Origin of the sequence: Levilactobacillus brevis ATCC 14869 = DSM 20054, from assembly GCF_001433855.1 — a bacterium.
Taxonomy (GTDB): Bacteria; Bacillota; Bacilli; order Lactobacillales; family Lactobacillaceae; genus Levilactobacillus; species Levilactobacillus brevis.
Genome location: NZ_AZCP01000003.1, coordinates 145,061 through 202,731 on the forward strand (window position 1 = coordinate 145,061; position 57,671 = coordinate 202,731).

Genomic DNA, 57,671 nt, shown 5'->3' on the forward strand with positions numbered 1-57,671 from the left:
CGGCGATTAGCAACCCGGATTTGGGCGATTACTGGGTGACGGCTAAGACGCGGAATGCGACCAAGACCTTCTCCCAGTTTGGTTTAGACAATCTGTCAGATTATGAACCCAAGCATCAAGTATTATTGAACTTGGGTTACTCGCAGCAGTTACGCAAGACAATTGACGTGACCTTTAACGCCACTAAGCAACTCAATATTAAATCAGCTAAGCTCATCGCGGTACCGTTTGGCGCGAGCTATGACCAACAGGTCCACGCTGTTCAGCGACGGGGGTTGCAGCATGCCCAGATACGAGATAACTCGGTAACGGGTGAGCTAACGACGCCACAAGCCAGTGTTATGACGACATCCATTCCGTACTCGAGTGGCTGGCGGCTGACGGTGGATGGTCGGCCCACGGCAACGACGGTGGTTAATGAGGGCTTTGTTGGGGCCCGTTTGGCGGCGGGCACACACCGGATTCGCTTGACTTACCGGACGCCGGGGCTAATCGGTGGTCTGATCCTAACAATAGTCGGGTTAGTGGTCTGGTTAGGTGAAATGGGTTGGTGGCATTGGCGACATCCTCAGGCGAAAACGCACGCAGCTAAATCAAAATCTGATGCTTAATCAATGATTTTTGGCGGGACCAGGTCGTGGGTCCCGCTTTTTTATGACACTTTTGCTACACTAGAAAGGAGTGGTAACCAGATTTTGGGGAGGACAAGTTAATGCCAAAATGGCTAAACTGGTCAGTCTTTTATGAACTGACCGAAATTTATACAGCACCATTAAATGTTATGTGGTTTATTTTAGGTGCTGCGATTGCGCAGTATCACGTACATACCGTGGATTGGATCAATGTTGGACTATGTCTAGCGGTAGTCTTTATCTTCGATTTGGCCGTCAACGTGGCGGATAATTACTACGATTATTTACACGCGCATGATCGTGAAGACTACGCGCAAAAGACTAATCCAATTGGTCGATTGCATTTGCCAGCTAAGGGTGTTTTTTGGTTGGCGTGGGTGTTATATGCCGTCGCTGCGATACCGGGGATTGTCTTAGTCATGCGGACGGGCTGGCCGGTTGCCGTCTTTGGTGTGGTGGGGTACTTGATTGGAATCTTCTATACGGCCGGACCGCATCCCATCAACGCAACGCCCGTTTCAGCGGCCGTGGTGGCATTGGCAATCGCCTTTTGGATTCAGTTAACCTGTGTGTACGTGTCGATTTATGGGCAACAACCGTTGTCCTGGTCAATCGTCGGTACCACGTTCCTACTGTGCATGCCGTTAACGTTGATCTTCTTCACGGTACAACTGGCTAATGATACATCGGACCGCGAAGAAGACATTGCCAATCACCGCTACACGTTGGCGGTCTATCTAGGTAAACGCCGATCGGTGCGATTGATCCAACTCTTCCTAGTGATTGGCACCTTGTGGACACTGGTAAACGTAGGGTTGGGGTTAGCACCACTTGTTACGGCGTTGGTGGTTATTTTACTGCCAGTGATGTGGCGGGGGATGCGCCCGTTCTTTGCCATTCAGGACAAGCGTAAGACATTTATGGCGATGGTTAAGAGTGCCTCTCTGTTCTTCATTGCCTATCCCGTATTGTTTGCGTTGGGAACGTGGCTGTAAAGTGAGTCATTAAAGATGATCAGCTAATAGCAAAATAGACACTAATAAAATAACCCGGGAAATGACAGTGATTACCATCGCTATTTCCCGGGTTATTTTGTCTTAATTAAGTCTAAATAGGACTTATTAAGGATAGTGGCGCCATGGGTGATACGGATTAGTTATTATGGTTATAGGCCCAGACCGTCAACGGCGCGAATAGGACCACGATGCCAATGCCAAAAATAAGCACAATCCAAGCATTATTGTTCCAGGCTCCCTGAGCGAGGATCTGGCGGATTGCGGTGATCACATAGGTGATGGGATTGGCATCGGCAATCACGCGCATAAAATGAGGTAAGGTTTTCAGGGGGATAAAGGCGTTAGAAAGAAAGGATAGGAGCATCATAACCATCATTGAGACGCTTTGAACCATTGATGAGCTTTTGGCTAGCAGGCCAAAGAGCGCAAAGACCCATGAGATGGCCCAGCCAATGAAGATGGCCAAAGCGGCAATGACAATGATCCACCCAAAACCTACAGTTGGTCGCCAGCCCATTGCGTAGCCGGTCAGTAGAGAAACCACAGTGGCAACCAATAAGCGGAGAACATCTGCGAATAGTTGCCCAGCCAGGGGGGCAATATGGGCCATGGGTAATGACTTAAAGCGATCAAAGACCCCGGAGTCCAAGTCCTCGCGAATCTGGGCGCCAGATCCTGACGCAGCCGACAGGAGAGTTTGAATCAGAATTCCGGGGACAATGGTGGGTAGATAGGCTTGCACCCCGCCAGCGATTGCCCCACCGAAGAGGTAGCCGAAGAGGAGCATGAACATCACAGGTTGAATGATGACATCCATAAAGCGGTCAGGGTTATGGAGCGTTTTAAGTAAGTTCCGGTAAGCCATCGTTAGTGTGTTGCCAATTAAGTTACCATGTTGTGTTTGAATTTCCATCGGGCACCTCGTTCTTAATTTTTCCGGTTGTGAGTGCAAAGAAAACATCATCTAGGGAGGGTTCTTGTACGGCAATATTAGCCAGTGAGATATCGGCTGCCTGGAGTTGCACAAGTAAGTCAGTGATTTGGTTGGGGTTTTTCAAATGTGCAGTGAGTTGGGCACCGTGCAAGGTCGGTTGTGCATGGAGTGCCTGAGCCAATAGGCGTTGGGCAAGGGAACCTTGGGTTGCCTTGGCGAGAGATAAGGTCAAGGTGGCGCCGCCAATTTGCTGCTTGAGCGCGGTCGGCGTTCCAAGTTTGATGAGCTTGCCATGGTCGATGACGGCAATTCGATCGGCCAGTGCGTCTGCTTCGTCTAAGTATTGGGTGGTCAATACGATGGTAGAGCCGTGGGCCACTAACTGGCGGATGGTTGTCCACATCTGCGATCGGGTTCGGGGATCAAGTCCAGTTGTGGGTTCGTCCAGAAAAATCAATCCTGGTCGCGTAATCAGACTCACGGCAAGATCTAAACGGCGCCGCATGCCACCGGAGAAATCGCTGAGCGCTTTGTCAGCAGACGCTGTCAGTGAAAACTCTTCAAGAAGTTCCGTCGTTCGTTGTTTAGCGGCCGTTCGGGACAACCCATTGAGCCGAGAAAAAATCATTAAGTTTTCGCGAGCGGAAATATCTTCATCGATGGAAGCATATTGCCCGGTTAGACCAAACATGGCGCGGGCTAGCCGACTTTCTTGGCGAACATCATGACCAAAGATCGTGACAGTTCCACTCGTGGCCTTAAGCAGCGTGGTCATCATGCGCAAGGTGGTAGTTTTCCCTGCGCCGTTGGGACCTAAAAGGCCAAATACTTCACCGGATTTGACCGCAAACGATAGATCATCAACGACGGTTTTGGCGCCGAAGGTTTTAGTTAAATGGCTTACCGTGATAGCTGTAGATGGTTGCATAAAATACCTTCTCTCATGTGTCATAAAATTAATCAGGTGACCTGACAAAATTATAATAAGGTCCCCTGATTAATTTGTCAACCTTTTTATTCAGGTCCCCTTATCTTTTTGATTTGGGGTATAATGAGACAAGGAGGTTTTCGAGATGAGCGATTTATTTAAGCAAGAGACGACAGCGAGTAAGTTAATTGAATTTGGGATGTTGCGGCATGTCGCCGATGACATTGCGGATCGCGATGACGACCACCCTGAACGACAAATGATTTTCCAAGGGCAAGGAAAGATTTTATTGGCGTTGATGCAAGAGGATCATTTGGCACAAAAAGAATTGGCGGAGCGCTTAAATTTGACGGCGCAGTCAACCGCGGAATTCGTTCGGAAATTGGAAAAAAAGGGATTCGTGACACGAATGAAATCTCCTACGGACCAGCGAGTTACCGTGGTGAGTATCACGGATGCTGGGCGCAAGGAAACAACGAAAAATGTGCAACAAATCCCGCCATTCTTAACGATTTTAGATGATACGGAGTTGGATCAACTCTCGCATATTTTAGATAAGATTAATCAGCATATGTATGAAGAAGTTAACGCCGCTAACCCAACCTGGTTCAACAAGTTCCATCAGGTCATTATGAATCGCATGTTATCGCAATTACATTCAGGCGAAGATCGGTAGGGTTGGTGTCAGTTTCGGCGATATTTATGCGGGCTGGTTTATTTGTTAGGCAACCATGACGACCTGCACTCAGAAGCAAAGTGATGAAAATCGTGGCATTGCTAAAATGAGAATGCCGGTATAATAGGTTTTCTTTAGTGTATTCCCCACAGGTGTGGGGGTGTTTCCGCTACTTCCATAAATAAGTATTAGCGGAAGTAGCATTGTCACAAGCAAAGAACCACCACAACTTATCTGATAGGTAATCAGACCCAAAAACCACCGCACAATCATCAGCCATTTGGCCTAACAATTGTGCGGTGGTTTGTAGTGTCGAGATTATTTTTAATTAAGCGGCATTTAAAATCCACAAGAACAAGACGAAGACAACCGCCAGCCCGTACATCATAGCACCGACTTCCTTACCACGCTTAGCAGCCAACATGGTCAAAGGATAGGTGATGAAACCTAGTGCGATCCCATCGGAGATGCTGTAGGTTAAAGGCATTCCCAGCACAATCAGAAAGGCCGGAGCAGCCACTTCGAATTTTTCCCAATGAATGTTCTTTAGGGATTGAGCCATTAGCACCCCAACGATAATCAAAGCGGGGGCGGTGACTTGATCCGTCACAACTGCCAACAATGGAGAGAAGAACGCGCCAAAGATGAAGAGTATCCCAGTGACGATGGCGGTGAAACCAGTTCGACCACCCACGGCAATCCCTGCGGAGGATTCCACGAAGGCGCCCATTGGAGAAGTTCCCAGTAAGGACCCCACGACCATCGTACTAGAATCAGCCATCAAGGCTTTGCCAATCCGGGGGAGCTTGTTATTTTTAACCAAGCCAGCTTGTTCAGCTAAGCCGACCAAAGTCCCCGTAGTATCAAAGAAAGTGACTAATAAGAAGGTCAAAACGACCACGATCATTTGTAAGGAATTAATACTGCCGACGTGCGTCAACCCCACCATGAAAGTCGAGCTGATGCTAGGAACTGCAGCAATGATATGACTAGGCATGGGAATCAGACCCGTAACGAGACCTAAAATCGAGTTGGCGACCATCCCAATGAAGATGGCGCCGGGTACCCGAGCACTCATCAACAGGACCGTTACCAGTAGCCCGAAAATGGTGAGCCACGTACTGCCAACCTGTAAGGAACCCAGGCTCACAATCGTTGATTTGTCAGCGGCGACTAAGCCGCCTTGGCTCAAACCAATGAAGGCGATGAACAGGCCGATTCCGGCGCTGATGGCCATCTTGAGGTCGCGGGGAATTGCGTCAACGACCTTTTCCCGCAGCTTGAAAGCCGTTAGAATCATGAAGAGGATCGAGGCCACGAAAACGCCGGCCAGCGCCGTTTGCCAAGGCACCTTCATTCCAATAACGACGGAGTAAGCGAAGAAGGCGTTAATCCCTAGACTGGCAGAGATGGCAATCGGATAGTTGGCCAGAATCCCCATCAACATGCACCCGAAGGCGGAGGCAAAGGCAGTCGCCGTGAAGACGGCCCCTTGGCTGATGCCGGAAGCCCCTAAGACTTGGGGGTTAACGAATAGGATGTAAGCCATGGAGACGAAAGTGGTTAGCCCCGCTAGTATTTCGGTTTTATAGTTGGTACCGAGTTCTTCAAAATGGAAAAAGTTGGCAATTCTTTGCATTGAATAAGTGCTCCCTTAGCAATTAATTTGGTTAAATCCGAACATTAATGATAATCGTTCGTGTTTACATCAATAAATATCACTATTAGAGTCTATCATTTTTAAAAAATATTTGCAATTGCGAATTACAGTTTTATTTATAAAATGAATGTTCGGAAAATACCAATTCAACCCGTCAACCCATCCAACTTACTGATAAATCAAAAATAGCCGACCAAGCATCTAATGAGCTTGCGTCGGCTAGTGATCGTTCGTTTCATCTGCTGATAGAAAAGTTAAGCTAGTCTGGATCGGCGAGTGATTTACCGTTAGCAGTCGCTTTGAAACCCGCAAAGGCGGTATCAATCGTTTGATATTCCGCAGCCGTTAAGGTGACCTCCAAGGCCTGCGCGTTAGCTTCGACCTGTGCGGCGCGTTTAGCACCCGGGATCACCATGCTGACGAGTGGGTTTTGCATGTACCAGGCCAGAATCGTTTGGGCGACGGTAGCTTGATGCGCTTGGGCAATCGGCCGGACCTGGTCGATGGCGGTTAAGGCTTGACTGTAACGCGGTTCTTGGAAATCACTGATTTGACTGCGAATGTCGTCGGCCGGGAACTGAACTGATTGGTCGTATTTACCCGTCAGTAAGCCCGAAGCCAAGGGGAAGTAGGGGACAAAGCTAATCTGATGATCGGCCAGATACGGCATCAAATCAGTCTCGTGGTCGCGATGGAGGAGACTAAATTCGTCCTCAACGACATCTACATAACCATCAGCATTGGCCTCTTTGACTTGTGCCAAGCTAAAGTTGGAAAGACCAATCGCCCGAATCTTACCTTGTTCGCGCAGTCGTTGTAAGGCGCCCACGGCTTCTGCCTTGGGTGTTTGTTTGTCAGGGAAATGAATGTAGTAAATATCTAAGTAGTCGGTATTCAAACGTTTTAAACTGGCGTCAACCTGGGCCGTCAAGAACGCGGGATCATTGTTAATGACCTGTTCGCCACTTGAGAAGTCTTGAGCCCCTTTGGTTGCCAAAGTAAAGCTGTGCCGATCGAAGTCGTGCATGGCTTGACCAACGAGTTCCTCGGAATGACCGAGACCATAGACAAAGGCCGTATCAAGTAGCTGAATGCCATGATTCAAGCCAGCTTTAACCAAGTTAAGGCCATCATCATCCTTTAAATTTGGGAAGAGGTTATAGCCGCCAACCGCGTTGGTTCCGAGACCGAGTGGTGTCGTGCGAACGTCAGTCTTACCGATTGTTACCAATTCATGTGTCATGCTGGACCCTCCTATAATGTTGAAACCGGATTCAAATACAGCTCCATTATACCGAATTTTACTAGAATTAAAAATCCCCTGAGTGAGTACCATGGTCGCACGGTTTCTGGTACACTAAAGCAAGGAAAAGGAGCGAGACACATGACAACTTATTTAATTATTGGGGCCAATCGGGTGGGTCAATTGGTAGCCCGTCAACTGGCGACCGAGTCAGCAACGGTTCGCCTCTTACACGATGGCAAGGAAACGTTACCCAGCGACTTAGCCACCCAAGTGACGGAGTTGACCGGTGATTTGACGCAGGAAGCTACTTATACGGCGGCCTTGCAGGACCAACCAATCATCTTTTCAGCACTCACGGGGATGGACGTTGATCTGGCGTTTGAAGCACTCTTCGATGCCCAATATCACCAGCGATTAACCTTTCAACGTTTCGTGATGCTGAGTACGGCTGGGGTCGATCAGGAAGTGACAGGCGATTTAGTTTATCCGGGAATCACCAACGTGGCCGAATACCTAAAGCAACAGCGATATGCCGCTAAACTAGTGGATGAGGCAGAATTTCCATATACGATTTTGCGGCCCGTAACGTTGGCCGACTCACCACGGCGCGACCCACAAATTATTAAGGAAGGCGCCGCGGTTCCAGCGGGAACTGTTTCACGTGAAACAGTCGCACAGGTGGCCGTCTCATTGTTACAAGCGGGTGGCGCCGACTACCAATCGTTGGCGATTTGCTAAAAATTTAAGAGACTTACCAAATTATGGCGTGTTTGGCGCGATAGTTTGTTAGAATAAACCTAGTGGGGTGAAGGCATTGGCATTACAAATAGACGAACAACAACTACAGGCAATTCGCGAACGCATGGACGAGGCCAATCAACGCGCCCACTTCGTTATTTTTCAATCTGTCGAGCGGGAATCTGGCAAAGTCTTGCGGTTAATCACGGATATTGATAGTTTTCGTGCGATTCAAGAACAACATCAAGATGATTCTGACATGGTGATTATCCAAGATATTGTGCCGATTACGGATACCTTGGCCCGGTGGGCGGTCGCTGAAAACATGGCGGCCCAACAGGGTGATAATGCGGAGGTGTTGGCGGATCTGGAACGCTACACCAATGAGGTTTTGAAAGAAAATCATCAAACAGTTAATCCACCGGAAAGCACCGATGACTAGGAAGCACTTAACGACGGTTAGGTGCTTTTTTATTATCGAAAATTTAGTGAGCGTTCACACCTGTGTTTGGCCCTAAACCTGATAAAATTAAGATAGTTTCAGGGGCATGATTTTAAGAGGGGGTTATCAACATGATTAAGATTGGAAAAGTTCTCGGCGTCCTAGTGGCGACCGTTGCACTAGGCGTTGGGAGTGTGCCGGTGACGGGGCAAGCTAAGAGTACCAATAAGACGGTGACATTCGGTCAGTTAACGAACAAGAATACGCACCGACTAGCCGCAATTCGGCAGGCAGCTCGCCAGGAAATTTTAACAACCACTAAGGCAAAAAGTAGTCGGGTAGCAGCGGTCTATCAGGTAAAATTGCCAACGCATATGACAAAAACGGCGACGTTAACCAAGAGTGGGTTACGCATGAACCTATTGAAGAATAGTTTTAAGGTTAAGCAGATTACCATTCCGTATGCGCAACTCAAGGGTAAGGTGTTGAATCGCTATCTGCCTAAGGCCAACCGAACCAGTACCATTAAGACCAGTAAATTAGTGGCCTTAACGTTTGACGATGGGCCAGATCCAACCCTGACACCACGGTTACTGAAGACGTTGAAGAAATACCACGCGCATGCGACGTTCTTTGAAGTTGGTCAGAGTGTCAGTCGCTATCCGAAGATCTCGCGAGCGGTCTTGGCAGGCGGCAATGAAATTGGCAATCATTCGTGGAATCATCCCAACTTTAACAGTATTGGGACCGCACAAACAGTGAGTCAAGTAACCCGAACCAATCGGGCAATCTACCAAGCCACCGGAACGTTACCGCAATACGTACGACCACCGTACGGTAATATCACGGCGGCAGAGGGCCGAGCGATTGAACAGCCAATTATCCGTTGGTCAGTCGATTCTCGGGATTGGGCTTACCTCAATAGTACCAAGGACATTAATGAAGTTATGCACGACACCCATGGCGGCGATATTATTTTAATGCATGATATCCACGCCCAATCCGTAGCCGCAGCGCCAACGATTATCAAACGATTACAGGCCAAAGGGTACAAGCTGGTGACGGTCAGTCAACTTCTGAACAGTCAAGCATTGCCAGGGTTACAATACTTTGGCGCCCATGATTACCGGACCGTTGGTAAATAAGGCATTATAAAAAATCGTCAGCATCCACTTTGGTGGGTGCTGACGGTTTTTGTCGTTAGACTATCCGTGCGAAGGTAGCGCGTTCTCTAGAAAATCGGGAGATTAGCTAAGAAATTTTTCAACGAGTCGCTGATAAACGTGTTGAACATGACGGAATTCATCCAGATCGACGGATTCATTCAAGGCGTGGGCGGCATCCCATTTACCAGCGCCGTAGACGATGACCGGGAAGTCATGACTGGATTTGGTAAATTCTGAAGCGTCGGTTGCCCCGTGAATGACTTGTAAGTCGATTGCGTGACCGAATTCTTGGTCGGCAATGGCCTTGGTCGTTTGCACCAGTGGCGAATCCTTGGTACTAATAATGGGTTTAAAGCTGTAATCTACGTGCAAGGCTAAATCGACGCCCGGTTCTTGATTTAACCGATCCACCGTTTCATGGAGGCGGTGAATGACGGCAGTATTATCGAATTCGGGAATAGGGCGAATATTTCCTTGCAGCTCCGCCTTAGCGGGAATACTGTTGACTTGTTCGCCACCATTAAAGACCGTCACGCTGTGGACCAGTGGCCCAAGTTCTGGACTGACGGGCGCGTCGTCAAAGGCAGTTGCCTCTGCGGTGACGTATTTGATGAGGTTCGTAATGGCGTTGATTCCCTTTTCAGGCATGGAACTGTGGGCGCCGACACCGCGAGAGTAGACGTGATAGTTCAAAGAACCATTGTGCGCATAGACCAGATTACCACCGGTGGGTTCGCCAATGACCATGGCAGTGAGATCATCTGCCACGCCCTTTTCGGTTAACATTCGTGACCCCATGGCGCCATTTTCTTCGCCGACAGTCCCAATAAACCGTAAGCGTCCAGTTAAGGGCGTTTGTTGGTCAGCCAAATTGATTAAGGTAATCACCATCGCGGCCAGTCCGCTCTTCATGTCGGCGGCACCGCGACCGTAGAGTTGATTGTCGACAATGTGAGCTGAGAATGGATCAAATTTCCAGTCAGCAACATCGCCCGTGGCAACCGTATCTAAGTGCCCGGCTAAGGCAAAGACTTGATCGCTGGTGGCATCGCCGATTTCAGCGATGATATTGGCGCGACCATCTGCATAGGGGATAATCTGTGAGGTAATGCCATGGTCGGCAAAGAGTTGTTGAATGTAGGCGGCCACGTCAGCCTCATGATCATTGACTGAGTTAATACTAATTAAGTGTTGTAAGATCTGAATCTGTTCGCTATCTTCCATAGAGGATTGCCCGCTTTCTCATCATTCTTTAATGTTACTTCTCAGTGTAGCACGGATTGGGGGAAATAGTTGGAAAAGTTATCAAAGATAAGTTGAACGTGTGTTCGTTTCGGCTAAAGCTATGCTAGAATATAATCAACTAGAAGCCACGGTAAGCTGAATCCTTGGCTTATTACGCACACTACAGCAGCCCGGAGGATAGTGGCAATGGCTTAGGTCGGTTCCAGCCCGATCGCTGCAATCGAAAGGCGGACAGCACATACATAGCGAACAATTTCGTAAGGAGGACGACCGATGAGTTTACAATTTATTTTAGGAAGTGCGGGGCAGGATCATCGCACGCCAATGGTGACCGCGCTCGCGCAGCAGGTAACCGCGCACCCCACGGATCAAAGTTACTATTTGGTTCCCAACCATATCAAGTTTGAAACAGAAGTCGATGTGTTGTCAGCGTTGAAGGAGCAAATTGCACCGGAGCAGGCCTTATTTGCCCAGACGCAGGTGCAAGTCTTTTCGTTTACTCGGTTAGCCTGGTTCTTCATGAAAAATGAACCGATTTACCAACTCCCACGGATCTCGCCAGCAGGACTGAACATGTTGATTTACCAGATTATCCAAACCCACGCAGACGAGCTGACGATCTTCAGAGGAGAAGTGGATCGGCCAGGTTTCGTCAGCCAATTGGCAACCCAACTGGCCGAATTCAAGGTGGGCCAAGTCACGGCGGCTGATTTGATGTCAGCCATCGAGCAACTCGACACAACGAATACGGATTTACAAGCCAAGCTTCATGATTTGATGATAATCTATGAGGCCTTTGAAACGCAAATGATGGGAAAGTTTGTGGAAAACACCGACCTGCTGAACCAGTTGGCGACCTATTTAGAGCAGCAAGTGGACTTGCAGCATGCCCATTTCTACTTAGAAGGTTTTTCACAGCTCAGCGCTCAAGAACGCCAATTGGTCGCCATCTTAATTCAACGATCGGCCAGTGTCACGGTTGCGTTGAATCTGGATCACGGTTACCCACAAAAGTTACCAGATAAGACCACGCTGTTTTTTCAATCGGCCAAGCTCTACCAGCAGCTCTACCTGGTCGCCCAAGCCAATCGGGTTCCGGTTTTAATCGATCAACAAGCTAAAACGGCGCGAGTATCCGCTGACTTGCAGGCCTTAGACACCTATTGGCAAGCGAGTCAAACCTTATCACCACAGCCAAGTGCGGTCGAAAAACCCACCCACATTCAAATCGTACAAGCGGCTAACCGCTACGTTGAGGTGTCACGAGTGGCGACGCAGATTCGGCAATTGGTCGCCACTGGCAACTATCGTTATCGTGATTTCTTGGTATTAACGCGGCATCTCGATGCCTATCAGACGGTGATTGATCCCATTTTTCAGGCGCAAGCCGTGCCGTACTTTGATGATGCCGATATCCGAATGGCAGATCACCCCTTTGTTGAGCTATTGAATGCGCTTTTCGATGTGCAACGCCGAAATTATCGGTATGCAGATGTCTTTCGGGTGTTGAAGTCGGAACTATTATTACCCCGTGATGCTGATGGCGAGTTGATGGCGGTGCCGGCTTATCGGCAGGCGCTGGCATTGACCGAGAATTTTGTATTGAAGAACGGGTTAGAAGGCCAACATTGGTGGACGCAAGACAAAGATTGGGTATATAACCGGTTTGCCGTGGGCGATGGGGGCGTCCAGACCACCCGTGATGACCAAATCAGTGCGCAAATTAACCGCATTCGCCGGTTTGTGAAGCAAACATTGCCACCCTTTTTTGCCCGCTTAAAGGCCGCCGCAACGTATACAGAGGCCGCCGCGGTCTTGTATCAATTTGTGACCAATGCCGGTGTCAGTGAGCGTTTGATAGCTTGGCGCGACCAAGCTATCGCCGCCGGGGATCTGACCAAAGCGGGACAACCAGAACAAACATGGGCGGCTTTTTGCGATATTTTAGACGAGTTTCATACGATTTTAGGCGATTTACCGACAGTGCTACCAGACTTTCAGGCCCTCTTGCAGGCGGGATTTGCCGGGGCGAAATTTAGCCAGATTCCGTCAACCCTAGATCAAGTGGTGATCTCGGAAAGTGGGATTGTTCAGGCCAATAACCGCAAAATCACCTTTATCATGGGAGCTACGGCTGATACGATGCCGGATAACCAGATTCCGACAACGTTGTTAGCCGATAATGATCGTCAAGACCTAAGTGCCCGGCTACAACAGGTCGATGACGGGACTTATTTGCGAGACGATGCCGCTACACAACTTGCTGGTGAGCCTTATCTGAACTACTTAGCCTTTATGAGCGGCAGTGAGCGTTTGATTTTCAGCTACCCAGCGATGAGTGATGATGCGCGCAGTGGTTTGCAACTATCGCCATATGTGGCGCGGATAAAAGATTACTTTGGCCTGTCAATCGACATAGCGGCGGCTAATCCGGTGGCAGAAAATGAAGCGATTTTGCCCTTTGTGGGGACGCGGCGTACCACGCTGCGGCATCTGGTTCAAGCCAGTCACGATAGTCAATTGCGTGAGGTCCCCTTGTCGCGATCGTGGCTGTACGTCCTAAATTTGTTACGGACTGACCCGACTTATGGGGAATTAACCACAAAGTTACTGGGGAGCTTGAGTTACCGAAATGTCCCGACCCAGTTGACGCCTGACATCGTGACGCAGTTGTATGGCACGAAAATTAATACCTCCATTTCTAAGCTAGAAGAATATTATGCCAATCCCTACGCTTACTTCCTCAAGTATGGGTTGAACTTGCAAGAGCGGGATGTCTTTGCGTTGTCTCCCGCTAGTACCGGGGAGTTCTTCCATGCCACTTTGGATGGGTTAATGAAGCTCGTTAACGACCAGAAGCTGAATCTAGCGGCACTAGATGACCAGCAGTTACGTGAAATGACGGATGAAGTGATGGCTAAACTGTTAGATACCACGGAGAACCCGCAATTTGCGATCTTAGAGAGTTCCCATCGGATGGGGTATATTCGTCAGCAGTTGATGAAGACGATGCGGCAAATGGCCAAGACCCTTCAGGAACAGAGTAAACGGACGAAGCTACGCCCCAAGCGGACCGAAGTTCAATTTGGTTTGGGGGATGAGCGGGGATTGGCCGCGTTATCCTTTGATGTGGGCAAACGGCGTCAGGTGACCGTTCGTGGTCGAATTGATCGGTTGGATGCCGTACAGGTTAAGGATAAAACGTATTTGGGAATCGTTGATTATAAGAGTTCTGAGCATAAGTTCAGCTACCAAGAAGCCTATTATGGCCGCGCTATGCAGATGTTAACCTATTTGGATGCCGTGAAACAAAATCTGCCAACGTTATTAGATACCCCGACCGCCAAGGATGCCGAGCTAGCCGGCGCAGTATACCTGCACTTACAGAATCCCATTTTAAAGGCCGCTGAGGTTTTAGGCGAAGATCCCTTGACCTCACTGTTAAAGGCGGAGCAGTATCAAGGGTTATTGTTAGATGACCCCGACTTACTGACGAATTTAGATACCTTATTCGGAACGCCGGATTATAGTGGCAGTTCGTTGTTATTCCGTGGGCTTCGCCGGACCAAGACAGGGAAGATTACGTCTTATGGCAAGTTGTTGGTTAATCCCAATGAACTTGACCTATTGTTAACGCATACGGAACGGCTCATCAAACGTGCCGCAACCGATATCTTTGACGGACGGGTTGATTTAGCCCCATTCCGTGAGCAGAATCGAACGGCATTGCAGTATTCGCCGTATAAATCCGTGATGCAGTTTGATCCATTGCTTAAGGAAAATAATTACCGGGACTTGCCATCGCTAAATAAAGATGATGTCATGGCAAGAATTGCCGCAGAACAAGAACAGGAGGCTACTGATGAGCACGAAATTTAGTTTTACGCCCAGTCAAGACCAAGCCATTCATCAAACCGGGAATAATCTATTGGTCTCGGCTTCAGCTGGTTCGGGGAAGACCCGAGTGTTGGTGCAACGGGTCATTGAACGTCTGAAAGCGGGGGTCGGGATTGACCAAATTCTGATTGTGACGTTCACCAAAGCGGCGGCGGCTGAAATGCGCGAGCGGATTCAGACCGCTCTTCGACAAGAGTTGGCAGCTAGTCAGGGGGATAGTGCCCAACAGCAGTTCTATCTGCGACAATTAAATCAGTTACCAGTGGCCGATATCAGTACGCTAGATGCTTTTTGTCTGCGTCTTTTGCAGCGCTACTATTATGTGATTGATTTGGACCCGGTTTTCCGGTTACTCGCGGATGAAACAGAGAATGGTCTCCTGCGCGATGAAGTCTGGGCTGACTTGCGTGAGGACTTATATGCCAATGATGACAGTGGATTATTTGCGCGGTTGACGGAAAACTTTTCGGGAGATCGCAATGACCAAGGCCTGGCGGATTTGGTCCAACAAACGTATACATTTGCCAACGCAACGCCTAATCCGACGGCCTGGCTAGCTGAACTGCCCCAACCCTACCAGTTGGATAGCGACCAGCTGATGACCACTAGTTTTTATCAGCAACGCTTACGACCGTTCTTTCAGTCACAGTTGCAGCAACTACAAGCGGACTTGACGAGTGCCCAGGCTTTGGCGAACCAAGCCGGTTTAGATAAACAAGCGGCGCATGTGACGGCCGTATTAGAAAACGTTGCCGCAGTCCAACAATTGGTTACTGGAGACAGTTGGAACGCCTTACGAGCGGCTATCCAAGACTTTGCGTGGGGGCGGATGCCAGCGGTCCGTAAGACTAATGAAGACTATCCCATCTATAATGAATTGAAAACGACTTACTATGATCCAGCCCGTAAGCAACTGGATAGTTTAAAAAAGACCTACTTGATTCAAGACGAGCAGCAGGCCATGACCACGATTCGCCGTTCGGGTGAATTAGTGGGCGAACTATCGCGGGTGGTGACGGCATTTCGAACGGCGTACCGGCAAGAAAAACAACGTCGTCACGTCTTAGATTTCGCCGATGTGGAACATGTTGCGTTAGCCATTTTGACGCAAGATAGTGACCAGTCGCGACAGGTGGCGGCTCAGTTACGCCACCAATTTGCGGAGATCATGGTTGATGAATATCAAGATACCAATGGCTTGCAAGAAGCGATTTTAACGGCGATTGCTGAGCCCGCCCCGCAAGGCAACTTGTTTATGGTGGGGGATGTGAAGCAGTCCATTTACCGGTTCCGGCAGGCTGATCCGACGCTATTTATGACGAAAACGGACCAGTATGCAGCCGATGCAGCTGCGGGTGAGCTGATTGTTTTGGCAGAAAATTTCCGTTCAATGAAAAACGTCGATGATTTTACCAATCTGATCTTTAAGCAATTGATGGACCGAGAGCTGGGTGAGATTGATTATACGGGGGCGGCGCAACTGAAATTTGGTGCCAGTTACTATCCCGATACGGTGACGAGTACGGCTGAGTTGCTGGTGTATCTGACCGAAGATGCCCCGGAAAGCGCGGGTGACGCGGATAGTGAAGCCATGGATGCGACCTTCCAGGTTGATAATAAACATCAAGGAGAGGTCTTGATGGTCGGCCAAAAAATTCAGCAATTAATTGCCGATCAGACCCCGATTTACGACCGTGAGGCTAAGCAGGTACGGCCAATGACTTACGGGGACATTACGCTGCTGACTCCAACACGGACTAACAATCTGATCATTACGGATGAGTTACGTCGCTTAGGAATTCCGGTCGTCGTCAATGATGCGCAGAACTACTTTAAGACGACCGAAATTCAAATTATGATGGCCTTACTACAAATCATTGATAATCCTTATCAAGATATTCCGTTAGCGGCGGTGCTACGTTCACCCATCGTTGGCTTAAATGAAAACGAATTGGCGCTGTTACGAATCAATCAACGGACCGGGGATTACTACCAAGCGGTTTTACACTTCCAGAGATCGTTCGTCCCCAACCAGGCAAGTGACTTTCAGCAGGCAGTGTACCAGAAAGTCAGTCATTTCCTTGAACAGTTGCAGGAATTCCGCGATATTGCCCAACAAGATGAGTTGGTGACGCTAATCTGGCGGATTTATCAGGAGACGGGGTTCTTGGATTATGTTGGTGGGATGCCGGCAGGTGAACAGCGGCAAGCAAATCTGCACGCTCTGTACGAACGGGCGAAGAGTTATGAACAAAGTAGCTTCAAGGGCCTCTTCCAGTTTGTCCGGTTTGTCGAACGGCTTCAAGAACGTGACGATGACCTCGCCGGGGCGCCGGTGCAAGCCGCTGATGATGCCGTATCTGTGATGACGATTCATGGTAGCAAGGGGTTGGAATTCCCAGTCGTCTTCATTATGGATGCGTCGCGGCAATTTAATAAACAAGACCAGCAAGGTAATTATGTGATGAGTGGCAAGACAGGGATCGGGATCGATTACTTAGATCCTGATAGCCGGGTTAAAGCGCCCAGTTTGCAAAAACTAGTGACGGCGCAAGCCATTTCACGAGCCAGTTTGGCTGAAGAAATGCGTAAACTTTACGTGGCCTTGACCCGTGCAGAATCGCGCGTCTATATTGTTGGCTCTCACAAGACACAAGAAGCCGCAATATCAGCATGGGAACAGGCTTACCAAAGCCCCAATTTAGTTTTAAACGCCACCCTGCGTGAGAAAAATACGCTCGCCAATTATCTTGATTGGATTGGGATGTGTTTGGTGCGTGATCCAAAGTTTGCCGCTGAGTTGCGTCAGGGAACCACGACCTTTTCTGGTTTAGCGGGTGATCCTGCGACTTTCGCCGTTCACTTTGTCACGGCCCATGACCTGGGTCCAACCCAAGGAGTGAATGAGACGGCGGTTGACTGGTTACAAGCGGCCAGCGAAACAGCTGCTAAGGTGACGACCCCACCGGTCGATACTGAACAGCTTCATCAAATTATGGATTTCCGATACCCGCATCAAGCGGCAACGGCGACCACAGCTTATCAATCTGTCTCAGAGGCCAAGCGCCTGTTTGAGGACCCGGATAACGCCACGATTGGGGAATATCAGGCGAGCGCTACCGGTCAAGTGGGGGGGCATCGATTTGTCACTCACGACTTTGCCCGACCAGACTTTTTACAAACGGTCCGTGAACCACTCGCAACGGAAATTGGGAGTGCGACCCACCTGGTTTTGCAGCAGTTAGACGTGACCGTAACCCCCACACTCGATCGGGTACAGGGCGTTATTGATCAGTTGGTTGCCGATCAAGTCTTGACGGCAGAAGTGGCCCAACGAATACAACCGGAATTGATTTTACGCTTCTTCAGCAGTTCGGTTGGTCAGCAGATTTTAGCAGCACCGGATCAGCTGCATCGTGAAGTGCCATTTTCATTGTTGATGCCGGCTCGCAGCTTGTTCCAAGATTTTCAAGAGACCGACTCACAGGTATTAGTCCACGGGATTATTGACGGGTATTTAACCACGCCGGCTGGTGTGATTTTGTTCGACTACAAGACGGACCACGTGAATGCCCAGAACCAAGCGGCCAGTATTGAAAAGATCGTGGAACGCTATGGGGGTCAGGTGAATCTGTATGCCGCAGCGTTAAAACAAATGACGGGTCAACCAATTGTGGGCCAATATTTATACCTCTTAGCGATTGGCGAGTTAGTGGCCGTTCCTGAGCAACAAGTTCGGCGTTTGTCGGAATAGTAGAAACGAATCTAAGAGATAACGAAAACAGGCTTTTCAAGAGTATTTGAACTCTTGGAAAGCCTGCTTTTTATAATTGATTAGCCAAGACTTAATTGCTGACACCGTCATACCCAATAAAGGTGTAATACGTGGTGCCGCCAATAGAATAAAGACTATCAAAGGTGCCAGCGGTTCCTGTTTCAGGATCGCCAGCAATATGCTGCGGCGTGTGTAAGTTTTTAAGGGTCAAACGGTATCGAGTCTGCCCATTTTGCGTAATGGCCTTCGTTTTGACACTTGCGAGTGGGTGGTTCAAGTAAAGGGTCCGGTTGGGATCGTGGAACCGTGTTTTGACGATTTTAGCTAGGCTAACGGGTTTTTGGTAGAAGCCTAAACCGGCATTGGCTTTAGTATCGTATTTAAGCACTTCGACATAACCATCTGGCGTGATGCGGATACTCTTAGTGGTTGGTTCAACCGGACTTAATGCCGCTTTAGCACCGCCGATGTAGAGATCACCATGGCTATACCCCGGCATGTAGTCGGGAGCCGCAACCCGCTTGAAGGCACGCAACTTAGTGGTGTCTGAGATGGTGGCCTGTGGTGAGTACGCACTGGTTCCGGGATCAAGTGTGTAGTTCGCCTTAGCGCTGTTTTGCAGCGCGGGGTAGCTCAAACGAGCCAAATAGAGCTGCAAGCTGGGAACCAAGTAGCTGCCATGCTTGGTAGTGGTGAGATTACCGGCAACTGTGAGTCCAGCCGGTAACGTCAGCTTTTGCATGATGGTGTGCTGTGACTTGTAGGTGGAGACGTAGGCCACTTTTACAGTTACTGGTCGGATAGTTTGGTAATAAGCGCTTAGATTTAAAAAGTCCGTACTAGCACGATAGTCGCCGACTTTGACGAGGGCGCTGGGTTTTTCTGTTTGAGCACGGCTGCTTAAACTGCCAACAGTAACAGTCCCCAGGGCCAGTAAGCAGAGACAGCCTTTGATGATCCGCGTAATGATGGTCATCGGCTCCTTTCATAATCTGATTTTCTTAAAGTATACCTTAAATCCAGTAAAGATGCAGGGAAGCTTTGGTTAAATGTGCCGTATAACCCGGGTTATTGGTGAGCAAGTGGAGAGAAATTTAGTCATTTAAACTACAGAAAATTTATAGCGCAATCGATCAACCAAAAAAGCAGTTTGACTACGGTAAAGTAGCGGTGATGGTGAGCATTTAACTGGAAAATAAACTATTAACGAGTGAAAATAACGTCATACACAAAGTTATTGGTTATTAAGAGAAGTTGTGATAATAAGTTAACCATATATTGATAAGTGTGCAACCTGCGAATAAGGGGGATAGAATTGTCGATTCTTTTTTGATAGGATATGGCATATCTGGGTATTATCACTGAAAATTTCACGAGGAGGTTTGGAATAATGGGATGGGATTTGCAATTCACGCACTATTTAGACGATATGCAGACTTATCGGTCTCGAGATCAAACAGCTAAGGCTCTAATATTGCTGGGATATGTCGAACGTGACTTTATCCGCTTTTATCGTGCTGGACGAATTGCGGAGGGCATTCAATTTGCCAAGGAAAATTTGGCCCGTTCGCGGCTCTTATTAAATGAATTACCACCGCAGCAAAAGCGGGCACAGCTGCATGGACTCGTTGATATTTTAGCGTTTGAAGGAGTTCAGAACCATGCCTTTATATACGAGTTTATTCAACTGCGTGATGACTATCATCGGCAAATTAAGACATTACCCGTTACAACGGCCAGATATGTACCATGGATTATTGAAATTGTTCAGGACTTTGGCAACCTAGCGGCGAAGGATGGGTTACCTTACGACGACCATCTGGAATCAACGTTGGATATTATTTATTACGTGAGTGCCCATCTACGTGATAAGTTAACGGTCAAACAGGTTGTAGATCACGTCAATCAGCGGTGTAATCCAGTCGGGGTACAGCGGGCTTTCAGTGATGAAATGCAGATGTCGATTCGCGACTATATCAACGTGAAGAAGATCCGCGAGGCGCAACGAGCATTGCTAACGACGACTGTTTCCGTCAAGCAAATTGCTCAGGAATTGGGGTTCTATGACACCTCCGATTTTTCTAAGCGATTCAAGCGTGAAATTGGCCAAACACCGCTAGAGTACCGACAGATTAATTCGCAAAAGGATTGAATTTTGCCACGGTATTTTTAAATATATCTTCCTGCATTAAAGTACAAATTCCGGTTCGGGTGAAAAGAAATTCTGTATACTCGCCTCTAAACGAACGTTATGAGTTTATCTGGGGGAGAGTTATCGATGGAACGCGGGTGGAAGCGTCATCAACGGCTATGGTTATTTTCAGGGGTTTTGGTTTTTGGGGTGGGATTAACGGTATTACCAGCTGCAGCTGATGGTGTCGACACGGCACCACCAGCAACGACAGCTGATGCTGTGTCGACGCCGATCAGTCATGCCACGAATTCGGACGTGACAACTGATCAGTCGGTTACGGTTGCTGATTCGGTCACACATCATGTTTCAACTACGGGAGCAGCGGTAGCGCCAACTAACGCCGCTGCAAATAATGTGACGTCAAGACCGACGGCAACGGTAACGGGTTCAGATTCTACAACGGTTCCAGTCAACAAGTCTCCTACTACTTCAACGGCGCCATTGACTCAGCAGTCGCACGTCTCAGCGCCAGTTGCTAAGCCAGTGATGGCCACGCAGCGGCCTGCGTATATTCACGTTGATCAAGATAATTTCACCCAGTATTTTGATTTGAATGGCTCCGCTACTTACGATAAACCGACGGGGATAGTCACAGTGACACCTGATAAAAATGATCAGGTTGGTAATTTTGCGTTGAAACCTAAAATTGACGCTAGTACTAATTTCACCTTACTGGGGCAGGTTAACTTGGGTAATCGAACCTCCGCTACGGGTGGTGCCGATGGTATTGGATTTGCTTTTCATAATGGCAATAGTACGGATATTGGTAATGCCGGTGGTAACTTAGGAATTGGCGGTTTGATTGATGCGCTTGGGTTTAAGTTAGATACATGGCACAACGGCGCACACATGCCTGAAGCATTACGGTCGGGCGCACAAGTGTCAACGACGGATGCTAATGGTTATGGTTGGGCAAATGATCCTGATCCTGCGCAATTTGGTGGTTTCGTGACGACCACCGATCAGCAGATAAAAGCCATTGATGGGCATGCGTATGATCGTTGGTGGGCTCAAACGGACTTTAATTCTGTTCAAGCGTTGCAGTCCAACGATTTGAATGGCCAGTTCCATAACTTTAAGGTGAGTTATGATGGGCAATCACGAGAGTTGCAGGTGACCTATGAGGAAACTAATGGCCACGTGTTAACTTGGACCAAGTTAACGCCAGTTGATCGACAAGCCTTCGCGATGGTAGTGAGTGCCTCAACCGGTGGGGCTAAGAACTTGCAGCAGTTTAAGCTGGAAAGCTTTGATTTCCAGCAAGCGGCCACGATGAACGTGCAGTACGTCGATTTGAATGGTCGACAATTAGCGCAAGCCACCGTTAACTATCCGGATGGGGCCGTGGTTAACGGAACCTACGCGACGTCGCAGCTAGATATTTCGGGATATCATTTTGTAAATATGGGTGACAATCCGACTACGGGGATTAGTAGTCCGGCCAATGGCTACCTGAATCGTGTTGGCGATAATGGTACGGTTATCTATGTGTACGATCAAAATCCAGTGGATTATGCGACAACAACGCGGGTTGTTCATGAAATGATTCATTACCTTAATGAGCAGCAACAAGTGATTGCCCCCAGTTATCAGGCCCAACCGATAACCTTTTTACAGGTGAAAGATCCAACTAATGGCAGCATTAGCACATATTATTCCCTGGGAAATAATGGGGTACCGCTGTTAAATACTGCCGGTCAGCCGTTGGTAATGTCCACTGTTCGGTGGATTCCAGGAGAAGCATCGACATTTAGCCCGGTTACTAATCCGAATGTACAGGGTTATCAGGCTGTCAGTACTGATGCGCTGAATAGCAATTTGAGTGAGATTGCGGCGCAGATGGTAACGACAACCAGTAATGATTTGGACCTTACCGTGTATTATCAGTCGTTGATAGCACCGACAATGATACCAGATAAGCCGAGCGAACCGGCAAAGCCAGATCTTCCACAGGTGCCAATCGTTCCAAGTGAGCCGGGTAAACCGGCAGAGCCAGTTCTTCCACAAAGACCAATTATTCCAAGCACTCCCGTCAAGCCGACACCACTGGTGGTACCAACAACACCAGCTATGCCGACGAAGCCCGTTGTGCCAAGTCGGCCCTCCCGACCTGATCAAATGATTGTGTCCACGAAACACCCAACGCGTGGTCAACAACCGAAACGGGTAATTGTTTCCACTATTCGTTCACGCAGTCAGCGTCCCGTGACGACGCTGACTGATAAGCAGGTTACCCTCCCGCGAACCAACGAAAATGTGGCGACAGTTAACTGGTGGGCTTGGATATTGGTTATTGGTGGTTGGCTAGGCAGTCTAGTTTTGTGGCGACGGTCGCGACCATAATGTTTACTTTGGGGATTTGTTTTGGCTGGAGAGTAAGTAGAATAGAAGTTAAGAAGACCCAGACGTGTTTGCACGTCTGGGCTTTTTTTGACTGGTGACATAGATATAAAAGAAGACGATCACCTGTTGACTTTAAAACAACAGAAGGTTATAGTTCTACGTGTGCTTAATAAAGTAACACCGTGATGATCCAGATTAGTTCCAATGGGATTGTTGTATTAAAAATGACAGATGTTAAAATAAGGAGATTATTTAAATGAAAATTGCGATTTCTGCTGCTACCGGCCATTTTGGCCAATTGGCGATTCAAGAACTGTTGAAGACCGTTGCGGCTGGTGATATCGTCGCCGTTGTTCGCAATCGCGAAAAGGGGCAACGGCTCTTACCTGCTGGTATTACGGTGCGCCAAGCGGATTACACGGATGAAGTAGCGATGACTACCGCTTTGGCTGGCATCGATCGGTTGTTATTTATTTCTTCGGTTCCAGGTGGTCCAGTCTCACGGCAGCAACAACACGCCAATGTCGTTAAGGCGGCGCAGGCGGCTGGTGTTCGCTATGTTGCTTACACCAGCTTTGCGAAGGCGGATACGGCTCAGTCACCGTTATCTAAAGATCATGTGGCTACTGAAGCTTTACTGAAAGCTAGCGGACTACAGGTTAGTTTTTTGCGTAATGCTTGGTATTTGGAAAATGAGCTCAGCTATTTACAGGCTGGTGCTCAAGGTCAAGACAGTGTTTATGCGGCTGGTGATGGTCGAATTGGTTTTGCGTTGGAACGTGAGTATGCCGAAGCGGCTGCTAAAGTCATGACAACGCCAGTCCCTAAACCGGTTTATGAATTTGCTGGGACGCCAGTCACCTACGCAGAATTGGCGGCAACGTTACAAACGGTGACGGGCCAAGCCGTTACCTTTAAGGCGGTTAGTGATGACACTTACCGGCAGGACATGCGTGAAGCCGGTGTGGCACCAGAATTAGTTGAAGTTTTACTTAGTATGCAAATCATGATGCGTGCCGGGGAATTAGACGTTACCTCATCAGACTTGGCTGATGTTTTGGGGCGCCCAGTGACGCCATTAGCAACGGCAATTCGCGAAATTCTTGCCCGGTAGCGTCTAACGGGGCGGTCGTGGTTGAAGGAGGACCTAATGAAATACTCTCACAAGTTAAGTGATGCAATCCATATCTTAGTGTACGTGCAAGTTGCGCCGACTGGGCAATTGGATAGCGCTACGATTGCCAACAGTGTTGAAGCGAATCCCAGTGTCGTTCGCCGGTTAATGGCGGCAATGAAGAAAGCAGGCTTACTGATGAGTCGTGCGGGGACTGCCGAACCACGACTAGCCCGACCAGCGAGTCAAATAACGTTACAAGCTGTCTTTCGGGCGGTTGAAATGAATCACGATTTATTGCATGTTGATCCGCAGACCAATATTGATTGTCCGGTGGGTGCTAATATCCAGCAAGCACTCGATGAGGCCTATGCCCGTGTTCAACAGGCAGCCGAAGCCGAGCTAGCAAAACTAACCGTTCAAGACATTGTTGATCGGGTGCAAGGGTTACGACAAGCACGGGTCAGTTAATCGGGTTTTATAAAAATTTAAACGGTTATTCAAAACCGGTACGTCCCATACACATAGCGTGTTGGTCGTACCGGTTTTTGGTGTAAAAGTATAAGTTTAAACGGGGGAGGGGCGTTCGAACTATTTTGACGGTTGTTTGGTACCGGCGATTCGGTATAATGGGCAGTGTAAGCGTTTTATAAAAAAGGAGGAAGTAGCTTGAAAGCAGATCTTACTTGGTTAGATGATCCGCAAACATTTCGGATCAATCAACTACCAGCGCACAGTGATCACCGTGGGTATGCTTCAGTTGAGGAAGCCACCGCGCAGCACAGTAGCCTGGTTCAAAGTCTCGACGGGACCTGGCAATTTGCCTTTGCGCTAGACCCAGTGCATCGATTTGAAGGCTTCTACCAACCTGATTATGACCGCTCAGCCTTTGATCGGCTGACGGTGCCAGGTCATATTGAGCTAGCTGGTTATGGTCAGATTCAGTATATTAACACGCCTTACCCATGGGAGGGGCACCATTATCGGCGACCGGCTTATAGTATGGGCGCTGATCAGCCAGAAAAAGGGATGTTTAGTACTGATCCCCAAAATACAGTTGGGGCTTACGTCAAGCACTTTACCCTGAACCCAGCGCTAGCCAATCAACGGGTTAGCATTGAATTTGACGGTGTCGAACAGGCCATGTTTCTCTGGCTCAACGGCCAGTTTGTGGGCTACGCCGAAGATAGTTTTAGCCGTTCAGAATTTGATCTGACGCCTTATTTACAGGCCGGGCAAAATTTATTGGCCGTGGAAGTCTTTAAACACAGTACGGCCGCTTTTTTGGAAGACCAAGATATGTTCCGGTTTTCGGGTATCTTCCGGAGTGTTCGGTTGGTTGCCAAGCCGGCGCTGCATGTAGAAGATCTGACCATTCGAGCTGGTTTAGATGACGCGTTTCAGACAGGTGATTTAAAAGTGCGCTTGCAACTGACGGCCGCTAGCCAACTTTCGGGGACTGCGACGGCGCAACTATTAACGGCCGATGGTCAAGAAGTCTGGGCAACTGAGCAACCGGCAGCTAGTACGTTAGACTTGGCGGCCGCGATTGATCACGTCCACCTCTGGGATCACCACGATCCTTACCTTTACCAATTGCGGATTACCTTAAAAGATGTTGCTGGTCAAGTGGTGGAAGTCGTCCCTTATCCAGTGGGCTTCCGGCGCATTGAGCTCAAAGATAAAGTCATGTGCTTAAACGGTCAGCGATTAATTTTAAATGGTGTCAATCGCCACGAATGGAATGCACATCGTGGTCGGGCTGTGACCATGGCGGACATGACGCGAGATCTTCAAACTTTTCACGACAACCATATCAATGCGGTGCGGACGTGCCACTATCCGGACCAAGATGCCTGGTATTACTTATGTGATCAGCAAGGTATTTACATGATGGCTGAAAATAACTTGGAGACGCACGGAACTTGGCAAAAAATGGGGGCTGTGGAGCCGTCTTACAATGTGCCAGGAAGCTTGCCACAATGGCAGTTAGCCGTGCTTGATCGGGCCAAGAGTAACTATGAGATGTTTAAGAATCATCCAGCCGTTTTATTCTGGTCACTGGGGAACGAATCCTATGCTGGCGATGACATCGCGGCAATGGATGCTTTCTACCACCACGCCGATCCGACGCGCTTAACTCATTATGAAGGGGTGTGCCGTAATCGGGTCTATGAAGATCGCATCTCGGATATGGAAAGTATGATGTATGATCCGCCACGGGCGATCGAAGATTACCTTAAAAACGATCCCCAGAAACCCTTTGTCAATTGCGAGTACATGCATGACATGGGCAACTCACTGGGTGGGATGGCCAGTTATGATGCGTTGATTGACCAATACCCAATGTATCAGGGTGGGTTTATCTGGGACTTCATTGACCAGGCCTTGTGGGTTAAAGACGAGGTTACGGGACAGCCAGTACTGCGGTATGGCGGTGACTTTGACGATCGCCATTCTGATTATGAATTTTCCGGTGACGGGCTGTTATTTGCTGACCGGACACCCAAGCCAGCTTTACAGGAGGTGGACTATTACTATGGACAACACGACTAAGTTAAACGTGATTTTTGGTGACGTGACGTTAGGGGTCAGCGGACCAGGTTTTCATTACATTTTTGCCTATGATCGCGGCGGCTTGGAATCCTTGGTGCAAGACGGCAAGGAATGGTTGTATCGGACGCCGATGCCAGCGTTGTGGCGAGCCACGACCGATAATGACCGTGGCAATGGTTTTTCGACTAAGTCGGCCCAATGGCTAGGGGCAGATCTCTTTAGCAGCTGCGATCATATTAGCGTGGCAATTGACGGCCAATCAATTCCGTTACCGATTGCCCCTGAAAATAACCGCTATTCCGATCACGAAACGGCTACAACTGTGGCCGTGACGTTTACCTATACCACACCAACGACGCCGGCGACAACCATTGCGGTGACCTACACGGTAGCTGCTAGTGGGGCGATGACGGTTGCGGTACACTATGCAGGCAAGGCGGACTTGCCGGAACTGCCAGCGCTGGGGTTGCGATTAGTCATGCCGACGCCAGCCTTAGGATTTGCTTACCAGGGACTTTCCGGGGAAACGTATCCGGATCGCAAAGCCGGTGGCCGTAAAGGGATTCACCAGGTAGCTGGCCTGCCGGTAACCCCTTATCTGGTGCCGCAAGAGTGCGGTATGCACGTCGATAATCAGTGGGTGACGGTGACGCGAGGAACCACACAAAACAATGCGGATGCTGACCACGATGCCTTTAGCCTAAAAGTCCGGCAAACGCAGCACCACTTTGCGTTTAGTTGCTTACCCTATATGCCAACGGAATTAGAAAATGCGACGCACCAAGAGGAGTTGCCGGTGCCGCGCCGGACAGTTCTGACGATTTACGGCGCCGTTCGCGGAGTCGGAGGAATCGATAGTTGGGGTTCCGATGTGGAAGCTCCTTACCACATTGCTGGTGACAGCGACCACGACTTTAGCTTTGAAATTGCCGGGCCAACGCCGGTTTAAACGATTAAAAAAAGAGTCAGGGATCAATTCCCGGGCTCTTTTTGTCGTCAAATAACTGGTGTAGGCGTTAATGATCTTATTTAACAAGGCCTAACGATATCAGCCGCTGGGCCGCCGCCAATACCGTATCATCTGGTGTATGTTGCTGCCACCCAAGGTCAGTCTCGGCGGCTGCCGTGGTGTGATGGTATTGACGATCGAGCATGGGCACGAGTGCTCGCAGACTAGGTATAAACTTCGCCGCCACGCGGGTAGCCCAGTTAGGTAATGGGCGCGCATGCAGATGAAGTTGTGGGAAATGACGTTGGTAAAGTCGGGCCACATCCAGCATAGTCAGTGTTTGTGAGGCAGCCAAATAGCGCTTGCCGCTAGCTACTGGTTGCTCAAAAGCAAGCCGGTGGAGGGTAGCTAGGTCACGGACGTCGCTAATTTCTAAAGGAACTTTTGGCAGTGCAAGTTGTCCTTGTAGTAGCTGTAATAAAATGGCGTTAGAACTGAGATTTTGGGTCATAACGGGGCCAAAGATCGCACCGGGGAGAATGGTAGTTAAATCCAAGTGATGGGCTGCTGCCAGTTCCCAGGCGGTTCGTTCGGCCGTTACTTTAGAAATTCGATAGGCATCAAGTTCGGGATTTTGGGGATCAGTCCAAAAGTCTTCAGTCAGGGTCCCTGTCACCTGGCTGTCGGGCGTAGAAGCTGCCTGGGAGCTCGTCATAACAATTCGAGTAATACCGGCAGTGACAGCCGCTTGGAAGACGTTTTGAACGCCGTCACGGGCGACGCGAACCAGTTCATCAGTGGACTCAGTTCCATGCCCCAGGGGAGACGCTACATGAATAACCCCATCAGCGCCAGCCATGCCAGCGGCCCAACCATCGGGCTGCGTTAAATCAGCCGCGAAGAAGGTCAAGTTAGCGAGGGCAGTAGCCGGGACATACCGGGCTAAAGCACGCTTAATACCATCAGCTTTGGTTAGCGAACGGAGACTGGTTGTCACGGCATAACCGTGATTTAAGAAATCCGCAATCACCCAACTGGCAACAAATCCGGAACCACCGGAGACAACAACTTTTTTCATTTATGGACACCTCTAAGCTTAATTTAGACAAATAATACTCTAAATTGTCTAAAAAGTAAAGCTATGGTATGATGTTCTCATAGGAGTTGAGAACATGATTGACCAAAAAGAGCTGACAATTCGGTTGAATCACGTGATCTTAATCGATGGGTTTCGGCAGTTATCCATGAGTAAATTAGCGACTGCGGCAAACGTGAGCCGGGCTAAGTTATACTTATGTTTCAAAAATAAAGATGAAATTGTAGCGGCTGTGGTTGACCGGCACTTTAAATTCATTGCGGAGCACCCGGTACCCAAGCATTTTACCCCAGCAACTTTCTTGCCTATCTGGTTAGATTCGCTACTGTTGATGGGGGCCACCACGGACAAGTTTAAGGCAGATCTGCAACAGGTTTATCCAGACTTGTACCAACGGTTCGAACAGGCTTATCAGACCTACTTTGAACAGCTAAAAAGCTATGTGGCGCAAGGACAAAACGCTGGGTTTTTAGTGGCCGACTTTAGCGCCGAATTTGTTATTTTTCAGGCCCAGACGTTGGTTTCAGCGGTGTTGACTCAGGTTCGCCAGCAGAAATTAACCCTCACGGCCGCGGAACATTACATGTCAGCGATTTTTGATTTGCAACTCACTGGTCTGGTGACGCCAGCTGCGCGTGACCAGTTACAGCTTACCAACGTGACGGGATTTATGGCGACTATTTTACGAGAGTTTCGGGCGACCTATGCCCAAATTGCTAGCCATTAAGGAGGTAGGCCGATGAATACTTTTATCATTCCTGACGATCAGAAAAACTTTTCAACGAAAGATGTTCAGGCCATAACCGGGATGACCAAGGACGCATTGCGCTACTATGAGCGCCTTAATCTATTAGGCCCCATTGCGCGTAATGCCAATAATTATCGCCAGTACTCTAAGCAAAATTTAGAACGGCTACAGATGGTTCAGATCTTTCGACGACTGGGATTAGACTTGGCGCGACTTGCCAATACGGATGTCCATGATAGTCCGCAAAAAAAGATTGCGGAGCTCCAAGGTTACCAGCAGACGGTGTCACAGGAGATTACCAGGCTAACCGACATGCAGAACTTTCTGGCACAGAAAATCGCTTATTTTCAAACGCTTGAGTAACTAAAAACGACCAACTGAAAATGATCAGCTGGTCGTTTTTAATTACTGAGCCTGATTAAAGTGTTGCGGGATTTGAGGTTGTGAGAAATAATAACCTTGTCCGCGATAAACACCTAATTGCTTAGCTAGCGTGATATCGTTGGGCGTCTCGATCCCTTCTAATGTAAACAAGAGTTGTTCTTCGGCGGCTTTAGTCGCCCAGAATTTGAGATTACTGAGAATGGCTGGTGGTAAGGGCTGATCCGTAGTTGTCCGCATATTTTGGAGAGCAAATTTTAACGTATTAACGTAGGGTAGCAGGTGATTGATCGTGGCGAAATGGTTATCGGACCCGACATCATCAAAGGCGATCAGCGTTCCAGTGGCTCGGTAGACGGCGCCGACACTTTGGAGGACTGGTAACGTTGGTGGGGCAACCAGCTCGATGGTTAATTGCCGTGGTTCCAAGTGGTTATGAATGTAAGTGGTGAGCTGATGCAGTAAGGTGGTACTGGCAAATTGTTGGCAAGTGAGGTTGATAGAAACGCGGCTATTAGCGAGATCAGCGATAGCCGTATCTAGCAGAGAGATGACGGTGTCTGCTGGCAACTCAAAGGTATCTGGTCGCTGCCAGCGTTGGGCGGTTGCGTCCCATTGCCGGAGTAACAACTCGTACAGAATCGTTTGGTGGGTAATTAAATGTTGAATGGGTTGCGCAAAGAATTTATACGTCATGCTGAGTCCTCCTCTAATGGGCACTATATTTAGGGTTTGTTGATACTCATCATCATTATTTTGTTATACCTTAACAGAAATACCGTTAAAATGATACCACAGTTAATTATCTCTGAGAAATTAAAAATGAATCCGCTTACTTTTAGATGAGGCGGTAACTGCTAAGTCATCGAAATGCTACCGGTTGCACTAATTCACTTGGATTTTTTTTGATATTGAGCCTTGGCTTCTACTAACTTGAAGGGCGTATGCTAAGGGGATTAGGGGGAATGAATATGACAAGACGGATTAGAAATTGGGTGTTGGGTTTGAGTGGCTTGTTACTTTTAGCGATCGTTGGCTTAGCCGTGCAACGGCAATCGACGGCGCAAAATTATCGGCAGTCGACGACGCCCACTTTATTTTTTCATGGTGGGGGTAGTAGCTATCACGCGGAGACGCATATGGTGGCAGCGGCCCGACGAGCGGGCGTGACGCACACCGTAGTCCGGGCAATGGTTAGTCGGACAGGCAAGGTGACCATGGTCGGCCAGATTCCTAAGGGGGCCATCAACCCGATTGTTGAAGTCAATTATGCTGATAATCGCCAGCTTAATTACGCGGTACACGGGCAGTGGGCGACAAATGTGGTGCGAACACTTCAACGGCGTTACCATTTTAAGGCGATCAATATGGTGGGGCATTCACTGGGGAATATTTCACCAATCTATTACTTGTTGCAACATGATCGTGATGCCCGACTGCCGGTGTTGCAGAAGCAAGTTGCGATTGCCGGCCATTTTGCGGGACTAAATTTCAAGCAAGTGCCAGCCAGTATTCGGCAACCTCGCGGATTAACGTTAGATGCTGCGGGAAAACCGAACCGGATGAATGCCACGTATCGCCAGATGACACAGTTGCGGCGAACCTTGCCGCGGCATCAATTGCGTGTCTTAAATCTGTATGGCAACATTGGCGGTCAAACAGATGGGACGGTCCCGAATGTGTCATCACTATCGCTGAAGTATTTGGTGGCTAAGCGGGCCCAATCGTATACTGAACACCAAATAACGGGTCGACTAGCGCGTCACAGTCAGTTACACAGTAATCCAACCGTCGATCGCCAATTAATTAAATTTCTTTGGCAAAAATAACTGAAAAGACTTGCCTTGAAGTCCACATGAAGGTTTAAAGTAAGTCTATCAAATGATGTTAAGGAGGATGAATTCAATGAAAAAAGTTGTTATTTTAGGCGCCAATGGTCAAATTGCCCGAATTGTTGAGCATCGCATCTTAACGGAGGCCGATTTGGCTGATGTTGAATTAACATTATTTTTACGGCAAGCGGACCGACTTGCTAATTTGGCGGATAATCCCCGAGTGACGGTCGTCGAGGGCGATATAACGGATGCCCAAGCGGTTGCTAACGTGATCGCTGGTCAGGATATAGTGGTTATCGGAACGGTCGATCACACGCCAGATAATGTGATAACTAAGAACGTGATTGCGGGGATGCACGTGCATCAGGTTACCCGAGTACTCGCCACTAATGTGTTAGGCTTGTATCACGAAGTCGGCGGTGAATTTGGGCGGTGGAACGCAGAGATGATTGGTGCTGGTATGGCATCAGCCCGGCAAGCGGACCAATTATTGGCGGCATCTGACCTGGATTATACGACGTTGCGGTTGCCTTGGTTGAATGATCGTGATGAAGTGGCTTACACTATAACGACACATGATCAGCCGTACGACGGGGGTTCTGGTTCACGCCAGAGTGTGGCTGATGTGATGATTAAATTGATTAGTCAGCCAACGTTGTATCAACGGGAGAGTATCGGGATGGCTAATCCAGCAACGCAAGGACAAAATCGACCGGTTTATTAATGATTATTAATAAAAGGAGTAAGTAAATGAACATTAAAGAGGCTAGTGAGCAGACGGGAGTTTCTTCCGCTGCTATTCGTTACTACGAAAAGGAATCACTGATTCCGGCGATTGACCGGACGGAAGTGGGTAACCGTGATATTGATGAACGAATTTTGCGGCGAATTCGATTCGTGACGCAAATGCGGGCGGCCGGGATGAGTATTGATAACTTACGGCGGTACATCGAATTATTTGATGCCCAAGAAGATAATACTAAGGAACAAATTGCACTTCTCAAGACACAGCTAGCAACAATGGAAGAAAAACGCGATGATCTCCAATCAGCTATTGATCACTTAAACTACAAACTCAATCATTTTTACGATCACATGGAAACGACTGAAGAAGAGTTACGGGAGTTAGAGCGTGAACACCAGGCGAAGCAGGCGGCTGATGGTGACGATGACGTTGCTGGTGATGGATTTAATTATTAATGAGATACTTATCAGCTAAGAAAGGATACCGTTAAAGCGATGAAAACATTATTAGTGGACTATTCTTGGTCCAATACGACGGCGCAATTAGCTACGGTGGTGCAACAAGTAACGGGAGCCGAACGGCTTGATTTGACCGTAGCAAAGGGAACATTTCCCAATGATATGTATGCAACTTCTGATGTGGCCCAACAGCAATTGGCCAGTGGTGACCTACCAGCTTTGACTACCCCCTTGCCGGATCTTAATCAATATACCTGTATTTTAGTGGGGGGTCCGGTGTGGTCCGGCCATGTTGCAACACCCGTTCGGCAGTTTTTGCGCCAGTTACAAAATTATACGGGAACGGTGGCACCGTTTTATACCAGTGCAGGGACACCGGGAGATTATGAGGCTGACTTTGCTAGCCTCATGCCACAAGTATCAGTTGCGACGGGACTGGGGTTAACAGCGAGTGATTTACCTAACGCGCAATCCCAAGTAATGGCATGGTGGGAGAAAATGGCACATTAAGTGCTTGCCTTAAAGTGAACTTGAAGGTTTATGCTATATTTATAGAAAAGTCATAATGATGGAGGAATCTTAAATGAAAACAGCTGTCTTTATTGAACCAGGAAAAATCGATGTTCAAGAATTACCTAAGCCAGAAGTGAAGAATCCAACGGACGCGGTCTTGAAGATTGTACGGGCGTGTGTCTGCGGGTCTGATTTATGGTGGTATCGGGGAATTAATCAACGGCAAGCCAACACACCAGTTGGGCACGAAGCGATTGGCGTTGTGGAAAGTGTGGGGGCTGAGGTCACGAACGTTAAGCCGGGTGACTTTGTTGTGGCACCCTTTACGCACGGCTGTGGCCATTGTGCGGCTTGCTTAGCTGGCTTCGATGGCAACTGTGAAAATGCGCAAACGGACGACGAAATCGTGGGCTACCAAGGTGAATACCTTCGATTCCGCAATGCGGATTGGGCATTGGTTAAGATTCCTGGGCAACCTAGCGACTACACGGATGCCCAGCTCAATGACTTGTTGACGTTGTCCGATGTGATGGCGACTGGTTACCATGCCGCAGCGACAGCTGAAGTTAAGACTGGTGATACAGTTGTTGTGATGGGCGATGGGGCGGTTGGTCTTTGTGGTATCATTGCGGCTAAATTGCGTGGGGCAACCCGAATTATCGCAATGAGTCGTCATGAAGATCGGCAACGACTAGCGACCGAATTTGGCGCAACGGATATTGTAGCCGAACGAGGTGACGAAGCTGTTGCGCGGGTAATGGCGTTAACGGATGGCGCCGGGGCTGATGCCGTGCTCGAATGTGTGGGAACGGAACAGTCTGTTGATACGGCCGTTAAAGTTGGCCGGGCTGGCGCAGTCGTTGGTCGCGTGGGGGTTCCCCAAAAGGCAGAAATGAACACTAATAACCTATTTTGGAAGAATATTGGGTTACGTGGTGGGATTGCGTCAGTGACGACTTATGATCGTGCGGTCCTGTTGGATGCCGTTTTAAATGGGGATATTCACCCGGGAAAGGTATTCACGAAGCGGTTTGATTTGGACGATGTTCAGGCAGCTTATGAAGCAATGGATCATCGTGAAGCCATTAAGTCCTTGCTGATTGTGAGTGACTAAATGGAAAAAACAGCTACCGACAAGCGGTGGCTGTTTTTTAGTGTTGCGCATGAAAAGCGACTGAACTAACCGGTGTATTTTAAGCATAAAGACTATCCCCAAGGCGTTGATGGCACTATCCTACGAAGCCGAAAGGGGGTCATGATGATGAAACGAAAACCCTTTGTTGTCTTTGCCACGTATTCTGAGTGGTTCAAGGTCTTGTCAGACCTGTTTATCCCGTTATCGTTGCTGGCGTTTTTGGCGATTGGTACCGGGGCGAGTGTGACACTGGTCCTCAGCGGTTACGCGGTGTATGTGACGTTATGGCTGGTCACGTTGGTGATTGAAAGTAGCTATCGGGTGATTCATCATTCGGTAAAAGTGAAACATTAGGTTAATACCAGTTGAATAGATTGTTAAGGTAAAACGCTCATAGATCCCCGGACTGAAATAAGTGCGGATCATCTATGAGCGCTTTAATTAGATTAGTAATGATGGTTCTGGTGCAAAGTTTGAAAAAGCACTCAAACTCATATGAAAAATAAAAATTCAAAAAAGTAAAACATTTATTTAAAGCTATTTTTACCTTTGAAACAACATATTTTATTTTCAAGTTTTGCACCAGAACCGTTGTTCTAATCGCTCAATATCATTACTCATTTTATTCACTCTCGTTCTCTCTATTAATTTTTCTGTCTAAATATTTTCTGAATTGGCGGTTCACTCCAACAAAGAGCACTTCAAAAAATATTGAGAGTACAACCAACATAAGTGTTATAGAAGTCACTTTCAGAACCCATGCACAGTTATCGTTTTTAGGGAAAGCCTTATTAACACCATCGATAATTAGATGCAAAAACGAAGTGGCGATTAAATACGCATTGACTGTGACATAATAGCCTGACAAGCGCCTCTTAATGATTGCAACGTTTATATCACTTACGACTGGACCGTTTTTAGGCAAGGTACTATTTGCGTGACCACTTGTTGAGCTCGATAAAATAATATTGGAACCAGCAAAACCAATAAGTATTAACGAGTATAAAATAGAGCGATTAAAAAAGACTAATACACTTGATATGAACGATAATAAAGCAAGCGTACTTATTGTATTCCTATTGCTGTTAGGCTTATTCATATATCCTATTGCTCCCTTCACAAAATGCTTGTACCTACCTCAAATGGTTCTGGTGCAAAGCCATAACTGAGCTCACATGAATTGATTATTCTAAACTATGGGCAGCATACACTGCCAAAATTTGTTTTAATTCAGTAATCACTGAAAACCCGCAGAGACTTCCGTTTCTTCAGGTTTCTTTTCTCATTGCATGAATAACTTCAACTCCAGCCAGGGTACTAGCGGCCGTGCGTACGTTTTGAAAGCCTGCTGATTGAACGCGGTGCCTTTTGATAAATCGATGCTCTTGTTCAATTAGATTATTGCGATATTTGGAACATTGATGGGCCTTTAGGTCCGTTAAGCCATCTTTAGCTACTTGTTTAATTGCTTTGAGCGTTGTCCCATACTGATCTGTTACCAAACAGTTTGGGCGACAGTAGGCCTTTAACAGTCGTTTTAAGAAATGATAAGCGGCCAGATAATCTTGTTGTTTTCTTAGAGAAAAGTCCAGTGTTAAGCCTTGATTGTCAATTAAACGATATAAATAGTTCCAACTACCATTAACCTTAATGTAGGATTCGTCAACCTGCTAACTTTGTGAAGTGGATTGTTTATGCCGACGCCACAGCATCTGGAAAATTGCACCATAGTGGTGAACCCGGCGCATGATCGTTGTATGGTGTACCGAAGCACACCGATCGGCCATAATTTCAACGACATCACGATAGCTTAAATTGAATCTAAAATAGTAGCCAACGGCTACCGTGATGATATCTTGATTAAAATGACGACCCTTAAACCAATTCATGTGATCAACTCCCAATGATTTTCTTTAATTCTATCAAATTACGGATACTACTAAAACTTTGCACCAGAACCCCTTTTTCTGTTGATTATTGTGCAGCAAACTGGATAAGGCACACCAGGAAAGCTGTTGTTTCACGTGAAACAACTTGACCCACTGACTACGTTCTACACGCCATTAGTCCCATTTTGCTCATTTAGCCGGGCACGAATCCGACTCAATGAGACCGGCGTCATGCCTAAGTAGGTGGCAATTTCATGCAAGGGGACCCGGTCTAAAATCATGGGATTATCGGCGACCAGTGCCTGATAGCGGCCCGTGGGGGTTGTTTGTAATTGGGTGTAGACACGCTGACGGTAGGCAATAAATCTGGCATACAGCCAGCGATTGAGACTACTCTCAAACCCGGGTAAGGTTCGACGAATCTGATCAAAGTCGGCTTTATCCAGAATTAATAAGTCAGTTGGCTCTAGCGTTTCGATAGCAGAATCACTGGGTTGTTCGAGATAGAAGCTTTCAAACGACGCTACCGGCTGATTTTCAAAGAAAAATTGGAGGGTCACCTCACGTTGGTCGGTGGTGTGCCACATCCGCAAGCTTCCCTGGACAACCAAGTAAAGTCTGGTGGCGACAGTGCCTTCCATTAGTAAGCGTGTATGTGCGGGTACATGACGTGAGTAAAAATAGCCTTGGAGTTGGGCCCAATTAGCAGCTAACTCTGGGAACTTAGTGCGTAAATATGGCGGCAGTGGTTGTGTCATTATAAAAATCTCCTTTTCTTAACAAAGGTTAATGCGGTCGAAGCTGTTACCCGTTAAACTCGGAACAACTAAAGTAAAGAAGGGCTTTTAAATGAAAACAGTCATTATTTTTGACCATCCTTATACCGCCGCCGCATATCAAAATGTGCCCCATCACCGATCCTTTTTGGCTGCCGTGGCCCACCAAGTGCAACAACAATTACAGGCGGAGCAGCAAACCGTGGACCTAATTGATCTGCATGCAGATGGTTTTGATCCAGTGATGTCAGCCGCCGAGTTACAACTCTGGCGGCAGGGACAACCCGTTAATGACCAGGTGGCCGATTATCAGCGGCGATTACGCGCAGCGGACCAAATCATCTTCATGTTTCCGGTTTGGTGGGAAGTCATGCCAGCTATGACTAAGGGATTTCTCGACAAGGTTTACGCTAAAGGGCAGTTGTATGCGGCTGACACGATGCAAACGACACTGACCCAGCACCCACAGATTCGGGTTATTACCACAATGAGTACCCCCAATTGGGCTTATCGCTGGATTTTTGGTGCGCCACTACGCAAGGCGTTACAGCGAGGGACCTTTATGAAGACGCGACTATGGCGCTTTAAATGGCAAAACTTTTCCCAAGTTGAGAAATTAACGGCAACCCAACGAGCAACCCGATTGGCCAATTTTCGATTGAAATAATAGCGATGACTACCTTTAATCTAGCATGTGAGACCGGTCGTGTCTAATCATTGCAAGAACCAAATATGTTAAAAAAACACCCCTGCGTACTAGTGACGTGGGGGTGTAATACGAGATTAGGCAGTTACTGTAGCTGTTGTCCGGCTAGCCTTTCTTAGCCAAAATGTACCAATCAAGCCTAGTAACGATAGAATTACTAAGGCCAAAAAGGCGAGATGATAGCCGAATAGAGAGCTGGCAACCTTTGTGGTTGCGTGTGACATTTGGGAGCCTAACGTGGAAATGGTGATTAAGAGTGCGGTTCCAATTGACGCACCAATCTGCCGGGCCATGGTGTTCACGCCGTTACCATGAGCAACTAGTTCGGATGGTAGGGCATTAATCCCGGCTGTTCCCAGTTGCATGACGATCAGTGAAATACCAGCCATCCAAATGGCATATAGAAGGGTAACCGTGATAAGTGACCAAGTGGGCGTCATGATGACAAAGGGAATTGTTGCGAGAGTAAAAATTGTAAAGCCCACAAGTGACATTTTTTCAATCCCCGAACGATCAAAGATCATACCGGCAATGGGATTAACAATAGCCATCATTAAAGCACCGGGAATCATAACTAGGCCAGCAGTTAGGGCCGGAATCTGAAAAACCGATTGGAGATACAAGGGCACTAGTAGCTGCATGCCGAGCAGTGCCATGTTACTCAGACTGCTCAGGACCGTGGTTAACGTAAACATAGGTGACTGGAAAACGTGTAGATTTAACATCGGGTCATCCATTGCGAGTTGTCGGCGGACAAACAGCATGATTCCAATGATCCCGATCAAAAGTGTTACACCAATGATGAACCAATGGCCACCACTGATGGTTGCCAATGCATAGAGGAGCGCGCCAAAACCAACACTCGACTCAATAATTGATAAAATATCAATTCGCGGATGAGTCAGGACAATTAGTTTCCGCATGCCAACCATGGTTAACAGAATAACCGCAATGGTAATGGGTACCATGATGCCAAATAGATCACGCCAAGAGAATTGATCGACGATCCAGCCAGATAGCGTGGGGCCTAAGGCGGGGGCTAAAGCAATCACAATCCCCGTGAGTCCCATTGCCATTCCCCGTTTTTCAGCCGGAAAGATTAAGATCATAATGTTTTGCATGAAGGGCATAATGATCCCGACACTCAGCGCTTGAATGAGCCGGCCTACTAGTAACAGACTAAAGTTGGGCGCAATGTAAGCTAGCAAGGAGCCAACTAAAAAGATTGTTAGGGCAGTTAGATAGAGTCGTTTAGAATCAAAGCGATAGAGCAACAGCGCGGATACGGGCACCATGATGCCAATTACGAGGAGGTAGCCCGTGGATAGCCACTGAACGGTGGCGGTGGTGACGTGCAAGTTGCGGGCAATGGTTGGTAGACCATTGTTCAATAAAGTTTCGGTTAAAACCGTCATAAATCCACCGATTAAAACGGATAAAATGAGAAGAATCCGGGGATACTTTTTCCCAGTGACGTCATAACCGGTCGTAATGTTTCTTTCTTCGGTCAATAGCAAAGTCTCCTTTTATATTAGAAATGGGTAGCAACGGCCTGTGCCTGCGCAATTGCGTGGTGGATGATGGCCGGCGCTTGATCTGGGAAATGATCCATTCCTTCGACACCGATTTTGGTAATACTGGTAGCACCTAGAAATTTCAGCATCATCTGAATGTATTGAGTACCGAAATCTTGCCCCGCATATTTACCGCCAGTTGCTTGAATGTGAACAATCTTCTTTCCTGGTGCTAATGGCGTTGCGGAACCATCTGCGTTATACTTAAATGTTTTCCCGGCGACATTAATTGCATCAATCCAGGACTTTAGCTTAGTCGGAATCGACATGTTCCACAGTGGATTGGCAATGATAACCTTATCGGCTGCAATGAATTGTTGAACGGCTGTGTTAAAGACGGTGATTTTGTCACGTTGATGGGTGGGAAGCTGTTCGGGAGTGTTCCCAGCACGTAAGTCTTGCCAAGCGCCTAAGACATCGGCATCGATTTCTGGAAATTGTGATTGATACAAGTCGTTAATCTCGATATTGGCGGTGGCATGCTGCTGCCGGTATGTTTCAAGAAAGGCTTCTAGCACGGTGAGCGTCCGTGATTGTTGGCTATTTAAGGGATGAGCTTTGACGACTAAAACGTTTGTCATATTGGTGAACTCCTTTTTTTAATTAAATGTGTTGCCAACCACGTAAAAGAATATAGCACCTTTTTATGTGTCCGGCAACATATATCTTTCATTTCTTGCCAATTTCGTGTAAATTTAGAGATACATAGTGCTGTAATATGCGCGGCCAGGCTAGTCATGGTGACGCCAACACTGGCAAACGGAGGTTTTTATTATGGATGAAACAAACTTGGATTTTCCAATAGGGACGTCGATTATCGATTTAGTAATTAGTCATCGGGTTTTAACGACTAAAAAAATCCGTCAAATTGGCTTATATCCGGGACAAGATTTGTTATTAATAGAATTATTGCGGCAGGATCACCGCTCACAAAATGAGTTGGTGCGGGCCCTGAATGTCGATCACTCAACCATTGCTAAGTCTGCTAATCGGCTATTCAAAACCGGCGTGATTGACTCGCAGAAGTCGGCCAAGGATAAGCGCGTTACAATTATTAGCCTGACAACTAAGGGACGTGCATTAGCAGAACAAGCGGCCGAGATTTGGCGTGATGTGGAACAGGCCGTTCGCGAGGAATTGTCGCCGGAAGATGTCGCTCTTTTTCTAACGTATGCTAAGAAGATAACGGCAACCTTTAACCAAAGATCTAATGAAGCGGGGCAGCCCAATCAGTCTTGCTAAAATACTGGGATAGTATAGAAAAAACAGCGACACAGCCAGTTAGTTGGCGAGTCGTTGTTTTTTGATGGTAATAAATGATTGACCGGGATTGTAATTAGAATTGGCGTAAATTAGTTTATATACTTGCGGATTATTGGGAGCCATCATTGCTTGAACGCCGATTCTTCTGGAGGATTAAAGTTAAAAATAAGATGGTGGCTACTGGAAGGTAGCGATTTTGTGCGGGTTATGGGGATTGGCAACTTTAGATCTGTTTACTAATTGTTTGAAGCATTGATTAAATGAGAGTGCAGTGTTACATTATAGTTAATCAGGACATTTTATAATAGCTAACTTATCACCGCGACTTGATCACGGTACATACATAATGGGGGTCTTTCCAGTGAAGACGAGTCAACAACATGGAATAAAGCAGCATAAGAATCGGTGGTTAATGACGAGTGCGGTTGCGTTAACACTAGGAACGGTTGGCCTAACTACAGAAGTGGCACAAGCAGATACGACATCGGATACGCCGGATGTCACTGGACAGACGGAAGCGGCCAATCAATCGACAACAAATCAGGTTAAGTTAACGACTAGCCAACCGACAGCGGGGTCCGCAACTGAGCAAACAGTACCTGCTAAAGCGGCAGATAATCAGAAGAATGCAACAACTAACACATCCACTGAATCGGCTACGGCCGCGTCGCCTGCGACAAAGTCGACAGAACCAGCAGCTGCACCGAAGACTGCGACGACTATCCCCGCAACTGAATCAGAGACGGTGAAATCACAGGCAGGCGCAGATACGACAGCAACGTATGATGAGTCAGATGCAGCAGGAGTTGCTAACGCCAAGGCTGATAAAACCCCGACGCAAAACGGTTTGAGAGCAGCGCGGGTGGCAGTACCACAAGCGACACCTCAAACAGTTGACGATTTAATTCCCGATAAGAACTTACAGCAGTTAGTTTTGTATGCCATTCAACAAACGCATCCAGAAATTACGGCGACTAATCAGATCACGGCTGACCTGTTGTCTCAGCTGACCAGATTAGATGTTGATTCGGCGGCGGGGGATACGAAGCAGGAAACCGATCGGGCTTTTTATGATGCAATTGTGAATGTTGAATCATTGACCGGATTGGAGAAGGCCACTAATTTACAACGATTGGTAATCACGCCGGAAGCCAGGGCTAGCCGGCTTTGGGGAAATACGAGCTTGCGGGGGCAATTAAAAGACTTGACGGCGCTGCAGGCATTGACGCAACTGACAACGCTGAACTTGGGATACAACCAGATTACGGATGAAGATGCTAAGGCCTTGGCTAACTTGACTAATCTAACGTCTTTGAGTTTGATGGATAATAACATAACTGACTTGACGTTTTTGACCAATTTGACGGCGCTCACAAGCCTCAATGTGAGTCAAGACGCCGATAATCCTAATAAAATTACCAACTTGAAACCATTGGCCAAGCTGGTTAACCTGTCGACCATTGTGTTGGATAACAATAATATTTCCGATCTATCGCCACTCCGAAATATTACGGCGATCCCGCAACTGATGTCGTTAGGTGGCAACCATATCTTTGATATCATGCCCGTCTTAAGCTTGAATTGGCAACCGTTCTTTGATCCAGAGCAACCCTTTTATAATATAGGGGCAGATGGACAAACTTGGACATTGGACCAAGTGGCCTTGAATCCAGCGACCCAACATTTATCAACCTGGTCATTTGCTTATGACAACCTACATGACTTTAACGAGTTTATGGATAGTGACCCGCAGTCACCAGCAACCGCTAAAGGCATTGGTGTTGGTAATTGGACAGTTTGGTCTGATCTTAGTCAACCGGAAGGAACGTTAAAGTTAGTTTGGGATGTCAGTCGCCATAATGACTATCGGCAGCCGGTGGCGCCGGATGGGTTACGGTTTAGTGGCACGATTATGGTGCCGTACACCTTGCAAGCTGGTACAGGAGCGGTCACCGTTGACTTTCAATTGGACGGCGGTGTTGAAATTGCCCCATTTGTTATTTTAAGTGGTCAAACTGGCAGTGGGTTAGATGTGTTGACTGATGCATCGGTTCAACAGACTATTGCTGAATTGGAAGACCGGGGATTTACTTATGAAAAGCCGGTTAAACTCAGTCCAGATCTTAGTCAAACAACGGCAGATTCAACCGTCACCTACAATAGTGACGCTCAAAATATCACACTGTTATTTAGTCCGTTACAAAAGATCTATTTGGTCGATGAAGCCGGCAATGCGATTGGACAGAAACTGGTCAAGGAGTCCGGCCGAACCGGGAGTACGTGGCAGACCACGATTCCAGCGATTGATGGGTACCAATACGATCGAGTAGCGGGTCCTGTAACCGTGGCAGATCAACAGCTGAATGGGACAATTGGCGATGTTAATCCCGATATTTACGTGTACTATAAGGCCAGCGAAAAGCCGGTTACACCAGTTGATCCGGGTAATCCTGGGACACCGATTACGACTGGAACCGTGACAGTGCACTATCAAACAGCCACTGGCGATAGTATAGATAAGACTGACACCCTTAGTGGGCCCGTGGGTCAGGCTTACACCACGACTGCCAAGACAATTCCGGGCTACCAGTTAATCACCACGTCGGGGAATGCCGATGGCATCTATAGCGCGACAAGTCAAGATGTGTACTACATCTACCAGTTGCAAGATACACAAACGGCGGGTAGTGGTGACCAAGGGAAGCCGGTAACTGGTGGTGACTCAGGAAAAATTACGCCTAACCAACCGGCACCTAAGCCGAGCGCTGTGACCAGACAACCGACAAAATTGGCGGCTGGGCAGGGTGACCAGATTGTGCGCTCATCCGCAACGACTGCGACTGCTAAACTAGCAACAAAAACTGTGAATTTGACAGCGACCGCCAGGCCAGTGGCTAAGGTGACAGCGGAGACGTTACCGCAAACAAATGAGCAGCGAACAACTGCTTGGTGGGGCGTTGCATTGTTGGCCGTGCTAGGTGGTATCTTTGGTCTGAAACGGGGCAAGCGTGAACACTAAGCAATGGCTCATGTGAGTTAGTATATCGATAAAAGAAGCGTCATTTGAGATTCAGTAACAATCTCAAATGGCGCTTCTTTTTAACCTATTAATCTTATGTCACAGTCCCAGTGATGCGGTTAGTTCTCGGATGAGTAAGGATGGGCCTTTAGCAACTGACTGTAAAACGCGATGTCCGCAAAGGCTTCTTGCAATCGCTGAGCAAAGTGGGCACTGTTGGTTGCATCGGCAAGCAAGGTTCCTTGGTCAGTGAAATTATCGTCCGCGTTCCAGAGAAGAACGGGTGTTGGTAAAACGATCATTTTTAATATTTGTAAGATTTCAACCATGGACTCAGCCGCCAACATACCGCCATCACTGTAATGGGAGTAGGTGATGATTTGCACAGGCTTGTGATCGACTTCAGGGCCAACAAAGTCGAGCGCGTTTTTGAGGATACCCGGGATGGCATGATCGTATTCAGGGCTAATGATGATGTAACCATCTTGTGCGGCCAGCTGATCTAACCATGCCTGTTCAGGGGTGCTGAGGTCGTGGATTGGCGTTTCTAGAGGCGTTTCTTCATGATCGTAGAATGGTAAAGGATAGTCTCGGAGTGCCAACCACGTGAACGTTACCTTGTCAGTGTTGGGGAAGGTGCGTTGTAAGTAGTGAAATAGATGACTCCCCAAAGACGGTTGCCGGGGCGTGCCTAAAATGATACCAATTCTAGTGGTCATAAAGATCCTCCTTGTATTAACTAACTAAAAGTAAGCGAAAACTGAGTTTAGTTTAGCACGTTGATAATCGTTTGTCTAGTAGGTATGGAATTATTAATGACTGGGCTTGACCGTTCACTTTAATTGGTTGTAATGAGCGCCATTAATTGAAGTCCAACAGTTTTGTTAGTATAATAAACAGTAATTGGTATAGCCGTTATTTAAGATCAATAATTCGTGAGTTATGAGGAAAGCTCAAATGAGGGATCATAATGAAAAAAACAGTCATTAAAGAAACCGAACGATTGCTGATATTGTTAGGAGCAACTGGTTTGTTGAGTGGCATAGGTATTGTCATGAATGGCACATCTATAACGGCTCAAGCCGCAACGACCACAACGCAAATGCAGGGAATTTTACATTCTGGTGATTTTGGGACGAGTCATTGGTATATTTCGGATGATTTAACATTGCACATTGGTGCGGGGACGTTTGCCAACTTGTCGAATAGTCAAAGTGCGCCACCATGGACGGCTTATGGCGACCAGGTTGCCAAAATTGTGATTGAAGGGCCGGTAACTTTGGCGCCTAATAGTCGCGAACTGTTTGGTTACCTCGGGGCCACCAGTATTGAAGGTCTTGATCAAATTGATGCCAGTCACGTGACCAACTTTGAATTTGCCTTTTTTGGCATTCAGGTGCCGAATCTTGATCTGACGAGTTGGGATGTCCACAATGTTACTGACGCGGGTTTCATGTTTATGCGGGCGCAGTCAGATGTGATTAATCTGTCTGGCTGGCAAATGCCGAAGTTAAAATTGGCCCAGTGGATGTTTATGCTGGCGCCACGAGTACATGAATTGGACTTGGCTGGAATTAATTTTCGCAATGCAGATGCCACGCGGGCATTGATGAATATGAATCTGACGGTTATTCATTTAGGACCAGATTCACTTTTGACGGGGACCAACTTACAGCCATTTCACAATGATGCCTATCAGGATATGTGGCAAGATATCGGTGATGGGACTACTGAGGCGCCAACGGGAAAGAATCGATACACCTATTCACAACTCATGGCCGAGTTTAAGGGAGCAGCGCCATACACGTATGTCCGAGCGAAGAATCCTGGGCAGCCAGTGACCGTGCAGTATCTCGATCAGCTCAATCAGGCATTAGTCAAGGCCGATACGTTGACTGGGTATTACGGCGATACGTTTACGGCGCAAGCCAAGACTTTCGCTGGCTATCATGTGACGTCGGTTGATGGTGAGCCAACCGGGACGTTTGGCAGTAGTCCGTACACGGTGACGTACCACTATGCTGTAGATGAGAAGAACCAACAGAGTTTGTTGGGTGAAGATGCAACGATAACGGTGGGTGATCCAACACCGACTAGTGAAACTTTTAAGGCTAAAGCCACGGACAAAGATGGACAGGCATTACCAGTGATGGTGGATTTGAGCCAAGCCACGCTTAATCAACCGGGTCGTTATCCGGTGACTCTAACCACCCGCGATGGTCAATCTAAGGCCGTTACGCTGACGGTTAAGGCGGCCGATGAGTCGAGTTCATCAAGCTCATCAAGTTCGATAGCCACGAGTCACTCATCGAGTACCCCGATCAGTTCGTCTAATTCAGACGATAGTTTATCAAGTGGTGACTTGATTTCAGGGGGCGACACTGACTTAGCGGTTTTCAAGGGTCAGGCCGTTTACGCAACCAAGGCCGTGCGGCTGTATCAACGGCCGACATTTAAAGCGTCACAGGTGCGGGCACGGTATGCCAAACAGTCACGAACTAAGCGGCCGATGTTTGTCGTAATTGGCAGTGCGCATTCTAAGCATCACGCGCTACGATTTAAAGTGCGGGACGTCAACCATCACTCTAAGACGGCCGGCAAGGTTGGTTATATTACCGCCAAAAAGGCTTACGTGACGAATGTTTACTATCAACGCACGTATACCCGAGTGACGGTCATCAATCCCCAAGGGGTTAATGGGTATCCAACACGTAAGCTAACCGGCAAGACGCGGCATTATCGGCGCGGACAAACGTTAAGAGTCAAACGGCTAGTGCGGTACCATTTAACTACGCGGTATGTACTAACCAATGGTCGGTATGTGACAACGAATAAAAAATTGGTAAAGGTACAGCAAAATTCGGTGCAGCAAAGTACGCAGCATTCTGCGGCGGTAACTACCCGAACTATCAAATAAAAGTGATGACGAAAAAGCGCGCCCATTTCTGATGAATTTATCAGATGTGGGCGCGCTTTTGGATTAGCATGTGGTTGTTCCACATGAAACAATCAAGGTGTCTGGTTTTACGCCTGGTCGTACTTGAGCCACAACCAGTAATATTGTAGATTGCTGGCAACTAGGGCTAGCCAAATGATGGCTAGGAGCGTTTGCCCCAGTTCCTGAGTCGAGAGGTGCCAATTCAACAGTAAGCAGATAATGCCGAGCAATCCGCATAGAAAATAAGTGGCACTGATCATGACTGTGGAATGAACTTTCAGAGTAATCAGCCGATCGCGTTCGTCGTCAACCCAGTAAAGGCCTTTAAATGACTTGACGCCGAGGTGGTGCTGCATGTACCAGAGCATCGCGACACAGGTGACCACCAACATGACCGATAGAATCGGTGCCCAGATATAAAACAGATGACTGAAACTGACAATAATCAGTGCAGCTAACAACAGAAATACTAAGTTATTCACCCAAAATGTAAACCGAAGAATCCTTTTAGCACGACTCATTTGACATCCTCCCCGTTACTGAATAATGCATCAACTGTGGTCTCTAAAATGGCAGCTAACTTGAATGCGAGGGATAGTGACGGATCATACTTATTGTTTTCGATCGCATTAATTGTTTGTCGCGTGACGGCGGTCAGTTGGGCCAATTCGGCCTGTGACAATTTTCGCTGTTTCCGCCGAGTAGCGATGGTATTTTTCATCAAGATTCACGTCCTTGTGTCAAACATCTTTGACAAATTAAGTAAAACATATTTTACATTTTTAGTCAACAATTAGTGATCCTGATAGCATAAAACCGGCCATCGAAAGGGAGTCCGATGGCCGGTTTCGTTCATTTGATTTATTGGTGACTTTCAAGTTCTAATAGTCGAGCCCGCAAGGCATCATCGTACGCTGTTAGGTAGAGGCCGTACTTACCGCGCTTCATCAACACGTTAAGCACGTTGGCAATAAATGTTTTGTATTCGTCGCGGCTGAATTGCATGTCTTTGCGTTTCTTGAAGATTTCTTTGTGTGAATATTTTTCGGGGATGATCGTCATGGTATCGGTCTGCGGATCGTAGCCGAACGATGGACCAATAATCATCCCCACATAGTTCAAGTCAAAGCCCTGGAGTGTGTAAATCGTACCGACTTGCGTAATGGAGCCTTCACGTTTCGCCCAGTGAGTCCGCTGGGGGTCCCATTCATCCCAAGGGAGGCTAAAGGAGTCCATTTCCACATTGTGGCGACCATCGATGCGTGGAAAGCCAGAGGTGGCCACGACGCGGCTCATACCGACTTCCTTGTTGCGCTTTTTGATATTTTCGAAGAGTTCACCAGCGGTATCAAACATTTTGAATTCGAAGTCACTGTTTTCTGGGAAAGGACGCAGCGGTTTTTCAGCCGCTAAATCATCCATCCAGGCGACTTGTTCGTCACTGGCGACCATGCGGTATTGGAAGTTCATATCGAATCGCTTGTGGGGATGGTGACCGATGGTTTGGTAAAGGAGGTCTTGGTCCCAGTACATTTTGGACTGGAAGACTTGGTCGAAATCGTATACGACCACAACGACTTTGGCTAAATTCATCAGGTCAGTCAACTGGTTTTGGCCGCGGTAGTGGGCGTAGGGTTCAGATTTGGAGTAGAGTAAATGGGCCTCATCAACAAAAATAATATCGTATTGCTTATGATTCTTTTGCGCGTAGTTAATGAGGGAAGTGGGCCGGCGAATGGCGCTGGCTTTCATATTGGGAATGGATTCAGCCAAGTCTTGATAGGCTTTATAAAGTTCGGGGTGATTGACCACAAGTGAAGTCCGGTAACGTTTGTCGGTCATATACTGACGGACAAGTTCCATTAAGACGACGGACTTACCGGTACCGGCCGCGCCCTGAATGATGGCAACGGCGGATTCTTGGCCATTGAGGCTGTCTTTGATGTAATGATTCATGTCGGTAATAACAGCCTTTTGGTCGTCAGACAAATCGTCGACAAAGAACTGTTCCTGTAAAATTTTATTCATCGAATAACTCCTAAATTTAGTGAATTAGCGTCACTGAGACGTTGGAAATAGCACTATTCATTATAGCAGGTTACGGTGATGACGCTGAAATTTTTAAGGTGGATTGACTGGAGCGGGAAAGTGGAGAATTTTGGAATCTAGTGACTATAGTTGACCTAAATTATTTAGTCGGTTAAGAGTTTATGAATTGGGGATAGCTGGAGTATGCTTTAAGAGCAAAGTGATAAAAATAGCCGAATTTTCAAAATAAGAATGCCGGTATATCAAGGATTCTTTAGTGTATTCCCCACAGGTGTGGGGGTAATAGTTATCAAGGTTTTTAGATGCTGGACAATGTCTCATATTTCCAGCAGATGGCAGAATCCGTATTTAAAGATTCCAAATAGAAATATGGCCTTTTACATGGCGCTCCGTTCTTAAGGAGATATCGGTTGTTCAGAAGCGTAAGAAGGAAACTGGCTCCCAATCCGATCAGACCAGTGTTAGTCGTCGCGTATGTTATACTAGTGAAATTAGAAATCGCTTAATCTGGCCGTATGCCCACCGAATGAGCATTTTGCTGGCAAATAAACCATCAAAAGAAAGGATTGTCACGATGTCAATTTTAGATTATGCGGAGCAGGCTTCATGGTCAAATGGGTTCGGTTCCCAACAATCACCGATTGATCTACGTCAGGCTAAACCCACTAGTGTTACTAATTTTGTGGTGACAGATCCATGGATAGCTGACCGAGAAATCGATGACCAAGTGACCATTCAGCTTGCTGGTCACGGGACAACGCGAATCAATGAGATGACTTGGCATTTTGTGCAAGCCCATATCCACGTGCCGGCGGAGCATATCGCCACTAAAGAAACGGTTGCTGAACTGCACTTTGTTCATCAATCGGTTATTGGTGCGTTGTGCGTCGTGGCGGTTCTCGTGCCCATAGGTAAAGCCAATCCGATTATTGACGGGGTTCTTGATCATTTCCAGCCACACGCCACGGAATCAATCGACTGCGACTTAACCGATTTATTGCCAAATCGTGGCACCGTTTTTCAATACCTTGGGTCACTCACCACGCCGCCGCTAACCGAGGGCGTGACGTGGTACGTTATTGAACAAACTGATATTACCATCAGTTCAGAGCAACTTAAGCGCTACAAGCAACTCTTTGGACCGAATAATCGGCAAGTACAGGCGACCAACCAACGACCAGTTCTCCGGGGAAGCGGAACCTTTACGAAATAGCGGTTAAACAGTATTAGGTTAAATAACTTCGGCATGGATTATTCCCGCAAATAATGTAAAAAGCAGGCCAAAAACTCTCAACTTTGAAAGTTTTTGGCCTGCTTTTTAGCATCCGAGTTATCGTTCAGATTCCATACCTACCGCTAGAAGCTATTTACATTTTAGTTGTCATTAGGAATAGTGCCATAAGGCGTGTAGAATGTTTTGCCACCAAAAGACATAAGACCGTAATAGGATGGCTCAACAAAGTCGTCATCATTTTCAAATGTTATCGAATAAGTTTTTTGTTGATTAACAAAAGCTAATCGGTATTGTGTTGTTCCATGATAGCGAACCTTAGTTGTTTTAAAACCGTTTAAATTTTTGGCCAAATATAAGTAACGGGTATGACCCTTGATCTGAGTGCGTTTGATCTTGACCGAAGTCGTTGGCTGTGCGGTATAAGCAATAGCTCTATCTTGAGGGTTATTTTGATGGACTTCTACGTAGCCATTAGTGGTCAACTGAATACTCTGTTTTGATAGCGCGTTATACTGATTTCGAAGGGCATTGACACCACCTAAATATAAGTCACCATGACTACCATTTTTAGGTAGATAGGCAGGTCTAGGAATCGCTTTAAAAGCCATTGGGTTGGGAGTATAGGAGTCACCATTGTCGGTCCACAAATTTTGCTGATAGCCTGCTTTTAATAGGTTTTGACTTAAATATGAACTGGCAATAGTCATCTCAGTACGTGAACGATTACCCGCAACTACCGTCCCAACTGGCAAGGTTATCGGTTCATTAATAGTTCCTGAGATATAAACGGAAAATGGCATTTTAACGGTTAGCTTTTTAGTGGTTTGATAATAGGTGTTTTTAGTCAAACTGGGAATGACTTTGGAAAAAGCTTTTTCACTCACGCGTTTAACAGGAATCTGGCTGCCAGTTGTGCTGGTTGTGGGGTGGTAAGCTGGCTTTTCATCGTCAGTTGGATCAAATCCCTTGCGCATATCTTTTGCAGGAACATAGCCGTAATCTAGGCCGTATTCACTGGCAATATGTAGATAGGTGGTTGTCTGATGACCATGAATAATAGTGACTTTTTGGGTGGCATACCAACTAACACCAGGAAGCTGGTTCAAAACAGTAATACGTTTAGTATGGGTCTTATCCCACGCATAGAGTGTTTTTTTATAGTTAGCGACATAGTACGGTGTGGGCGTGACATCTTTGACGGTTGATATTTGATAAGTTGATTGTGCATTGGCACTAGTTAGGCCGAAAATACTGCTAACTGATAATGCCAAAATAATAGCGGCTTTGAGCCAAGTCTTTAACATAAGTAATCTCCCCTAGTTCATCATTTAAATATACTCCTAGGATAAATACTAATCATTTTAACTAATAGATACAAGGTGCTGCCATTAATTAATTCGGTAGAAAAACAGTCCGACTAGCAATCACGCTGACTATACATCAGATAACCTTATATGTTATAACGAACTTAGAAGGTGGGGCATTTAAGTGGGCTTCGATGAGCCGGTCTACACCGCATTTGCAGAACTGAGGGGGAACTATGAGTCGCTAAGGGGAAATTATCATGAAAGTAGTTAGGACCATTTCAAAGGTATTACTTGTTGGTGCGCTGGCACTAGTAGGGAGTGGATCACTAAAGGGTCAGGCCGCCCAGGTCAAAACCAGCCATGCGCTGGCTAATTATAACGTTAAGGCAGTTAAACTGATTAAAAATAAAGATTACTTTGTCACGCGACCTGGCACATATGCCACGTCCTCGACGTATCGGTCGCAAGGCACGTTTCAAACGACACCGGATATTTACCAATCCGTCAGGGGGCACCCAGCGTTGTTGCGAACGGCATTATATCTACCGGTGACGGTTCATCATTCTGGCGATTGGAGTGATCCGCAAGCGGTAGTCGTGACGCCGAATGGGAAGACCGTGTATATTGCTTATTTAAAAGCTAGTAACACCACAACTGGTTGGATTGTCAGATACGATTTGGCAAAATTGGTTCAGGCGTTAGGTGGATACACATCCCGCATGGATGCCTTGCGGCGGGCCACGAATGCTTATTCTAAGCATAAAGCCACCAGTCGGGATCGAAATTTGCTTAAGTACATTAAGGAAGGACCGACCTTTGATATCGGACACGGCCAATCACTGGCTTATAATCCAAAGGCCAAGCAACTATGGTTTACCAGGTCAAATGGAAAAGCGGGACAATATGGTTCTGCCGTTAAGGTATCGTCGAAAACGTTACGGCCGACCAAGCAGGTTGCTTACCGATTGGTTAATAAACAGGGGGCCAAATTAGCTGTGAATAGCACGCTAGCTTTTGATCGCCAGGGTTACGCGTACTTTAGCAGTTACAGTGGTCAGCGTTCTTTGAGAGTCTATCGGGGGACAATGAACGATCACGGGGTGCATTTCAAATTGATGATGCAGGGGTTGGCCTATCGCCCGGGCCAGACGCATCAATCCATCGCGTATAATCCGCATAACGATCGGCTATACTTTGTTAGTGATGATGCAATTTCTTCAGTGTCTGTGAAAAAATTTCGTCAGTGTCAGGCAACGCCTAAGGATGTTCATGCTTCTGTCTTTGCCAGTCAGCGGGAATTTGAGGGACTATCGTTCACTGCTGCTGGTCAAGGCTATCTGATTTTAAACCGGGGCGCTGAGCTTATGCGGATCGATATTAGTTAAGGCTTTCCACAAATGAACCCGTGGGCTTATGAAGCATCTAGATCTTCGCAGATTTAGGTGTTTTTTATTAGGATTTTTGTCAAAACGGCGCGGTGACGACAAGTATTAATCAATTATGATAGCGTTACCAATAGTGATATGATAAAAGATAACACAACATGAAAGGATTGAAACCCATGGGAAATCTTGAAAAAATGCATACGGGTGACCTCTACTTACCCGACGATCCGGCAATTGAAAAGGATCAGCAACATTACTTAGATCGGCTGTATGACTACAATCATACCCGCCCAAGTGACAGTGCGCAGAAACAGGCGATTTTGCATGAGTTATTTGCCGAAATGGGGACCAACTGTTACGTTGAAACGCCATTTTATGCTAATTTCGGTGGGCACCACGTCCATTTTGGCAACGATGTTTACGCTAATTTTAATCTAACCTTGGTCGATGATACCCATATTTATGTCGGCGATCACACAATGATTGGGCCCAATGTGACGATTGCCACGGCCGGGCACCCCATTACTCCTGATTTACGGGCAAAGAACTATCAATACAATATGCCGGTTCATATTGGAAGGAACTGCTGGCTAGGCGCGGGTGTGATTGTTTTGCCCGGTATTACGGTTGGCGATAACGTGGTGATTGGCGCAGGGAGTATTGTTACCAAAGACTTGCCAGATAACGTTGTGGCGGTCGGTAACCCTTGCCATGTATTGCGGCCCGTTAACGAGCATGACCGTGAATTTTATTTTAAAGACCGACAGATTGATCCGGCGTTATTTAAATCCTGATTCGACCGATTGGTGTTAAAACACTTTTAGAAGAAAGTCTTAGTCGTCAATCGACAGTGAATTTGTTATAATCACTGAAACTAGTAAAAATGAGGTGAATCGTCGTGAGTTGGAAAATTCAACGCTGGAATCATATGCAGACTGATATTATTTTTGTAAAAGACCTCCAAGGGGCGCAGTCTGTCCAATTTTCCCATACTAATACTCACGATTTCATCTAAAGACGACAGTTCATGTGTTCACGGACGGTGTGCTTTAGAGCACCGTCTTTTTTGTCGTCGCCAATCCTTGGAGGCGTTTGATAATGGTTAAAATGATGCAACGTAATTTACACTTGGGCTATGGTTATACCGCATTGGCGTATTTCGGAATTACCAGTCTCTGGGTTATTTTCCTACAACAACGCGGATTGTCGCTGGTTCAAATCGGTTTATGTGAAAGCGTTTTTCACCTGACAAGTCTGCTTTCCGAAGTACCATCGGGGATGCTGGCTGATCGCTTTGGCTATAAGGCCATTTTAATTGGTGGACGAGTTGTGGCAATAGTCCATGCTTTAATTATGCTAATGGCTTCAAATTTTTGGTGGTTTGCCCTAGGTTTCGTGTTACAGGCGTGGGCCTATAACTTACAATCAGGAACAATCGAGGCACTTCTGTATGATTCACTAGCTGAAAATCACGCCACTGAGCGGTTTCCGGTAGTGACTAAAAATATGAATATGGTCATTGAGAGCGCGACGCCGGTGGGCGTGTTGCTGGCAGGAGGGTTCGTTCATGGACACTTGAGTATTACCTATCTCTTGTATATGGCTAGTGCAATAGTCGCGATTGGCTGTATTATCGGACTGCGTGAACCGCTCCGCGACCAAGCAACTGCAATCACCGGCACGCAATCTTTAAGTGCCATTTTACGAGCGGCAGGAAAGTGTCTCCGCCAATTGCCTGAATTACGTCAGTTGATGGTGTTTCACGCGGCTTTTAGCGCTCTGGGAATGACATACTACTATGACTTTCAGGCTGTTATGACTGCTAAGGGATTCAGTGGCCCACTGATTTCTGGCATTCTGATTGCAACGGCAATTTTAAATGTGGGGGGCGTGCAGTCAACGCCGTGGTTACAGCAAAGATGGGCACCGGTGCGGTTATTACGTGGTCTGACAATTTTGCTCGCCAGTGTGTTGATTAGCGCCTGGTGGGCCAATACATTAGGTCTGGTTCTTGGCTATCTCTTGGTTAATCTGTTGTTAGCGATTGTAGAGCCAGTGCTGTCCAATTACTATAATCGGTTGCTTCCCAGTGCGCAGCGAGCTACGTTACTCAGCATTTCCAGTATGATTTTTAGTCTGATGATGGTCGTGCTATTTCCCGTTATGGGATGGCTGATTGAACGGAGTAGCTTCGCGGTTGCCTTTGGTGGCACTGGAATGGTCGTTCTGGTTTGCGGCTGGTTGGTCTTTCGTCGACAGTAATATTAAAAATACCGTTGCTGGGAATAAACCTAGCAACGGTATTTTTAATGTTAGGTTCGGGTGATGAAACTATGGTGACATTTGGGACAAGTCACTTGAACGCGGCCGTGATGGCGTGGCACGCGAATCCGTTGCTGACATTGAGCACAATGAAAGAAGCGGTAATGCCAATGTTGCGACACCTGGTAGCGGAGGCGGCGAAATGGACGCGTAATCGGAAGCCAAACGCGTTCAAAGGCCCGATTGAGGCGCACTTGACGATAGATCTTACGAGAAAATAGTCGCCAGTAAGTCAGGGAAATGAGCACAATGACGGCGACAGCCAACCACAGCGTGTGGATAAATAAGTTGAGAATGAGTAACAAGAAGGTTAAATAAGTCAGAAAGCGATTCAGACTATCATTCTGACCGTAACGGCCGATCATCCAAGTTTGGAGTCGACGAAGAAATTTCGAGTTGGGTTTCATAGCAGACTACCCTTTCAATTAGAAGTCAACGTTTAGCCTAACATAGGTCGGTGGGCGACTGCAATTTAGATAGCGGAAATTATTATTAATAGTTAAAATTAAAGCTTTGATTATTAGAAGTGGATCTGAAACATGATTCGAATTCTATAGAAAAACAAGAAAAGTCCTCAAAAATTGAGAATTTTTCCTGCTTTTATCTATTGGAAGCCTTAATTAGTTCTAATTTAAAATTTCAAAAAAAGGAATTTAATGATGAAGGTCGGGAGGCAATAAATCGGCGGCTGATGTAACTTGCAGGTTCTATAAGTTGTGATTGAATCCAGTGTATTTGAATACAAGCGCAACCATAACAGTCAAATTGAATATCAAATTGGATCTCTTTGGTCAGTGCTTTTAATCCAGCTTTACAGGTAATGCTTTGCCGACAATAGTTTACCGAATATCGATAAAATAAATTTATGACAAATTGCGTATCGTATGCTTGTAGAAGTTTTTCAAAAAAAGTCTGCTGTTGTTGAATAACAGTAAGAGAATTCGTAATTCGTTGTTCAATGGGCAGCGTTTGGTCAGTAAGGCATCTATCCATTTGCGTGGTGTAGTACCAGGTGATCAAATCTTCTTTACTGTTGAAGTAGTTATAAAATGTCTGACGCCCGGTATGACAATTATGGGTAACATCGTGAATAGTAATTTTCCTTATGGTCTTAGTTGATGCTAGATCAATTAAAGAATTAGCTAGTAGCTCTTGAGTGGACTGCCGATGAATCATAAAGATTACCTCCTAGCATTAGTATAATTATAGACATTTGTACTGTTTTAGTACAGCGCTTTCAAAACATCTCTAACAACTATTTAAAAGTCGCGATATGCTCATTATAGAGTTAATGAAGGAGGAATTGTTATGATGGTTGGTCGATTACAAGGTAAAGTTGCGATTATTACGGGTGCAGCGAGTGGTCAGGGTGCAGAGGAAGCTCGGTTATTTGCAAAAGAAGGAGCACAAGTTGTTGCAACAGATGTGCAGGCGGCGCTTTTATCCCAATTGGAACAAGAGATTCAACAAGAAAATGGAAATGTCATTTTAACTATTACGCAAGATGTTGCAAGCGAATCAGGCTGGAAACAAGTTGTTACAAGTACAATTGAGCGCTTTCATAAAATTGATATCTTGATTAATAATGCTGGGGTAACGGGTAAAACGCGGGGACTTGCGGATACAACTGTTAGCGACTGGAATCAAGTGATGAATATTAATGCCCTGGGAAACTACTTGGGGATGAAATATGTGGTCCCAGAAATGAAGAAAGTTGGGCAAGGATCAATCGTCAATATCTCCTCATTAGCCGGAATTCATGGTATTGGTGGTGCAACACCATACGCAGCCTCAAAGGGTGCAACGAGATTACTTTCAATGGGAGCAGCGAGGGATTTAGGCCCTGACCACATTCGCGTTAATTCAATTCATCCGGGGTTTATTGAGACGCCTATGATTAGTGACTTCACTAAAGATGCAAGTGTTAAACAAAGTGTGATTGACAGTGTACCACTGAGATATTTAGGAAAACCCGCTGATGTGGCATATGCAGCCCTATTCTTAGCTTCTGATGAAGGCCGCTTTGTCACTGGTGCCCAGCTAGTGATCGATGGTGGTCAATCAATCAAAGAGTAGAAAAATTTTAGCGATATCAAATAACATAAAGTGCCGGCTTAATAATTACAAATTAAGCCGGCACAATGTTTCACATGAAACACCCTCTAAAAAACGGGGTACGCCGTATGGATGGCATTTTTCAATTGATCGCCTAGTCGATGCATACCGGCATCGATCTGGGTTGGGTTGACACCACTAAAGCTCAAGCGGAGGGCATTGTGGACATCGCGTTGTGGATAGAAATTAGTCGCTGGTACGTAGGTCACGTGCGCTTGGGGACTAATAACGTCCAGCATTAACCGGCCCGTATCAATGCCTTGCGGTAAGGTTACCCAATCAAAGAATCCGCCAGCCGGGTGAGTGAAGAGAGCTTCATCCGGGAAATAGTGGGTTAGACTTTGAAGCATTGCATCGCGTTGCTGTTTGTAGTGCGTTGTCATGCGTTGAATATGGGCATCTAGGTCATTAGCGTCTAGGTAAGCGTTAATGGCCGCATGGGTGACACCCGTGGTTTCCAAATCACTAGCCAGCCGCATCTTTAAGATGGCATCGCGTAGCTCACCATCAGCGATTAACCAGCCGGTCCGCAATGCAGGCATAAGAATTTTTGAAAAGCTAGAAAGAAAGATCACGCGGCCCTCGGTGTCAAAACTCTTGATGGCGGGCAATGGGGCACCCTCGTATCCGAGATCACGATAGGGTGTATCTTCTAAGATAATGAAATGATAG

51 protein-coding genes and 1 pseudogene (2 of these 52 running past the window's edge) are annotated in these 57,671 nt (G+C 47.1%); 31 read left to right on the forward strand and 21 right to left on the reverse strand.

The features are described from left to right. Both FC61_RS06465 and FC61_RS06470 read left to right on the forward strand, forming a co-directional pair. A protein-coding gene (locus FC61_RS06465; RefSeq protein ID WP_021741686.1) for a YfhO family protein crosses the window boundary here: on the forward strand, positions 1-611 show its 3' end. 2,506 nt of this gene lie to the left of the window's left edge; the window shows 611 of its 3,117 coding nt (coding positions 2,507-3,117); its start codon lies off the left edge, out of view; it ends in the stop codon at positions 609-611. Positions 612-712: 101 nt separating this feature from the next. Then, on the forward strand, positions 713-1,627 hold the full coding sequence (locus FC61_RS06470; RefSeq protein WP_021741687.1) for a prenyltransferase: 915 nt from the start codon (positions 713-715) through the stop codon (positions 1,625-1,627). A gap of 157 nt (positions 1,628-1,784) precedes the next feature. On the opposite strand, the gene FC61_RS06475 is transcribed toward FC61_RS06470, so the two are convergent. Then, positions 1,785-2,561, reverse strand: coding sequence for an ABC transporter permease (locus FC61_RS06475; RefSeq protein ID WP_021741688.1), 777 nt, complete (start codon positions 2,559-2,561; stop codon positions 1,785-1,787). Beyond that, entirely contained in the window at positions 2,536-3,510 is a 975-nt protein-coding gene (locus FC61_RS06480; RefSeq protein WP_021741689.1) for a daunorubicin resistance protein DrrA family ABC transporter ATP-binding protein, read from the reverse strand. Before FC61_RS06480 ends, FC61_RS06475 begins: the two co-directional genes overlap by 26 nt. A 145-nt stretch (positions 3,511-3,655) precedes the next feature. Between FC61_RS06480 and FC61_RS06485 the strand changes: the two genes are divergently transcribed. Beyond that, positions 3,656-4,186 carry a MarR family winged helix-turn-helix transcriptional regulator gene (locus FC61_RS06485; protein ID WP_021741690.1) on the forward strand — a complete coding sequence of 177 codons (531 nt, stop codon included), beginning with the start codon at positions 3,656-3,658 and terminating at the stop codon, positions 4,184-4,186. Between the two features lie 328 nt (positions 4,187-4,514). On the opposite strand, the gene FC61_RS06490 is transcribed toward FC61_RS06485, so the two are convergent. Then, positions 4,515-5,825: an NCS2 family permease gene (locus FC61_RS06490; protein WP_021741691.1), complete on the reverse strand. Its 1,311-nt coding sequence runs from the start codon at positions 5,823-5,825 to the stop codon at positions 4,515-4,517. Positions 5,826-6,105: 280 nt separating this feature from the next. Then, positions 6,106-7,089 (reverse strand): aldo/keto reductase, encoded by a 984-nt coding sequence (locus FC61_RS06495; RefSeq protein ID WP_035464502.1) that lies wholly within the window; start codon positions 7,087-7,089, stop codon positions 6,106-6,108. Positions 7,090-7,230: 141 nt separating this feature from the next. On the opposite strand from FC61_RS06495, the gene FC61_RS06500 reads away from it, so the two are divergent. The 3 genes from FC61_RS06500 to FC61_RS06510 all read left to right on the forward strand — a co-directional run bounded on the left by FC61_RS06500 (position 7,231) and on the right by FC61_RS06510 (position 9,417). Further along, positions 7,231-7,830: an SDR family oxidoreductase gene (locus FC61_RS06500; protein ID WP_021741693.1), complete on the forward strand. Its 600-nt coding sequence runs from the start codon at positions 7,231-7,233 to the stop codon at positions 7,828-7,830. Positions 7,831-7,897: 67 nt separating this feature from the next. Next, positions 7,898-8,272, forward strand: a complete 375-nt coding sequence (locus FC61_RS06505) for a hypothetical protein (protein WP_015474580.1) — start codon at positions 7,898-7,900, stop codon at positions 8,270-8,272. A gap of 131 nt (positions 8,273-8,403) precedes the next feature. Next, positions 8,404-9,417, forward strand: a complete 1,014-nt coding sequence (locus FC61_RS06510; RefSeq protein ID WP_021741694.1) for a polysaccharide deacetylase family protein — start codon at positions 8,404-8,406, stop codon at positions 9,415-9,417. A gap of 102 nt (positions 9,418-9,519) precedes the next feature. Here FC61_RS06510 and FC61_RS06515 read toward each other — a convergent pair whose 3' ends face one another. Beyond that, positions 9,520-10,662 carry an ArgE/DapE family deacylase gene (locus tag FC61_RS06515; protein ID WP_021741695.1) on the reverse strand — a complete coding sequence of 381 codons (1,143 nt, stop codon included), beginning with the start codon at positions 10,660-10,662 and terminating at the stop codon, positions 9,520-9,522. Positions 10,663-10,956: 294 nt separating this feature from the next. Between FC61_RS06515 and FC61_RS06520 the strand changes: the two genes are divergently transcribed. Next, complete coding sequence (locus FC61_RS06520) at positions 10,957-14,562, forward strand: PD-(D/E)XK nuclease family protein (RefSeq protein ID WP_021741696.1); 3,606 nt, start codon at positions 10,957-10,959, stop codon at positions 14,560-14,562. Next, on the forward strand, positions 14,546-18,334 hold the full coding sequence (gene addA / locus FC61_RS06525) for a helicase-exonuclease AddAB subunit AddA (RefSeq protein ID WP_042516697.1): 3,789 nt from the start codon (positions 14,546-14,548) through the stop codon (positions 18,332-18,334). Before FC61_RS06520 ends, addA begins: the two co-directional genes overlap by 17 nt. Before the next feature lie 91 nt (positions 18,335-18,425). Here addA and FC61_RS06530 read toward each other — a convergent pair whose 3' ends face one another. Further along, positions 18,426-19,331, reverse strand: a complete 906-nt coding sequence (locus FC61_RS06530) for a hypothetical protein (protein WP_021742665.1) — start codon at positions 19,329-19,331, stop codon at positions 18,426-18,428. Positions 19,332-19,745: 414 nt separating this feature from the next. On the opposite strand from FC61_RS06530, the gene FC61_RS06535 reads away from it, so the two are divergent. The 6 genes from FC61_RS06535 to FC61_RS06570 all read left to right on the forward strand — a co-directional run bounded on the left by FC61_RS06535 (position 19,746) and on the right by FC61_RS06570 (position 27,511). Further along, positions 19,746-20,507, forward strand: coding sequence for a helix-turn-helix transcriptional regulator (locus tag FC61_RS06535; protein ID WP_011668833.1), 762 nt, complete (start codon positions 19,746-19,748; stop codon positions 20,505-20,507). Positions 20,508-20,633: 126 nt separating this feature from the next. Next, positions 20,634-22,892: a lectin-like domain-containing protein gene (locus FC61_RS12395; protein WP_021742667.1), complete on the forward strand. Its 2,259-nt coding sequence runs from the start codon at positions 20,634-20,636 to the stop codon at positions 22,890-22,892. Positions 22,893-23,148: 256 nt separating this feature from the next. Further along, positions 23,149-24,006 (forward strand): SDR family oxidoreductase, encoded by an 858-nt coding sequence (locus tag FC61_RS06555; protein WP_021742668.1) that lies wholly within the window; start codon positions 23,149-23,151, stop codon positions 24,004-24,006. 36 nt (positions 24,007-24,042) lie between these two features. Beyond that, positions 24,043-24,477, forward strand: a complete 435-nt coding sequence (locus tag FC61_RS06560) for an Rrf2 family transcriptional regulator (protein WP_021742669.1) — start codon at positions 24,043-24,045, stop codon at positions 24,475-24,477. Positions 24,478-24,675: 198 nt separating this feature from the next. Further along, positions 24,676-26,562, forward strand: coding sequence for a glycoside hydrolase family 2 (locus FC61_RS06565; protein ID WP_021742670.1), 1,887 nt, complete (start codon positions 24,676-24,678; stop codon positions 26,560-26,562). Then, a complete protein-coding gene (locus FC61_RS06570) occupies positions 26,546-27,511 on the forward strand; it encodes a beta-galactosidase small subunit (protein WP_042516698.1) in 966 nt (321 codons plus the stop codon). Before FC61_RS06565 ends, FC61_RS06570 begins: the two co-directional genes overlap by 17 nt. Positions 27,512-27,587: 76 nt before the next feature. Here FC61_RS06570 and FC61_RS06575 read toward each other — a convergent pair whose 3' ends face one another. Further along, a complete protein-coding gene (locus FC61_RS06575) occupies positions 27,588-28,589 on the reverse strand; it encodes an NAD-dependent epimerase/dehydratase family protein (protein WP_021742148.1) in 1,002 nt (333 codons plus the stop codon). Positions 28,590-28,683: 94 nt separating this feature from the next. On the opposite strand from FC61_RS06575, the gene FC61_RS06580 reads away from it, so the two are divergent. Together FC61_RS06580 and FC61_RS06585 are read left to right on the forward strand one after the other, a co-directional pair. Beyond that, positions 28,684-29,334, forward strand: a complete 651-nt coding sequence (locus FC61_RS06580; protein WP_021742147.1) for a TetR/AcrR family transcriptional regulator — start codon at positions 28,684-28,686, stop codon at positions 29,332-29,334. A 12-nt stretch (positions 29,335-29,346) separates the two neighbouring features. Beyond that, complete coding sequence (locus FC61_RS06585; RefSeq protein WP_021742146.1) at positions 29,347-29,718, forward strand: MerR family transcriptional regulator; 372 nt, start codon at positions 29,347-29,349, stop codon at positions 29,716-29,718. Between the two features lie 42 nt (positions 29,719-29,760). On the opposite strand, the gene FC61_RS06590 is transcribed toward FC61_RS06585, so the two are convergent. Continuing rightward, on the reverse strand, positions 29,761-30,432 hold the full coding sequence (locus FC61_RS06590; protein WP_021742145.1) for an EAL domain-containing protein: 672 nt from the start codon (positions 30,430-30,432) through the stop codon (positions 29,761-29,763). 275 nt (positions 30,433-30,707) lie between these two features. Between FC61_RS06590 and FC61_RS06595 the strand changes: the two genes are divergently transcribed. The 6 genes from FC61_RS06595 (at position 30,708) to FC61_RS06620 (ending at position 34,776) form a co-directional block, all read left to right on the forward strand. Continuing rightward, on the forward strand, positions 30,708-31,565 hold the full coding sequence (locus FC61_RS06595; RefSeq protein ID WP_042516699.1) for an alpha/beta hydrolase: 858 nt from the start codon (positions 30,708-30,710) through the stop codon (positions 31,563-31,565). Between the two features lie 76 nt (positions 31,566-31,641). Further along, positions 31,642-32,295 carry an NAD(P)H-binding protein gene (locus tag FC61_RS06600; protein WP_035464794.1) on the forward strand — a complete coding sequence of 218 codons (654 nt, stop codon included), beginning with the start codon at positions 31,642-31,644 and terminating at the stop codon, positions 32,293-32,295. Positions 32,296-32,321: 26 nt separating this feature from the next. Further along, positions 32,322-32,771, forward strand: coding sequence for a MerR family transcriptional regulator (locus FC61_RS06605; RefSeq protein ID WP_021742142.1), 450 nt, complete (start codon positions 32,322-32,324; stop codon positions 32,769-32,771). A gap of 39 nt (positions 32,772-32,810) precedes the next feature. Then, positions 32,811-33,284, forward strand: a complete 474-nt coding sequence (locus FC61_RS06610; RefSeq protein WP_021742141.1) for a flavodoxin — start codon at positions 32,811-32,813, stop codon at positions 33,282-33,284. Positions 33,285-33,357: 73 nt separating this feature from the next. Then, positions 33,358-34,401 (forward strand): zinc-dependent alcohol dehydrogenase family protein, encoded by a 1,044-nt coding sequence (locus FC61_RS06615; RefSeq protein ID WP_021742140.1) that lies wholly within the window; start codon positions 33,358-33,360, stop codon positions 34,399-34,401. Positions 34,402-34,548: 147 nt separating this feature from the next. Next, entirely contained in the window at positions 34,549-34,776 is a 228-nt protein-coding gene (locus tag FC61_RS06620; RefSeq protein ID WP_035464793.1) for a hypothetical protein, read from the forward strand. A 268-nt stretch (positions 34,777-35,044) separates the two neighbouring features. Here the strand turns inward: FC61_RS06620 and FC61_RS06625 are convergent, their stop codons facing one another. The 3 genes and pseudogenes from FC61_RS06625 to FC61_RS06635 all read right to left on the reverse strand — a co-directional run bounded on the left by FC61_RS06625 (position 35,045) and on the right by FC61_RS06635 (position 37,069). Then, positions 35,045-35,521: a hypothetical protein gene (locus tag FC61_RS06625; protein WP_021742138.1), complete on the reverse strand. Its 477-nt coding sequence runs from the start codon at positions 35,519-35,521 to the stop codon at positions 35,045-35,047. A 169-nt stretch (positions 35,522-35,690) separates the two neighbouring features. Next, positions 35,691-36,311, reverse strand: a pseudogene (locus FC61_RS06630) (IS6 family transposase). Between the two features lie 164 nt (positions 36,312-36,475). Next, positions 36,476-37,069 carry a Crp/Fnr family transcriptional regulator gene (locus FC61_RS06635; protein ID WP_021742135.1) on the reverse strand — a complete coding sequence of 198 codons (594 nt, stop codon included), beginning with the start codon at positions 37,067-37,069 and terminating at the stop codon, positions 36,476-36,478. Between the two features lie 91 nt (positions 37,070-37,160). Here FC61_RS06635 and FC61_RS06640 point away from each other — a divergent pair, with 91 nt between their 5' ends. Then, the gene (locus tag FC61_RS06640; protein ID WP_021742134.1) at positions 37,161-37,754 is read left to right on the forward strand and encodes an NAD(P)H-dependent oxidoreductase; all 594 of its coding nucleotides are present in this window, start codon (positions 37,161-37,163) and stop codon (positions 37,752-37,754) included. Between the two features lie 116 nt (positions 37,755-37,870). Here FC61_RS06640 and FC61_RS06645 read toward each other — a convergent pair whose 3' ends face one another. Next, a complete protein-coding gene (locus tag FC61_RS06645) occupies positions 37,871-39,304 on the reverse strand; it encodes an MDR family MFS transporter (protein WP_052471867.1) in 1,434 nt (477 codons plus the stop codon). A gap of 20 nt (positions 39,305-39,324) precedes the next feature. Next, positions 39,325-39,948: an FMN-dependent NADH-azoreductase gene (locus tag FC61_RS06650; protein WP_021742132.1), complete on the reverse strand. Its 624-nt coding sequence runs from the start codon at positions 39,946-39,948 to the stop codon at positions 39,325-39,327. A gap of 193 nt (positions 39,949-40,141) precedes the next feature. Between FC61_RS06650 and FC61_RS06655 the strand changes: the two genes are divergently transcribed. Then, positions 40,142-40,609, forward strand: coding sequence for a MarR family winged helix-turn-helix transcriptional regulator (locus FC61_RS06655; protein ID WP_021742131.1), 468 nt, complete (start codon positions 40,142-40,144; stop codon positions 40,607-40,609). A gap of 382 nt (positions 40,610-40,991) precedes the next feature. Then, entirely contained in the window at positions 40,992-43,649 is a 2,658-nt protein-coding gene (locus tag FC61_RS06660) for a MucBP domain-containing protein (RefSeq protein ID WP_052471870.1), read from the forward strand. A 119-nt stretch (positions 43,650-43,768) separates the two neighbouring features. On the opposite strand, the gene FC61_RS06665 is transcribed toward FC61_RS06660, so the two are convergent. Further along, on the reverse strand, positions 43,769-44,368 hold the full coding sequence (locus tag FC61_RS06665) for an NADPH-dependent FMN reductase (RefSeq protein ID WP_021742129.1): 600 nt from the start codon (positions 44,366-44,368) through the stop codon (positions 43,769-43,771). 251 nt (positions 44,369-44,619) lie between these two features. Between FC61_RS06665 and FC61_RS06670 the strand changes: the two genes are divergently transcribed. Beyond that, positions 44,620-46,566, forward strand: a complete 1,947-nt coding sequence (locus FC61_RS06670) for a MucBP domain-containing protein (RefSeq protein ID WP_021742128.1) — start codon at positions 44,620-44,622, stop codon at positions 46,564-46,566. A gap of 107 nt (positions 46,567-46,673) precedes the next feature. Here FC61_RS06670 and FC61_RS06675 read toward each other — a convergent pair whose 3' ends face one another. The 3 genes from FC61_RS06675 to FC61_RS06685 form a co-directional block, all read right to left on the reverse strand. Further along, complete coding sequence (locus FC61_RS06675) at positions 46,674-47,108, reverse strand: DUF2178 domain-containing protein (protein ID WP_021742127.1); 435 nt, start codon at positions 47,106-47,108, stop codon at positions 46,674-46,676. Then, a complete protein-coding gene (locus tag FC61_RS06680; RefSeq protein WP_021742126.1) occupies positions 47,105-47,308 on the reverse strand; it encodes a helix-turn-helix transcriptional regulator in 204 nt (67 codons plus the stop codon). The genes FC61_RS06675 and FC61_RS06680 overlap by 4 nt, the downstream gene beginning before the upstream one ends. Positions 47,309-47,448: 140 nt before the next feature. Further along, positions 47,449-48,615: a DUF2075 domain-containing protein gene (locus tag FC61_RS06685; RefSeq protein WP_021742125.1), complete on the reverse strand. Its 1,167-nt coding sequence runs from the start codon at positions 48,613-48,615 to the stop codon at positions 47,449-47,451. A gap of 595 nt (positions 48,616-49,210) precedes the next feature. Here FC61_RS06685 and FC61_RS06690 point away from each other — a divergent pair. Then, positions 49,211-49,849, forward strand: a complete 639-nt coding sequence (locus FC61_RS06690) for a carbonic anhydrase family protein (protein ID WP_035464791.1) — start codon at positions 49,211-49,213, stop codon at positions 49,847-49,849. Positions 49,850-50,010: 161 nt separating this feature from the next. Here the strand turns inward: FC61_RS06690 and FC61_RS06695 are convergent, their stop codons facing one another. Further along, positions 50,011-51,174, reverse strand: a complete 1,164-nt coding sequence (locus FC61_RS06695) for a hypothetical protein (protein WP_021742122.1) — start codon at positions 51,172-51,174, stop codon at positions 50,011-50,013. 260 nt (positions 51,175-51,434) lie between these two features. Between FC61_RS06695 and FC61_RS06700 the strand changes: the two genes are divergently transcribed. The 3 genes from FC61_RS06700 to FC61_RS06710 all read left to right on the forward strand — a co-directional run bounded on the left by FC61_RS06700 (position 51,435) and on the right by FC61_RS06710 (position 54,824). Further along, complete coding sequence (locus FC61_RS06700) at positions 51,435-52,562, forward strand: hypothetical protein (RefSeq protein ID WP_021742121.1); 1,128 nt, start codon at positions 51,435-51,437, stop codon at positions 52,560-52,562. A 158-nt stretch (positions 52,563-52,720) separates the two neighbouring features. Then, positions 52,721-53,356, forward strand: coding sequence for a sugar O-acetyltransferase (locus FC61_RS06705; RefSeq protein WP_021742120.1), 636 nt, complete (start codon positions 52,721-52,723; stop codon positions 53,354-53,356). 304 nt (positions 53,357-53,660) lie between these two features. Beyond that, positions 53,661-54,824: an MFS transporter gene (locus FC61_RS06710; RefSeq protein WP_021742119.1), complete on the forward strand. Its 1,164-nt coding sequence runs from the start codon at positions 53,661-53,663 to the stop codon at positions 54,822-54,824. A 50-nt stretch (positions 54,825-54,874) separates the two neighbouring features. Here the strand turns inward: FC61_RS06710 and FC61_RS06715 are convergent, their stop codons facing one another. Continuing rightward, entirely contained in the window at positions 54,875-55,291 is a 417-nt protein-coding gene (locus FC61_RS06715; RefSeq protein WP_021742118.1) for a hypothetical protein, read from the reverse strand. A 232-nt stretch (positions 55,292-55,523) separates the two neighbouring features. Then, positions 55,524-56,060 (reverse strand): TetR/AcrR family transcriptional regulator C-terminal domain-containing protein, encoded by a 537-nt coding sequence (locus FC61_RS06720; protein ID WP_021742117.1) that lies wholly within the window; start codon positions 56,058-56,060, stop codon positions 55,524-55,526. 132 nt (positions 56,061-56,192) lie between these two features. Here FC61_RS06720 and FC61_RS06725 point away from each other — a divergent pair, with 132 nt between their 5' ends. Next, positions 56,193-56,960, forward strand: coding sequence for an SDR family NAD(P)-dependent oxidoreductase (locus FC61_RS06725; RefSeq protein WP_021742116.1), 768 nt, complete (start codon positions 56,193-56,195; stop codon positions 56,958-56,960). An 86-nt stretch (positions 56,961-57,046) separates the two neighbouring features. On the opposite strand, the gene FC61_RS06730 is transcribed toward FC61_RS06725, so the two are convergent. After that, on the reverse strand, positions 57,047-57,671 hold the 3' portion of the coding sequence (locus tag FC61_RS06730; protein WP_021742115.1) for an aminotransferase-like domain-containing protein. It continues 590 nt past the right edge of the window; 625 of the gene's 1,215 nt are visible here — the last part of the coding sequence; the start codon falls outside the window, past its right edge; its stop codon occupies positions 57,047-57,049.

What these genes read in the sequence shown, in the direction of transcription:
- FC61_RS06665 (WP_021742129.1), bottom strand. Translation starts at nt 44,368, where the DNA reads ATGACCACTAGAATTGGTATCATTTTAGGCACGCCCCGGCAACCGTCT.
- FC61_RS06700 (WP_021742121.1), top strand. Translation starts at nt 51,435, where the DNA reads ATGAAAGTAGTTAGGACCATTTCAAAGGTATTACTTGTTGGTGCGCTG.
- FC61_RS06470 (WP_021741687.1), top strand. Translation starts at nt 713, where the DNA reads ATGCCAAAATGGCTAAACTGGTCAGTCTTTTATGAACTGACCGAAATT.
- FC61_RS06690 (WP_035464791.1), top strand. Translation starts at nt 49,211, where the DNA reads ATGTCAATTTTAGATTATGCGGAGCAGGCTTCATGGTCAAATGGGTTC.
- FC61_RS06685 (WP_021742125.1), bottom strand. Translation starts at nt 48,615, where the DNA reads ATGAATAAAATTTTACAGGAACAGTTCTTTGTCGACGATTTGTCTGAC.
- FC61_RS06610 (WP_021742141.1), top strand. Translation starts at nt 32,811, where the DNA reads ATGAAAACATTATTAGTGGACTATTCTTGGTCCAATACGACGGCGCAA.
- FC61_RS06655 (WP_021742131.1), top strand. Translation starts at nt 40,142, where the DNA reads ATGGATGAAACAAACTTGGATTTTCCAATAGGGACGTCGATTATCGAT.
- FC61_RS06680 (WP_021742126.1), bottom strand. Translation starts at nt 47,308, where the DNA reads ATGAAAAATACCATCGCTACTCGGCGGAAACAGCGAAAATTGTCACAG.
- FC61_RS06480 (WP_021741689.1), bottom strand. Translation starts at nt 3,510, where the DNA reads ATGCAACCATCTACAGCTATCACGGTAAGCCATTTAACTAAAACCTTC.
- FC61_RS06575 (WP_021742148.1), bottom strand. Translation starts at nt 28,589, where the DNA reads ATGAAAAAAGTTGTTGTCTCCGGTGGTTCCGGATTTGTTGCCAGTTGG.
- FC61_RS06535 (WP_011668833.1), top strand. Translation starts at nt 19,746, where the DNA reads ATGGGATGGGATTTGCAATTCACGCACTATTTAGACGATATGCAGACT.
- FC61_RS06510 (WP_021741694.1), top strand. Translation starts at nt 8,404, where the DNA reads ATGATTAAGATTGGAAAAGTTCTCGGCGTCCTAGTGGCGACCGTTGCA.
- FC61_RS06570 (WP_042516698.1), top strand. Translation starts at nt 26,546, where the DNA reads ATGGACAACACGACTAAGTTAAACGTGATTTTTGGTGACGTGACGTTA.
- FC61_RS06560 (WP_021742669.1), top strand. Translation starts at nt 24,043, where the DNA reads ATGAAATACTCTCACAAGTTAAGTGATGCAATCCATATCTTAGTGTAC.
- FC61_RS06695 (WP_021742122.1), bottom strand. Translation starts at nt 51,174, where the DNA reads ATGTTAAAGACTTGGCTCAAAGCCGCTATTATTTTGGCATTATCAGTT.
- FC61_RS06675 (WP_021742127.1), bottom strand. Translation starts at nt 47,108, where the DNA reads ATGAGTCGTGCTAAAAGGATTCTTCGGTTTACATTTTGGGTGAATAAC.
- FC61_RS06640 (WP_021742134.1), top strand. Translation starts at nt 37,161, where the DNA reads ATGAAAACAGTCATTATTTTTGACCATCCTTATACCGCCGCCGCATAT.
- FC61_RS06605 (WP_021742142.1), top strand. Translation starts at nt 32,322, where the DNA reads ATGAACATTAAAGAGGCTAGTGAGCAGACGGGAGTTTCTTCCGCTGCT.
- FC61_RS06720 (WP_021742117.1), bottom strand. Translation starts at nt 56,060, where the DNA reads ATGATTCATCGGCAGTCCACTCAAGAGCTACTAGCTAATTCTTTAATT.
- FC61_RS06590 (WP_021742145.1), bottom strand. Translation starts at nt 30,432, where the DNA reads ATGACGTATAAATTCTTTGCGCAACCCATTCAACATTTAATTACCCAC.
- FC61_RS06585 (WP_021742146.1), top strand. Translation starts at nt 29,347, where the DNA reads ATGAATACTTTTATCATTCCTGACGATCAGAAAAACTTTTCAACGAAA.
- FC61_RS06485 (WP_021741690.1), top strand. Translation starts at nt 3,656, where the DNA reads ATGAGCGATTTATTTAAGCAAGAGACGACAGCGAGTAAGTTAATTGAA.
- FC61_RS06650 (WP_021742132.1), bottom strand. Translation starts at nt 39,948, where the DNA reads ATGACAAACGTTTTAGTCGTCAAAGCTCATCCCTTAAATAGCCAACAA.
- FC61_RS06615 (WP_021742140.1), top strand. Translation starts at nt 33,358, where the DNA reads ATGAAAACAGCTGTCTTTATTGAACCAGGAAAAATCGATGTTCAAGAA.
- FC61_RS06515 (WP_021741695.1), bottom strand. Translation starts at nt 10,662, where the DNA reads ATGGAAGATAGCGAACAGATTCAGATCTTACAACACTTAATTAGTATT.
- FC61_RS06520 (WP_021741696.1), top strand. Translation starts at nt 10,957, where the DNA reads ATGAGTTTACAATTTATTTTAGGAAGTGCGGGGCAGGATCATCGCACG.
- addA (WP_042516697.1), top strand. Translation starts at nt 14,546, where the DNA reads ATGAGCACGAAATTTAGTTTTACGCCCAGTCAAGACCAAGCCATTCAT.
- FC61_RS06625 (WP_021742138.1), bottom strand. Translation starts at nt 35,521, where the DNA reads ATGAATAAGCCTAACAGCAATAGGAATACAATAAGTACGCTTGCTTTA.
- FC61_RS06495 (WP_035464502.1), bottom strand. Translation starts at nt 7,089, where the DNA reads ATGACACATGAATTGGTAACAATCGGTAAGACTGACGTTCGCACGACA.
- FC61_RS06725 (WP_021742116.1), top strand. Translation starts at nt 56,193, where the DNA reads ATGATGGTTGGTCGATTACAAGGTAAAGTTGCGATTATTACGGGTGCA.
- FC61_RS06710 (WP_021742119.1), top strand. Translation starts at nt 53,661, where the DNA reads ATGGTTAAAATGATGCAACGTAATTTACACTTGGGCTATGGTTATACC.
- FC61_RS06715 (WP_021742118.1), bottom strand. Translation starts at nt 55,291, where the DNA reads ATGAAACCCAACTCGAAATTTCTTCGTCGACTCCAAACTTGGATGATC.
- FC61_RS06620 (WP_035464793.1), top strand. Translation starts at nt 34,549, where the DNA reads ATGAAACGAAAACCCTTTGTTGTCTTTGCCACGTATTCTGAGTGGTTC.
- FC61_RS06600 (WP_035464794.1), top strand. Translation starts at nt 31,642, where the DNA reads ATGAAAAAAGTTGTTATTTTAGGCGCCAATGGTCAAATTGCCCGAATT.
- FC61_RS12395 (WP_021742667.1), top strand. Translation starts at nt 20,634, where the DNA reads ATGGAACGCGGGTGGAAGCGTCATCAACGGCTATGGTTATTTTCAGGG.
- FC61_RS06490 (WP_021741691.1), bottom strand. Translation starts at nt 5,825, where the DNA reads ATGCAAAGAATTGCCAACTTTTTCCATTTTGAAGAACTCGGTACCAAC.
- FC61_RS06580 (WP_021742147.1), top strand. Translation starts at nt 28,684, where the DNA reads ATGATTGACCAAAAAGAGCTGACAATTCGGTTGAATCACGTGATCTTA.
- FC61_RS06705 (WP_021742120.1), top strand. Translation starts at nt 52,721, where the DNA reads ATGAAAGGATTGAAACCCATGGGAAATCTTGAAAAAATGCATACGGGT.
- FC61_RS06595 (WP_042516699.1), top strand. Translation starts at nt 30,708, where the DNA reads ATGACAAGACGGATTAGAAATTGGGTGTTGGGTTTGAGTGGCTTGTTA.
- FC61_RS06500 (WP_021741693.1), top strand. Translation starts at nt 7,231, where the DNA reads ATGACAACTTATTTAATTATTGGGGCCAATCGGGTGGGTCAATTGGTA.
- FC61_RS06530 (WP_021742665.1), bottom strand. Translation starts at nt 19,331, where the DNA reads ATGACCATCATTACGCGGATCATCAAAGGCTGTCTCTGCTTACTGGCC.
- FC61_RS06635 (WP_021742135.1), bottom strand. Translation starts at nt 37,069, where the DNA reads ATGACACAACCACTGCCGCCATATTTACGCACTAAGTTCCCAGAGTTA.
- FC61_RS06475 (WP_021741688.1), bottom strand. Translation starts at nt 2,561, where the DNA reads ATGGAAATTCAAACACAACATGGTAACTTAATTGGCAACACACTAACG.
- FC61_RS06555 (WP_021742668.1), top strand. Translation starts at nt 23,149, where the DNA reads ATGAAAATTGCGATTTCTGCTGCTACCGGCCATTTTGGCCAATTGGCG.
- FC61_RS06670 (WP_021742128.1), top strand. Translation starts at nt 44,620, where the DNA reads ATGAAAAAAACAGTCATTAAAGAAACCGAACGATTGCTGATATTGTTA.